This is a genomic window from Helicobacter sp. MIT 01-3238, from assembly GCF_003364135.1.
Taxonomy (GTDB): domain Bacteria; phylum Campylobacterota; class Campylobacteria; order Campylobacterales; family Helicobacteraceae; genus Helicobacter_B.
The window spans coordinates 1-57,671 of record NZ_NXLN01000006.1; the positions used below are offsets into that span (position 1 = coordinate 1).

The following is a 57,671-nucleotide window of genomic DNA, read 5'->3' on the forward strand; positions in this document are numbered from 1 at the left end:
TAGGTGGAGTGTTTGTCGATAGAGTGCTAGATATAATAGAGGGCAAACCCTATATTCTAAAAGCTGGAATGCTACTAGGGTATGAGTTTGGGGGGGATAGCAATAGAGCCACAAGACAATCTAGCCGATACCAAAAGCTAAAAAACAAAAACGCAAGAAAAACTCTATCTACTCCTACAAGCAATCAAACAACTACAAACAACAAACGAGCTACAAGCCTAGCACCTAAGGCTGATAGTGCAAATAATGCAAAATCTACTCCACTAGCTAAAACACCTGCTAAAGATTCTAGCCAAGCTAGCAAATCTCAAAAACCAGAACTAACTAAAGCAGAGAAAAAAGCACAAAAGCAAGCTCAAAAAGAAGCACAAAAAGCCCAAAAGAAAGCTGCTAAAGCTGCAAAATCTACTCCCAAATCTACTCCACCAAGGATAAACCTACCTAAAGTGCCAAAATCTAGCACCAAGCAAAATACCAAAGCTACTAAGCCAAATAATGCAAAACCTAATGCAAAGCCTACTAAACCCACAAAACCTACTAATGCCAAATCTACCAAACCAACCACTACAAAGCCAAGCACTTCAGCTAAGCCAACTAAACAAACTAAACCTAAGAAATAAACTCTTGCAAAATACACTCCAACTAAACTCACAAACAACCCCACACCAAAGCTAGTGAATGTGTGAGGGGTGTATGGGGTGGCAAAATGCTAGCCCATAAAGTGATAAAATATTGCTTTACTTTTTCTTACTTTTCATAGAAAAATGCAAAAATTTACATAAAATTTGACAAAACTACAAAATAAATTTGTAAAATGAGTGCTTCTTTGAAGCGACTTTGGAAACAACTTTGGAAATGGCTTCAAAAACAACTTCGTAGTAACCACACAAACCACACCACATTACAACCACAAGGAGTAAAAATGTTTTCTCAAAAAGCAAAGCAAGATGCCAAAAATATCTGCAAAGTCGCAGGTGGCAATTTCTTGGAAATGTATGATTTTGCTGTGTATGGATTTTATGCAGCTATCATCGCAAAAGTTTTTTTTCCCGCAGAGAGTGAGTTTGTCTCTATTTTGCAAAGTTTTGTAGCGTTTGGACTAGGGTTTCTTATGCGTCCGTTAGGCTCGATACTGCTTGGGGCGTATATGGATAAGCACGGGCGTAAGCAAGGGCTTATGCTTACTTTGTCGATAATGGCAGCAGGCACGCTAATCATCGCGCTTTGTCCGGGCTATGATACTATCGGCTTTTTTGCACCTCTTATCGTGGTGCTTGGTAGGCTTTTGCAGGGATTTAGTGCTGGAGCGGAAGTAGGTGGGGCAAGTGTATATCTATCTGAAATCGCCCCTAAGCATTTGCGCGGATTTTATGTTTCTTGGCAGAGTGGCTCTCAACAAATCGCTACGATTTTTGCAGGAGCGATAGGAATTGCGCTACACTATTTCATAGGCGATGCGCTTGTAGAAGCGTGGGGGTGGAGAGTGCCTTTTATCATTGGTTGTTTGGTTATCCCTTTTATCATCTACATTCGTAGGACACTAGATGAAACGCCAGAGTTTAAAGACAAGCTACACAAGCACAATGCAGGCAAAAATATCGGTGCGATAGTCAAAAATATGCTTGAGAATTATCCTATCATCATACTAGGGATTATGTTTGTGATGATGACTACGGTTACATTTTATTTCATCACTTCTTATACGCCTACTTATGTCAAAAATATCTTAAACTTCACTCGGCTAGATGGGTTTATCGTTACGGCGATTGTGGGGCTTAGCAATCTTTTTTGGCTACCTGTTTCGGGGTTTGTGGGGGATAAAATCGGGCGCAAGCCTATCTTGCTTACGATGACATTTTTGGGAATGATTAGTGCCTATCCTATGCTTACTTTCCTTGTGAATAATGTATCTTTTACCAATCTCGTGCTTGTGGAGCTGTGGTTTAGCTTTATCTTTGGTGCGTATAATGGCGCGATGATAGTCTCTCTATCTGAGATAATGCCAAAGCAAGTCAAGGCACTTGGATTTTCTTTTTCTTATTCGCTAGCAGTTGGGATATTTGGCGGGTTTACACCTACTATGGCAACTATCCTTATCGAATACACAGGTAGCAAGGCTTCTCCTGCGCTGTGGCTTAGCTTTGCGGCAGTTTGCTCATTTATCTCCGCGCTTATTTTGTTTAGAAAAGGTGGAATCTATGAGTGCAACAACCCCAAAAACACAAATGAATAACCTCGCTTCTTAAACGACTTATACAAAATCTATAACTTAAGGAGCAAAAAATGGAATGCAAAGAATTTGACATAGTCATCATCGGCGGTGGAAATGCCGCACTATGCGCTGCTATAAGTGCAAAAGAGCAGGATTCTAGCTTAAGGGTGGCTTTGCTAGAAAGCTCACCTAGAAAGTGGCGCGGTGGCAACTCCCAACACACACGAAATCTACGCTCTATGCACGATGAGCCTACTGATGTGCTTACTTCTAGTTATAGCGAAGATGAGTTTTTTGATGATGTGTTTAAGGTTACCAAAGGGCAGACAAATGAAAAATATGCTCGCTTTGTCATCTCAAAAACCCCTCAAATCGTAGAGTGGGCGAAAAAAAATGGCGTGAGATTTCAGCCCTCTATGCGAGGCACGCTTCATCTTGGGCGAACAAATGCGTTTTTTCTAGGTGGGGGCAAAAGCCTTGTAAATGCGTATTATTTCACTGCTGAAAAGCTGGGGGTAGAGATTTTTTATGAGTGTGAAGCGGTGGAGATAATCCCAAAAGAAAATCAAGTGCAAGAAGTCATAGCACTAGATAAAGTGCGAAATGAGAATTTTAGATTTCAAGCAAAATCCTTTGTCATCGCAAGCGGTGGGTTTGAGTCAAATCTGCAAATGCTAGAAGAAGCGTGGGGAGAATGCGCTAGGAATTTTATCATTCGTGGGACGAAGTTCAATCAAGGCAAAATGCTACAAGCCCTAAAAGATATAGACGCTAAAATCATAGGCGACCCCACGCAAGGACATATGGTGGCAATCGATGCTCGCACACCAAAATATGACGGCGGTATCGCTTCACGGGTGGATTGTGTCTCGCTAGGAATCGTAGTAAATAGTGCTGGGGAGAGGTTTTATGATGAGGGGGAGGACTTCTGGCCTAAGCGATATGCGATATGGGGGAGGCTAGTGGCGCAGCAAGAGGGGCAAATCGCGTATTCTATCACTGATGCTAAAGTGCAAAGCGCGTATATGCCCTCACTTTTCCCACCCATAGTGGCAAACTCCATAGCCGAGCTAGCAGATAAGATAAATAGTGATAAAAATCTGCAAATGAGTATAGATGAAGCACGGCTGACAAAAACTATCAATGAGTATAACTCCAAAGTGGTGGAGGGGAAGTTTGACCACACGATACAAGATGAGTGCCACACACAAGGGCTAGAAGTAGAAAAAACGCATTGGGCGTTGAAAATCGACACTCCACCATTTTATTGCTATCCATTGCGACCGGGTGTTACATTTACCTATATGGGTGTGAAAGTCAATATGGACGCGCAGGTGCATAGAGCTGATGATAGCTTGTTTGAAAATCTGTTTGCTGCAGGGGAGATAATGGCTGGAAATATCCTCACTCAAGGCTATGTAGCTGGGTTTGGTATGAGTATCGGCTCTGTGTTTGGCAGGCTATCTGGGGCAAATGCCGCAAAAGTCGCCATAGCAAAAATGCCCCCAAAACCGCTTGCCAAACAAGCCAAATAATCCACCCAAAATCTAAATAGACAAATACGCAACCACAAATACGCAACCAAAGGAAAACACAATGCAATCACAGGTATTTAACAAAGTCATAGGCACAAGCGCGTTTGAAAAGCTAAGCAAAAATGACGCTAGCCAAACAAGCCAAGTCAGCGATACAAATCAAGCAGATAAAGACACGATTTCCAAAATGTGCGCTAAGACACAAGAAGCCTACACAGACGCGCTTCAGTCCTGCATAATCTGCAATTCTTGTCGCTATTGTGAGGGGCTGTGTGCGGTATTTCCTGCTATGGAAAAAAAGCGAGAATTTAACCTACAAGATATAGACTATCTAGCAAATCTCTGCCACCAATGCAGTGAGTGCTTTTATGATTGTCAATACGCACCACCGCACGAATTTAATGTATCTATCCCGCAGCAGTTTGCTACCATTCGTCAAGAGAGCTACAAGAAATACGCGTTTTTGCGTCCTTTGAGTGTGGCGTTTGAAAAAAACGCACTTATCAGTAGCGTAGTGTTGCTTGTGCTACTTTTTTTGGGATTTTGCCTTGCAAGTGCGTTTGAGCCAAGCGCAAGTGTAGCGGCTAGCAGCATAGGTGGTGAAGTGGCTAGTGTGGCAAAAAAGGGCGACTTTTTTGCTGTGATTCCTTATGGATATATGGTTGGGATTTTTATGATAGTTGGGTGCTTTAGCTTTGTGGCATTAGCCATTGGCTTTGTGAGGTTTGGCAAGGCAATAGGGCTAAAACTACCACCACTTGAAGTGATAGCACAAAGCCTAAAAGATACGCTATCTCTGCGCTATCTAGGAGGGCACAAAAGCGAGGGGTGCACCTATCCTAATGCCTTGCGAAGCAACGCGCGTAGAATCTATCATCATCTAACCGCTTATGGATTTTTGTTTTGCTTCATCGCTACAAATCTAGGTGCGATATGGATGCATTTTTTGGGGCTAAATGCTCCTTATGACATTACCCAAGCTCCCAAAATCTTTGGGCTTGTCGGTGGGATAATGCTTTGTGTTGGCACACTAGGGTTGCTATTTATCAAGCTAGAAGCAGATGATGAAATCAAGGATTCTCAAAGTGTGGGAATGGACTATGTGCTTATAGTTATATTGTTTTTATCAAGCTTTAGCGGGCTATGTCTAATGGTGTCTAAGCAAAGCCTGCTACTTGCGTATATGCTGTATTTTCATCTAAGCACGGTGCTGGCGTTTTTTGTGATGATGCCCTACTCCAAATTTGTGCATATTTTTTATCGCTTCATTGCGTTGCTAAAATATAATACTGATGAATACGAAATGGAACACAAGTAGAGAAAGTGGCTGTTTGCAAGTGTAGTTGCTTGATAGAGTGGGGGCGAAGTGTGGTGGGCAAGTGTGGCAAGCAAAGTTGTGGTAGAAAAAGTATAGTAGGGAAAGTGTGGCAAGCAAAGTGCAGTAGGAAAGAAGGCAAGCCACACAGAAACCGTGCTTAGAGCGGGAGTGCTTAGCTTTGGCGATTTTTAGTTTAGTGCGAATTGTAGTCCTAAAAGGCTTGCTAGAAGTTTTTTGATTTGGTAGATTTTGGAGATATGTATTTTTGTGATGGGGGTGGCGTTTCTTTGGGCAAAATCCACGCTTTTTATTTGGTCAGCTAGAATCATCATTTTTGTTTTGAGTGTGATAGGCACTTCAAATGGATAATCCCTAATCTGGCTTGTGATAGGCACGCATACGCATAGCCCGCTAGCTTTGTTGTAGGTTATGGGACTTAGCACGACTGCTAGTCGCTGCTTTGGCTTTATGTCTTTTGCTTCTTGAGGGTTTGCTTCACTTGTGTCTGTCTCTTCGCTTGGGATAAAATCTAGCGACACTACATCGCCTAAATCAGGTGTATATTTTTTTGCTACCATTTTTTCTCCTTATTTTATTGATTTTACCACTCTTTGCTTTGAGTGTTGTCGCTATTGCTCCATTGGGCTGCGATATTGAGATTTGTAGAGTTTATGCCTCTGCATATTTCCTCGATACTTTTGTGCTTTTGCATTATGATTCCGCTTCCATCTAGCACAAATACATCTAGCTCGCTATCTTCTTTTAGGTTTAGCTCTTGAGCGATTTCATCAGGGATACGAACGATGAGAAAATTGCTCAATTTTTTCAGTTTCACTCGTTTCATTTCAAGTCCTTACATAATGTTAAGGCTTAGTTTTTGGTTATTTTCAAGCGATTGCCAAAAAGCAATGCTAATAACGCTACTAAGTTTAAGTCAAAGATTCTATCTAAAAAATTTAACTAAATCATAAAAATTATTGTTTGTTTGAAAATTTTGCCAAATGGATTTTGATAAAGCATAATAAATAGCAAGTATTTTTAAGCATATCTAAAAACACCGAGTGCAAATGAGAAATATTACTTGGCAGTAGGATTTGTCGTGTGCTTTTGGTGCTAAATGCTCTAATGCCAAGCACTATCTTAAAGTGTCTCTACCTTTTCCCACACGCTTCCTTGTGGCGTGTCTAGCAGGGCGATTCCCATATCTGCTAGCTCATCACGCAGTGCATCTGCTAGGGCGAAGTCTTTGTCTTTTTTTGCTTGCGCTCTTTTGGCGATTTTGGATTCTATGATAGATTTTTGTGCTTCATCTATGCCTTGCTGAAAGTATGCCACTTCATCGCCTCCACCGATACCTAGTAGCTCTTCGACAAAGGCTAGATTTTGTAGTATTTGGGATTTTAGATTTTTGTCTTTGGGGGTTTTATCTAGGCTTGCGTTTGCGCTAGTTAGCATTTCCTCTAGCACGCTTAGGGCTTTTGATACATTCATATCATCACTCATCGCTTCTAGCATTTCTTTGCAAAACTCATTTTTGGGTGTTTTTGGTAGAGTTTGGCTAGATTCTTTGGAATATTGTGCTTTGGCAAAATCGCTTACGCGCTTTTTTAGTCGGTAGATTTTATCTAGCCGTTTTTTGCTAAAAAGCAAATCCTCCTCACTAAAATGTAGCACAGCCCTATAATGCACTCCAAGCAAGTAGTTGCGTAGCACTTCGCCACTATATGCCTTTAGCGCGTCTTTGATAAAAAAGCTATTGCCAAGCGATTTGCTCATTTTTTCACCATTGATATTGACAAAGCCATTATGCACCCAATACTTTGCTATCTCTCTTTTTGTGGCGCAACGCGTTTGACTTGCTTCGTTTTCGTGATGGGGAAATAGCAAATCTGCGCCACCTCCGTGAATGTCTATGGCAAAATCAGGGCTTTCTTCTATGCTGTATGCAAGGCTAGATTCTATCATCGCGCTACACTCGATATGCCAGCCCGGTCGTCCTAGCCCTAGATGACTTTCATAGCCCTCATCATCTGCGCCTTTGTAGCTTTTCCATAGTGCAAAATCACGCTCATCTTTTTTGTGGCTGTCATTTTTGATTCTAGCTAGATTTTCATCATCTTGGCTTCCTCTCGTGCTTATAGAGCCGTATTTTTCATCTTTTTCTACGCTTAGGTAAATATCGCCATTTTCTAGCTTGTAGGCTATCGAAGAGTCTAGTAGTGTTTGGATAAGATTAGAGATTTGAGCGATATTTTGGCTTGCTTTTGGGGTGATGTCTGCGGGCAAGACATTTAGCGCGTCCATATCTTTGAGGTAAGAATCTGTGTATGTTTGGGCTAGGGCTTGTATAGATACTCCTTGAGAGTGGGCTTTTTTGATGATTTTGTCATCTATGTCGGTGATATTTTTGACAAATAGGACTTCATAGTCATTTAGCATAAGTGTCCTGCGGAGCAAGTCAAAGGCAATCGAGCTTCGCGCGTGCCCTAGATGTGCATCATCATAGACTGTGGGACCGCAGACATAGATTCTAGCTTTGCCTTGTTTGATTGGCTTAAAAGGGAGCTTTTGTCTTGCTTTGCTATCATAAATTTGCATAAATTTCCTTTTGGTAAATCCGCCTAAATGTCGCTAAAAATGTGAGAAAAAGTGCTTGTGTAGCTTGTCCTAATCTGCCTAAAGCCCCAAATGATTTGTTAAAATCTAATGCCTTGCTAATCGTTTGCCCTGCTAGCTGTTTATAAAATCTCTACATAAAATATCCACTATGGAATCTCTTTGGGAATCTCTTGGGGGAATCTTTAGGGAATCTCTACAAATGCTAGCCAAAGCCACAAAATCCCCACTTCTACACTTACAAATACCACCAACAACACACCCAACTTAGAATCTGCAATTATACCCCAAAACTTAGCAAACCCAAATGCTTTTATCGTTAGCCAAAACAGCACAAACCCACTCAAACTCCCTGCCAATGCCAGCCCAAAAGCCCCCCAAAACTGCATAAAAATAAGTGAAAACACCACGCCCACAGCTAGCGAAATCGCCGAGATTTTGGCAGCTAGGGCTTGCCTCATAGTCGCATACAGATATAGAGAAAAAATCCGTGCCAATCCAAAAGGCACAAGCCCCACCATATAGCCAGCAAATACTAGCGCACACTCCAAAGTATCAGCCCTAGCAAATTTTCCGTGCTCATAGAGTAGCCATATTATTTGCTTACCTAGCATTATCCCTCCGATAGCGCAAGCAATGAGTGCGAAGCACAAAAACCAAAAGGATTTTTTAAGCGATTGTAGGGCTTTGTCTTGCTGATTTGCTTTTATGGATTTTGCTACCATAGGAAAAAGCGCGGTAGAAATAGCGATAGCAAAAATGGCTAGAGGGAGCTGAAAGATACGATTGGCATAGTAAAGATAAGAAATCGAGCCACTTGCAAGAAATGAAGCTAGAATCGTGTCGATAAATGACGCGATTTGCGCGGTGGAGCTACCAAGCATAGCGGGCAAAAATTGACTAAAAAATGCTTTTAGCTCGGATTTGATTTTGGTGGCTAGGGATTTTGCTTTGCTTGCCTTACTTGCCTTGTTTGCTTCATTTTTTGCGACTTCTAATGAGCCCTTGCCTGCGCTTGCAGATAGAGCACCTCCCAAAAACGCCTTTTTGATTTCTAGAACCCCGCATACGAACACCTTGCAAAATCCTAATTTCCACAATGGATAAAAATGTAGCCCCACTTGTGCTACCCCACCTAGTATCACCCCAAAGCTCACAAAATACACTATTTCTAGCTCATCTTTGCCTTGCGCTAGAAATAATGCCACAATCATTGCGATATTTAGCAGCGCGGTATTATACGCACTTACCCAAAAATGCTGCTTATATTGCAAAAGCGCGCTAAAAAAAGTTACCCAAAATACAAGAAGCAAATACCAAAAATGTATCGCCACAATGGGACTTGCAATCTCTATGAGGGAGGAGTCAAACCCAAGTGCTAGTATGCGCGTAACGCCACTGCTAAAGCAAACAACAAATAGGCTTAAAAACAGCAATATAGAGCTAAAAATCACTAGCACAAGCACGCTAAACGCGCCTTTTTTGCTAGAGGCGATGAGGTTTGGCAAAAAGCTCTGCGTGAAAGCCCCCTCGCCAAAAACTCTGCGGAATAGATTTGGGAATTTAAAAGCGACAAAAAATATATCGCTATAAATCCCCGCACCCAAAATATTTGCCATACTCAAATCGCGCAAAAATCCAAAAATACGCGAGCATAAAATCCCACTACTATTTGTCAAAAAGGCTTTTTTTAGCACGAATTTCCTTTTGGATTTTTAAGATTTCTTAAATTTGTTTGCCTAGTTTTAGTGCTTATTTTGGTGCAAGGTGCGATAAAAGACAAAGGCAAATGGCGAAAGGCAAATAGATTGACAAAATAGATTGACAAAAGGTTGATTATAACATATTTTGACATATATTGCATTGGCACAAAGTTTGCTTTCTATCTGTCCTAATGCTAAAGATTTGATAAATCTTTAAGCAAGTGCAAATATGGCGTCCCACAGCCAAATTAAGTTCCAAATCAAGTTTAAGGAGAGAGTTTATGCGTTATGCTATCAAAGCCCCTATTTTAGGGTTTGAATACATTTCAAGTGTCGAGCTTGTCAAAATCGATGAGTATTTCTCAAAAATCATCGCTCAAAATGATGATACAAATCATCAGCTTGCTCACAACATAGAAATGATGCTAGTAAATCCCTACACGCTACGAGAATACAGCTTCATAATCCCAAAATACATAGAAAGCCTGCTAGAGATTGATAGCACTTCAAGGCTAGAGGTGTATTGTATCGTGGTTTTGCAGCGAAATGTAGAGGACTCTATGGTAAATTTCCTAGCTCCTCTTGTGTTTAACACTGCAAATAAAACCGCAGGGCAAATCGCGCTATCAATGATAGAATACCCAGATTTTGGGTTTAAAGAAAGCCTAAAATCCTTTATGCGACAAGGCGCGTAAGTGGTGCTTTAGGCGATTTATAAGGCTTAAATTTGGCTTTGCTTATCACAGGTGGAGGCACGGGAGGGCATCTTGCCATAGCGCAGGCATTGGCAGAGGAGCTAGCTAAGCGTAAGGGGCAGAATGATAATTTGGGGGAAGTGGTGTATGTGGGGTCTATAAGTGGGCAAGACAAACAATGGTTTGGGTGTGGCAATTTGTCTGCGGGTATCCATTTGGCAAATGTTTCCACCCCGCTTCACTGCGGCGCACATTTAGGTGCGCCTCATTCGCAGGGCGAAAACATTTGCCAAAGCGACACTTCACCTACTTCTATTGTAGAAATTAACAAAGTTGCAAAGAATGCAAATACTGCTAATGGCGACAGGGCAAATGCCAAAGCCACAGATTTTAGTGAAAAATCTATTTTTAGTGCGACTTATTTTTTGCCAACTTCAGGGGTAGTAGATAAACGCGGAATTGCAAAAATCCTCTCCCTACTTCATCATCTAAAATCCCTAAAAACGATTCGCGCAATTTTTGCTAAGCACGATATAAAAGCCGTCATTAGTGTAGGTGGCTTTAGTGCTGCACCTGCAAGTATCGGTGCAATAGTGTTTGGCAAGCCATTGTTTATCCACGAGCAAAACGCCATAAAAGGCAGACTAAACGCGCTTTTATCGCCATTTGCAAGGCGCGTGTTTAGCTCATTTGGAAAAAACAGTGTGCCCTATCCTATCAAATCTCAAGCTAGAGAAAAAGCAAGGGTGCGAACAGAGATAAAAACCATAGCTTTTATCGGTGGCTCACAAGGTGCACGCACGATAAACCACCTAGCTATAAGCCTAGCTACCACGCTTTTATCGCTAGGATTTAGGATAATCCACCAATGCGGGCAAAACGAGCTAGAATCCACCAAAGCCAAATATGCAGAGATTGGGATTGGCACTTGCACACAAAAAGAAGCGGATAGCAAAGAAAATAAGCTAGAGCTTTTTGGATTTAGCACGGATATTTTGTCTCACTTAGAGAGTGCTGATATTTGTATAGGCAGGGCGGGGGCTAGCTCTGTGTGGGAAAACGCTGCGCTAGGATTGCCGATGATATATCTGCCATATCCTTATGCTGCCAGCAATCATCAAGTGCATAATGCGGAGTTTTTCGCTAGCAAGGGATTCGGACTTGTGCTAGTGGAATCAAAAAATAATACTTCACAAAAAGATGTGCAAGAAAAAGCACAAAAAGAGGCTCAAAAACAAGCAGAAATAGAGGCGATGAAAGATAGGATTTTGGAGTATATCGCTAGCTTTGGTAGTAGTGAGGGCAAAAACGCACTAGAATCTATCTCAAAGTCGCTTATTTCCCTCGCTAAGCAAGATGGGGCGAAGCTCATTGTCGATGAGATTTTAGGCGAGCTAAATTAAGGATTTAATATTAGTTTATCTCTACGAATTACAATTTCACACATTTTAGGTTTTGCAATACATTAGTGATTATTGCTTGTTGCTTGCCGTTTTGGCATATTTTATATTGAAGTGAGTTTGCTATGGGCATCTATGATTCAAACACTTTAGACACAAAAACGAGAAATTTGGCAAATCCAAATGAAAATCTAGCAAGTCTAGTAGGGCTATCCATAGTCGTTCCTTGCTACAACGAGGAAGTATCTTTGCCACTTTTTATGGAGGAAATCACAAAGGTTATGAGCGGGGTTGTCCCACTGCTTTTGGACAATGCTGCGCTTATCGCACCTGTGGGAATCTCTACAAAAAACGACTTTGCCAAAAATGGCAAAAATACTAGCGGATTTTTGCCCTATGAGATTATTTTTGTAAATGATGGCAGTAGGGATAAAACATTGCAAGTCCTAGATAATATCGTAGCAAAAGAATCTAGCGATGAAGCAAACTCACGCAAAATCCATATCCATTCCTTTTCGCGCAATTTTGGCAAGGAAGCAGCGATTTTGGCGGGGCTAGGCAAGGCACAAGGGCAAGGAGTGGTGCTAATTGATGCGGATTTGCAAGACCCACCAAGACTTATAAGCGATATGGTGTGCATCTGGCTAGAATCTAAGCGAGAGACAAAAATCATCTATGCTCGCCGAACCACTCGCGCAGGGGAGTCCAAAGTCCGCGCGTTTTTGAGCGAGATGTTTTATAAAGTCTCAAATTTCATAAGCGAAGTCAAAATCGAATCTGGCGTGCGGGATTTTCGGCTTATGGATAGGGAAGTCATCGCCTCTTTGCTACAAATGGGCGAATATCATCGGTTTTGTAAGGCTATGTTTGCTTGGGTGGGATACAAGAGAGAATGCCTAGAATACGAGTATATCCCGCATATCAAAGAGTCCTCTAGCTGGAGTTTTTGGAAGCTGTTTAAATACGCCATAGAGGGAATCGTAAGCTTTAGCACGATGCCTTTGCGCATAGCGTTTGTGCTTGGGTTTATCATTTCGGCATTTGCAGCGGTGTTTGGCGTGTATCGCATCATAGATACGATTATCTATGGCAATGCGGTGGCGGGCTACCCTAGCCTTATTGTCATCATTACTTTTATTGGTGGCATTCAGCTAATGATACTTGGCGTGATAGGGGAGTATATCGCTAGAATCTATGAGCAGGTAAAATCCCGCCCGCACTTTATCCTAGAGCATCGCAATGTCTATGATGGAGTGGCATATAATCCTAGCACCCAATCTAGTGCTACTGCAAAACCTAAAGATTCTAGTAAAGACTTATCCCAAGACTTGTCCAAAAACCCTCCCAAAGTGTCTAAAACTCCAACGCAAAATCTAGCACAAAATCAAAAAGAGCAAACTTCGCTATTTTAGGTAGCTTTGCACAAAAAGCACGCACAAGTAAGCGTGAAAATAAAGGATAAAAGATGAATACAAATGCTTCTATTACTTCTACTAGCCCTACTAGCCATTTGAATGATAAGCAAAATCCCAAAAATGCTAAAAAAGGGCTTTTATCAATGGCTTTTTTAAAAGTTCCAACGCTTCTTTCTCAAGTCTTTAGCGAGTTTCGCACCGCTAGCCTAGCACTTTTTCAGACGCAGGGGTTTTGGAAATATTTTTTAATCGCTTTTTCTGTGTATCTGCTTGGGATTTTGAGTCTTATCCGCGCTGATGTGTATTATATCGATGATTTGGGGAGGGCGGCGATTGGCTATAAGGAGTGGGATAATTTCTCACGCTATATTAGCTGGTTTCTCTCTACGCCTATGCATATGAGCACTACGCTAAGTGATATTGCGCCTTTGACACAGCTTGTGGCGATTGCGTTTCTTAGCTTTGCTTCTGTGATACTTGTGTGGAGTGTGCGCGAAATCATTTGGAAAAACGAGGATAGACTATGGGAATCTAGCGAGATTCCTTATAAAAAGCGGCTAACCGTGCTTGGCATCATCGCTTCGATTCCTATCGGGCTATCGCCTTATTTTTTAGAAGAGCTATCTTTTCGATTTGATTCGCCATATATGGCGTTGTCTGTGCTTTTTAGCGTGATACCATTTGTATTTATCCACCATATCAAAGCCTATATTCCTGTGAGTTTTCTTTGCTCACTTGGTATGTGTATGACTTATCAAGCAAGTAGTGGGATAGAGATTATTTTGGTGTCGTTTTTTGCATTTCTTATGCTAAATCAAACCAACGCTGGAATCAAAAAGACGCTTATTTTTGTATGTGTGTCTATGTGCTGCTACTTGCTTGCACTTGGGGTGTTTAAGCTATTTATTATGCATCCATTTGCACACGACCAAGCAAGCACAGAGATGTATCATCTAGGCGACTTAGCAAGTGGGGTGCTAAAAAATATCATTGTGTATGTGGGGTATTTGTGGAATGACTTTGGGTGGAGTGGGATAAAAATCTGCTTTTTTGGATTGCTAGGGTTTTTTGTGCTCTCTAGCATATATCAAGCAAGGGTAAATAAAGCCATTTCAGCCCTGCTAGCTCTTGGTGTGCTTGCTATTGGGATTGTCTTTTCTTATGGGACATACTTGGTGCTAGTAGAGCCGTTGACGCGTCCTAGAGCGTTTATCGGTATAGGCGTGTTTAGCGCGACTATAAGCGTGTATGTGGTAAGCGCGTGGAGAGGCTGGGCGCACAAGCGTGAGGAAGTGGCGAGGGCAAATAGCGGGAATCTCATCACTAGAAATGTGCCTCAAAGGGTGTTTTTTGTGTTTAGTGCGATTGTGGCTGGATTTTTCTCGTGGTCGCTTGTGGTGTTTGCAAACTCTTATGGCAACGCACTTGCAGCCCAAGATAAGTATCTTGATTTTCGTTTCACGCTATTGCTAAATGATTTGGTAAATTCTGTGCCAAAAAAGGCAGCAGACTACCAAGACTACCTCTATCGCATAAAAGGGTGGGTAACAGCCGCTCCAATCGTAGAAAACTCCTCAAAAGATAACCGCATAATGAAGCGACTTGTGGATATTACTGATAGCAAGTATTGGGTAAGAATGGCGATGAAGCACTATGGATGGGGAGATGTGCCCGAATCTCAAGTCTTTGTAACCCCTGATAATGAAGACCACCAAAAGCTAGCTGAAAATCCCCACTGTATCCCCGAATCTGCAGGGAGACTACTAAAGCGCGTAAGCAATATCTATCATCAAATCGATGTCTATCCTCGTTGCACGATTATCGAGTTTAAGGGCAAGGAGCGGTATCTACACGAATACAGAGAAGAGCTAAAAATGCAAGAGGAGCAAAAGCTAGAAGAGCAAAGGCTTGAGGAAGAAAAAGCCAAAAAAGAACAAGCACAAAAAAATGCAAAAAAGCAAGCTAAAAAATAGCCATAGCATTTTATACAACGATTAAGGAGAGCAAGTAATGAAAAAAGTAGCCATAAATGGCACGGGCAGAATCGGGCTTTGCACAGCGCGTATCATAGGGGTGCGTGATGATGTCGAGCTAGTGGGGCTAAACACCACCGCAGATATTGATACACTCTTGCATTTGCTGAAGTATGATTCTATTCATCGCAGATACGATGCTGAAAAAATCGATGAAAATCATCTACGAATCGGCAAATCAAAAAAGGTAAGAATCCTAAGCGATAGAGACCCTAAAAATGTGGATTTTTCTTCGCTAGGAGCGCAGGGCGTGATAGAGTGCACAGGCAAGTTTAACTCGCTTGAAAAGTCAAGCGTGCATTTGCGAGATAACATAAAGCGCGTAATCATCTCTGCCCCCGCAGAATCAACACCTACTTTTGTCTATGGGGTAAATCACACAGACTACAAAGGAGAGGAAGTCATCTCAAATGCCTCTTGCACGACAAACGCGCTAGCCCCCATAGCAAAGGTGCTACACAAAAAGTTTGGCATAGAATCTGCGCTGATGACAACCGTGCATAGCTATACAAATGACCAAAATGTGCTTGATGTCAAGCATAAAGACATTCGCCGTGCGCGTGCGTGTGCGCTAAATATTATCCCTACTAGCTCGGGTGCGGCTAAAGCTGTGGGGCTAGTTATCCCCGAGTTAGCGGGCAAGTTTAATGGATTTGCTGTGCGTGTGCCTACACCTGATGTGAGCTTGGTGGATTTGAGCGCAAATCTATCTGTGGAAGTGAGTGCAGAGGAGATAAATGAAGCCTTTAGGCACGCTCAAACTTGCGTGATGAAAGACATAATCTATGTCGATGAGGAAAAATGCGTCTCAAGTGATTTTATCGGCTCGCCATATAGTGCGATAATCGTGCCTGATAAAACGCTAGCAATAGGCAAGAGTGTCAAAGTACTTGCGTGGTATGACAATGAAATGGGGTATTCTACGCGGCTTGTGGATATGGCTGTGTGGGCATTGTCGCATTAGATTTGCGCTAGATAAGTGGGGTTTTGGCAAATTGTGCTAGGTTTGCGTGCTAAGTTTGCGCTAGATTTTGTGGCTTGGTATAAAGGTAGCAAGTAGTTTGTTTAGGCGGGTTTAAGCCACTCTGGCGTTAAAAGTAAAGGAGCTTTATGCTAAGTTTTGGATATGATTTTTATGATTCTTGCGCTTCTTGCTATACTTGTGGCGATGAGATTTTTGACAAAGTGCAACGTGAGCGCGAAAAGGGTGTAAGTGGGTATTATGCACTGCCTTTTGAGAATCGTGCTTGTGAGGATTTGGCGGGGTTTGTCTCAAAAAATGAGGAGCTACTTACCCACATAGAAAATCTCGTCCTTATCGGTGTGGGTGGAAGCTCACTTGGAGCAAAGGCGATTCATCATCTACTACGATATGCACCTCTCTCAAGCCAAAATCCACAAACTCAAGCGCAATCCACAAATCAACCTGCAAGCGCGAAATCTCAAACAAAATCCACAAATCAAGGAAAAAATGAAAAGGCTACATCTCACAAAAAAGCCCCAAAAATACATTTTTTGGAGCATACAGACGCGCTTAGTATCCCTCACATTCTCTCAAAAATCACACTAGATTCTACGCTGTTTATTGCGATTTCTAAGTCTGGTGGCACGATTGAAACTTCTAGCTTGCTAAAGTATGTCATTGATAGGTTTTGCTTACTAGATTCTAGCGAGGGCAAATCGCACTTGCTTTGCATAACCGATGAGGGCTCTGCGTTGCAGAGTTTTGCCAAAAAAGAGGGGGTAGAGTGCATAAGCATAGCACCTAGCGTGGGAGGGAGATTTTCTGTGCTTAGTGCGGTGGGGCTTGTCCCGCTTGGACTTTTGGGCTATGACATAGCACAGATATTGCGCGGAGCTAGGGAGTTTATGGAGAGATTTTTTGCGCGAAAAGAGGAGCATATTTTGACAAAAGCGTCCTTTTTGGCAAAGAACTATGAGTGCTATCCCATTACTACGCTTTTTTCTTACTCAAGCATTTTTAGGGAATTTAACGCGTGGTTTGTGCAGCTGTGGGGGGAGAGTCTAGGCAAAATAGACAAAGAGGGCAAGCGTGTAGGGCTAAGCCCTGTGGGGCTTATAGGGAGCATAGACCAGCACTCATTTTTGCAGCTAATCATCGAGGGCAGGGCGGATAAAACCGTAACCTTTCTTTGCGTGTCCCCCACTGCCCTGCCAAGTAGCCCTAAGATTCCGCTTCTTAGTTTGCATTCTTTAGAATCTAGCGATTTTGTAAATGGCGTGGAGTTTGCAGAACTGCTTGATAGGCAGAGATTAGCCACTTTTCAATCGCTTGAAAATCTGCAATATGAGGGGGTTGAATCTAATATAAAATCTAGCAAGGAGCAAGCTAGCGTGAAATCTAAAGAGATTTTGTCAAAAATCCCGCTAGATTCTATCGTGCTAAATGAACTAAGCGAGCGTAGCGTAGGTGCGCTAATAGCGTATTTTGAGCTACTTACTTCAGCAGTTGGGTGCGCTCTAGATATAGACACTTACAATCAGCCCGGTGTAGAGCTTGGCAAGGTTTTGCTAAAAAAGGGCTTTTCCAAATAATCTCTAAAAAGAGGGCAAATGCAAGAGAGCAACAATCAGCAAGAAAACAACCAACAAAACAACGATTCTAGCCCAAAACCTGCGAATTTCTCAAACCTAGCAAATCTCGCTCAAATCGCGTTTTTGAGTGTGCTTTGGGTAGGCAAATGTCCTAAGGCAAGTGGGACTATGGGCTCTATCGCAGGTGTGGCACTAGGCTTGCCGATACTTTATCTCTCTTCCCAAACGCTATTTTTGCTCTCTGTTTTTGTGGGGTTATTTGCCATAAAGCAAGTCAATATATACGAAGCGCGAAATGAGGGCAAAGAGGGCTTTAGCCACGATGAGGGCTGGATAGTCATTGATGAGGTGGTGGGCGTGTGGATTGCACTATCTATCGCTTGCTTTGGCGAGGTAAGTGCTATTGGTGTGGGGAGTGCGTTTGTGCTTTTTCGCGTGTTTGATATATGGAAGCCTTCTCTCATAGGCAAAATCGATAGGGAAGCAAAAGGTGGGCTAGGCGTAGTAGGAGATGACGCGCTAGCAGGGATAATCGCAGGGCTAGCTAGCCTTGTAGTGATAGAGGTGTTTGGATATTTGGTGGGCTTTTATAGGGATTTTGGAGGATTTTGAGAGTAGATAGCGCGTATTTTAGGGCAGGTGGAACGATTATTGATTATTGATTAAAAAAATATCGACAATTAAAAGGTTTTTTATGGCTGATGACATTCGAGGGTTGTTTTTGGACTTTTTTGCCAAAAAGCAGGGCAAAATAGCAAGCACACAAGGCACAAACACTGCACGCGACAAGGGAAGTGCAAGTGCAAGCAAAGCAGACGCTAATGCAAGCCAAGTAGAAAATAGGGCAAGCAAAGCGGGCAATAGCGCGGATTCTTTGACGAGTGATTGCGCTAGTGGCGAGGCTAATGGAGGCGGTGGAGGCAGTAGCGCGGATTTTAGTGGGCATAAGGTGTATGATTCTATGCCTTTAGTGCCCGATGATGCGAGCTTGCTTTTTACCAACGCGGGAATGGTGCAATTTAAAGACATTTTCACAGGCAAGATTCCCACGCCCACGCCTCCTCGTGCGACTAGCTCGCAGCTTTGCATTCGCGCGGGTGGCAAGCACAATGACTTAGAAAATGTCGGCTACACGGCGCGACACCACACGCTTTTTGAGATGCTTGGCAACTTTAGCTTTGGGGATTATTTCAAGCGCGAGGCAATAGCGTATGCGTGGGAGTTTGTAACGGAGGTGCTAAAGTTTGATAAAAGCCTTTTGTATGTAACGATTCACAAAAGCGATGATGAGGCTTACGAGCTGTGGCAGGAGCATATAGAGCCTAGTCGTATAAAAAGAATGGGCGATAAGGATAACTTCTGGCAAATGGGCGATACAGGACCTTGCGGACCTTGTAGCGAAATCTACATAGACCAAGGGGAGAAGTTTTTTCATAGCAGTGAGGATTATTTCGGTGGCGAGGGCGATAGGTTTTTAGAGATTTGGAATCTTGTCTTTATGCAGTATGAGCGCGACAAGCAGGGCAATCTAACGCCCCTGCCACGCCCAAGTATCGACACAGGAATGGGACTAGAGCGCGTGTATGCGCTAAAAGAGGGGAAAATCAACAACTATGATACTTCGCTTTTCGCCCCGCTAATGAGGAAAATCGAGCAACTTACAGGGCAAAAATATGTGCGTGATGATGAGATTTCAGAATCTAGAGGCGTTAATGAGGTAAAATCCAAGCACGGTAGTGGAGCGCAAAGTGCGCAAGCGAGCTTCCGCGTAATCGCTGACCACGCGCGAAGTGTGGCGTTTTTGCTCGCGCAAGGGGTGAATTTTGATAAAGAGGGGCGAGGCTATGTGCTGCGTAGAATCTTGCGCCGAGCGGTGCGACACGGCTACTTGCTTGGGCTAAAAAAGCCTTTTTTGTGCGAAGTGGTGGGCGAAGTGTGCGAATCTATGGGCGCGCATTATGGCTACTTGCTAGAGCGCAAGGGCGCGATAATGGAGCAGTGCAGGGCGGAGGAAGCGCGGTTTTTTGAAACCATTGACGCGGGAATGGAGCTTTTTAGCACGGAGTTTGAGAAGCTACAAAAATCAAGTAAAAAAGGCGCGGGCAAAACGGACGAGAGCAAAAATAGTGAGAGCAAAAAAGGCGCGGGACTTTTTAGTGGGGAAGTGGCGTTTAAGCTCTATGATACTTATGGATTCCCGTTTGATTTGACGCAAGATATGTTGCGCGAGAGTGCTATGGAGGTGGATTTGAGTGCGTTTGATAAATGTATGGAGGCGCAAAAATCCCGCTCTAAAGCAAGCTGGAAAGGCAGTGGCGATGAAGCAAAAGAGGGCGATTTTAACGCGCTTTTGAGTGAATTTGGCGAAAATGAATTTGTGGGCTATGAGAAAGATTGTGCCAAAAGCAAGATTTTGGCTTTGCTTGATACAAATTATAGACGCATTGAAGTGCTTAATGGCGATGGATATATTTTCTTAGATTCAACCCCGCTTTATGCGGAGGGTGGCGGTCCTGTGGGCGATAGTGGCGAGATTTTTATAAAGGGCAAAAAAGTCGCAAATGTCATTTATACCAAAAAATATTTTGGGCTAAATATCAGCGAGATTAGCACGAGTAGCGAACTCAAAGTAGGCGATATTGTGGAAGTTAAAGTTAGCCCAAATCGCCTTGAAATCGCTAAGCACCACAGCGCGACACATTTACTCCACCTTGCGCTAAGGCAGATTTTGGGCTTACATATCGCCCAAGCAGGAAGTCTCGTAGAATCCACCCGCTTGCGCTTTGACTTCTCTCACCCAAAGGCACTAAGTAGCGAGGAACTAAGCCAAATCCAAGATTTTGTCAATGAGCGCATTTGGGAGGGCAACGCCCAGCAGTGCGAAATAATGCCAATAGATGAGGCAAAGGCTAAGGGGGCGTGCGCGCTATTTGGCGAGAAGTATGGCGAGCGCGTGCGTGTGGTTAGCTTTGGGGAGTCTATGGAGCTGTGCGGGGGGATTCATTGTGCCAATAGCGCGGATATTGGGAGCTTTTATATCACAAAAGAAAGTGGGGTAAGCTCTGGGGTGCGCAGAATCGAAGCGGTGTGTGGCAAAGCGGGCTATGAGTATGCCAAAAACGCGCTCAATGAAGCAAAAGAAGCAAGGCTCGCACTTAAAAGCAATGACTTGCTAGGCGCGATAACTAAGCTCAAGGCAAATGCAAAAAACGCCAAAAAAGCCACGCCCACAAGCCCCAAAAACTTGCAAGCACAGCAAGTAAATGGCGTTAGCCTAATCGTGCAGAGCTTTGAAGAAGTAAGCATAGACGCGCTTAAAGAAATGGTGGATAACGCCAAAAACGCGCATAAACGCGTGGCTATAATGCTTTTTGGGCTAAATGAGGGGCGCATAGACATAGTCGCGGGCGTGAAAGAAGCAAACTTAAAGGCTGGCGCGTGGGTAAAGCAAATCGCGCAAATGCTAGGGGGCAATGGCGGGGGCAGAGATGACTTCGCTCAAGCGGGAGTGAAAATCGAGGTCGCAAAGGCAAATGGCGGGGATTGTGGGGATAGCAGTGGGGCGGATTGTCGCGGTGCAAGCTCTAGTGGAGTGGATTTTGGCGCATTAGGCTCTAAAATCAGCAACGCGCTAGAGGAAGCAAAAGGGATTGCAAAGGCAGGGTTGTAGTCAAGGGTGCAAATCAAAGGGTGCAATAGAGGGGGCTTGCAAGAGTGGGTTTGTAAGTTTTGTGGGAGTTGGAAGTCAAAAGTTTGCAACACACAAATTTTGCAAAAGCAAGCAAGCAAGAAAATAACTTAAAAGCCAAGAAAATAATTTAGCAAGTAAGGTAGATGTAAAGATTTTGCATAAGGTGCTAAAGATTTATAATAAATCTAGTCTGCACGACTAACTATCTGCAAATAGCCAACTAAGCCCCTAGCCATTATGCGTGTAAATGATTTTTTGTTGATAGTTAAGATTTGCACTTTAAGTTTATCGCTTTAAAAATTTATCTATCAAACCCCTTATCAAAATCTATGCTTGACTAAAAAATTTGTTTGCATTAGGTTTTGCCCTATTTTGCTAGACTTGTTTTGGGCTAGGCTTGGTATTTTGCATATTTAGGTAATTTTTAGTAATTTATCATTATAATATGCGACTATTTCATTAAGCGATTCTTGTCCACACAAAGCAGATTAAAATCTCCTCATAAGGATATAAATGCCAAAGACTTCAACCACTTCAAGCAATAAAGACATAAAATCCCTCATCACTACGCCTATATACTATGTCAATGATGTCCCTCATATCGGGCATACATACTCTACTATCATCGCTGATATGCTAAAAAAATACAAGTGGCTAAGGGGTGAAGATGTGTTTTTGCTTACAGGTACAGATGAGCACGGGCAAAAAATCGAACTTTCTGCCAAAGCAAAGGGCAAGACGCCTAAGCAATATGCAGATGAGATAAGCTCCAAATTCCGTGATTTGTGGGATAGGCTGGGCATTGAGTATGATTATTTCATACGCACCACTGATGAGGGGCACAAAGAAGCTGTGGCAAATGTGTTTGAAGAGATGTGCAAAAATGGAGATGTGTATCTAGGGGAGTATGAGGGGGATTATTGCGTAAGCTGTGAGAGCTACTACACAGGTGTAGAAAATGGCAAATGTCCAGAGTGTCCGGGGGATAAGCCACTTACCAAAATCAAAGAGGAGAGCTACTTTTTTGCGCTATCTCGCTATGAAAAAAGACTGCTTGAGTGGTATAAAAATGGTGTGATATTGCCCATACACAAGCGCAATGAAGTCATAGCTTTTGTAGAGAGTGGGCTAAAAGATTTGTCCATATCGCGCACAAGTTTTGAGTGGGGGATAAAGCTACCAAAAGTAAGTGTAGATGGGAAAACGCCACAAAAAGAACATATTGTGTATGTGTGGCTTGATGCGTTGTTTAATTACCTAAGTGCGCTTGGGTTTTATCAAAAAGAAAAATCTAGCCATAATGATTCTAGCCCAAAATCCACAGACAAAAAGCGATATTGGGAAAATGCTACTCATATCGTTGGCAAAGATATTTTGCGCTTTCACGCGGTGTATTGGCCTGCGTTTTTGATGAGCTTGGGGCTACCTTTGCCTAAGCATATCTATGCGCACGGGTGGTGGCTACGAGATGGGCAAAAGATGAGCAAATCACTTGGCAATGTCATAAATCCTAGCGAGTTTGCCTCTGCTTATGGTATAGAAAATCTGCGATTTTATCTTTTGCGCGAAGCACCATTTGGGCAAGATGGCGACTTTAGCCAAAAGGCATTGGTTGAGCGCATAAATACCGAGCTTAGCAATGATTTGGGTAATCTGCTAAACCGCCTCATAGGGATAAGCGAGAAATACACAAATTTGGAAATACACTTAGGCGGTGATGATTTTTCAAGCAATATTGCACAAGGCTTTGGTGGGCGATATAAGGGCGAGTGGGAGGAAGCAAACGCGATATTTGAGAGCGCGGAGGCAAAAATGGAAGCGGTAAATATCAAGGGCTACATTGAGGATATTTGGAGAGTGCTTCACCTTGCAAATGCAAGTGTGGCTAAATATGAGCCGTGGAATCTATACAAAAATGGCGAGATAGAGGCACTAAATGGGCTTTTGGCATTGCTTGCAAACTTGCTATTGAAAGTTGGATTTATGCTTTTCCCTGTGATGCCAAAGACTACGCAAACTATTGCTAGGGCGTTTGGAGTGGAGATTACGCAGGAGGATTTTAGGCGTTTGGTAGTGGAGAATGTGCCTTTTAGGGATTTGCGCGTGCAAAAAACACCGCCACTTTTTAGCAAAATCGATGGATTGCTTATCGATGAAAACTACGCACTAGAATCAAAAGAAGCCAAACAAGAATCCAAAAATGCGCACGAAAAAAGTAAAAATACCAAAATCACAAGTGCCAAAATCGATGGCGTAGCCACTATGCAAGAAATAGCCAAAGATTCTAGCCAAATCGGCATAGAGGATTTTGCCAAAGTAGACATTCGCGTAGGCGAGATTATATCTTGTGAAGCACTGCCAAAATCCAACAAACTTTTGCGACTAGGGATTGATATGGGGGAGGAAAGCCCTAGAGTGGTGCTCTCTGGCATAGCGCAGTTTTATCGCCCAGATGAGCTTATCGGCAGGCAAGTGTGCGTGGTGGCAAACCTAAAGCCAGCTAAGATTATGGGGGAATTTAGCTATGGAATGATACTTGCTAGCAAAGATGAGAATGGGCTGTCATTGCTTGGCATAGATGGCAAACGCAAAAATGGGAGTAAAGTAAGCTAGTGAGAGTGCTTGAGGCGAGTGAAATCATTTGCGGGGAGCTTATAAATACCCCTGCTATCGGCTCTTTTGAGGGGTTTGCTACAAAGGTAGAAGATGTCAAAAGGGGTGTGCTGTTTTTTGCCCTAGATAGCGATGATATTGACACGGCACTAGAAAAGGGCGCGTTTGGTGTGGTGTTTGATAGCTCTACACAGATGCGCAATGTTGAAATAGCGTGGATAAAGGTGGATAATATCCAAAGCTGTATTTCTCGCTTGGTGCGCTATCTCCTCATTAGCAAAAAGATAGAGATTATCTTGCTTGATGAGATTCAATACGCCATAGCAAAGCAGATAATCCGCGCAAAAGAAGTGCTATTTTTTGATGAATACAAGGGTGGGTTTATATCAGCAAACAACTCTATCAACAATTCTATGAGATTTTCTGTGTGTGAACTGCTTGATGAGATAGTCCAGCAAAATCCCACCAAAATCATCACTTCGCTTGAGGGTATAGCGGATTTGAGCATCGAGGAATACACCACTTGTGTCAATCCACAGCATTTGCCATTTGATATTATCACCCCTCATCAAATCTTTGAATCCAAGTTTTATCACAAGATAAGTGCGTATCAGATTCCACTGCCTGCGGTGTTTTTGCCAGAGCTTGCTGCTGTGGTGGAGCAGCTATGCTTGCGTGAGGGGGAAGAGATAGCGTTTGATATGAGTGATTTTGCACCCATAGAGAAACTACTACCCATAGCACTTTCCCCAGAAGCGAGAATCCTCCCTCTTGGCAAAAGCAACAAAGTCGTAATCTCAACTAATAGTGTGGATATATTTTTGCGCTATGTGCGCTATCTCAAAGAAAACGCGAGGTATGGAGAGCTGGCGTTTTTTGTCCCTAGAATATTAGATGATAAGAGTAAAGAGGTGTTTACGCCTATCCCTTGCGAGGGGGATTCTAGCGAGTATGGTGGGGAGTCTTCTGCCCTGCAGTCGTATTGCAAGGTGGGATTTTGTGTGGAGTATGATAGAGGTGGGGCGCGAAGCGAGGTGGCTAGCGAAAATCCACAAATCGAGGGAAGCGGAGAAAACAAGCAAAATAATGCTAGCGATAAACTAGAAGCGATATGCTATGACTCATCAAATGAGCTACCAAAGCTACTTAAGCTATCAAGGTTTAATTTTGCACTTGTGCTTGGGATTAGCACGGAGGGATTGATTTTTGTGCTAAATGAAGCGAGCAAGGACACTTCACCCGTGCTGTTTTAGTGGATTTGGGTAAGCAAGAACTTTATTTGCTATTTATTGCCGATAAGTCATAGAGAATAGAACAATGCAAGGAGCACCTGACCCCGCTTGCACCATACAAGAACTTAGCCGAGCGATGCGCAACAATCCTACACAAGCAGAAAAAAAACTTTGGCAAGCATTGCGAGGCAAAAAACTAGGATTTGAATTTAGACAGAAATTTGTGATTGATTCTAAATATATTGAGGATTTTGTATGCTTAGAAAAACGGCTTATCATTGAGTGTGCGGAGGACAACACTCAAAGTCCCCTCCCGCAGCACGAGGGGGGTTTGGATTTTTATTTAGAATCACGAAAATTTAGAATCTTGCGCTTTTGTAATAGCGAGATTTTGGGGAATTTGGAGGGTGTTTTGCGTGTGATAAAAGAGGCTTTGGAATCAAGTGAGGATTTTGATAATGCAAAATATACTTGTGAATCTACCCACGCCAAAGCTCCACCCGCAAGAATGGTGTTGACAGATGAGCAAAAACGCATTGTTGATTTAAGCAAGAGTATGGATAAAAATGAGATTTTGGCTATCCAAGCGTGTGCGGGAAGTGGCAAAACCTCGACTTTGGAAGAAATCGCTTTAGCAAATCCTAAACAACGATTCCTCTACCTAGCGTTTAATAAATCTATTGCCACTGAAGCTAGGGAAAAATTCCCAAAAAATGTCGAGGCAAAGACGATACACTCTCTTGCTTTTAATTATGCCAAAATGCACTTAGGAAGCTTTGCTCCGCAAAGCAAGATAAGTATATTTGACTTGGAAAAGTTGATAGAATTTGATTTTGATGAGTCTTATGATTTTGCTTATGGATTAAAAATATTTGAAAATTTTTTAAGAAGCGATAAGACATTTGATAGTGATTTGAGCGGATACAAAACCTCTTCCACCCCCCCCCCTTGAGAGATGAACATTTTATAAAGTTTCTATATGAAGCGACTTTGGAGGGAGCAATCCCGCCAACACGGGATTTTGTAAAAAAATTTTATCAAATTGACAAGAATGTAAAATATGATGATATTGATTTTGATAGTGCGGAAAAATATGCTAGAGCGAGGCTTTGTGAGAAAGTTGGTAATTTTAAGCCGCTAGATAAATTAAATATTTTTAGTTTGTGTGAGGTGTTGCGATTTAAGTGTGGACATAGAGATATTAAAGCAGGCTTGGATAGGTTTAATCGTTTTTTAAAAAGCAAAAAAAGCCTTGATGAAGTAAAAGAGAAAAATGTCGTTAAATATTTATTTCAAGCAACTTTGGAGAAAAAACTCCCCATAACCCACGACTTTTATTTGAAGTATTATCAGTTACAAAAAGATAAGCGATTAGAAGAAAAATATGATTTTATATTGCTTGATGAAGCGCAAGATACAAATGAAATAATGCTTGACATATTTTTAGACAATGATTGTAAAAAAATCTTTGTGGGCGATACATTTCAAAGCATTTATGGGTTTAATGACTCCATAAATGCTTTTGAGATTGTAGAAACAAATCACCACCTTACTTTATCGCAAAGCTTTCGCTGCAAGCAAGAAATACTTGAATATGCTAGCTTTTTCTTAGAAAAGTTTGCAAACAAAGATTTTACAGCTATGAGAAGTGGATTTAGCGGTGATGAGAGAATCACTACTAGGGCGTATATATCACGCACAAATGCGGGAATAGCGCGATTTTTGGTTGATTTGTATAAAAGTGATAGTCCTAAAGAAGAGTATCGCTTACTAAAAAGGGTAGATAGTATTTTTGAGCCTATTTGGGCGATAGTGTATTTTAAATCAAGTCAATTTGATAAGATTCCAAAGCGGTATTCTTACATACAAGATTTTAATGACTTCAAAGAATTAAGAGAATATATCGAGGAAATAGGAGATGTGGAATTGGCACAAGCGATAAAACTTTTAGGGGAGTTTCAAGAGATAGAAATAAGCAAAATCCAAACTCTAGCAGAAGAACTCTATGCAAATAAGAGTGCCAAAAACACCATAACCAATGCTCATCAAAGCAAAGGCTTAGAATTTGATGAGGTGATACTTGGTGGCGACTTTTTTGACTTTAATGATATGTGGCAAGAAGTGCAAATATTAAAAAATATGGAAGCAATATCAGTAGAAAATGAAGCAATATTAAGCGAAATTACACTAAGATTAAGAAATAAAATCAAACAAAAAATCAAACAAAAAATAAAAACACTTCAAGCAGAATTAAATATACTTTATGTAGCTATCACTCGGGCAAAAAAGAGACTTATTGATAAATCATCTAATGCGGAGTTATATGTTGAATGCAACGATTGGTATAATAGTGATGTGTTGATTTTGGAATGACAAGTGTTTTTGGCTTTGTCAAATCTATTTGGAGCGCACGCCGATTTGGTGGTATTCAAAGCCTAGATTTTGCAGACTAAAATGCCGATAAATGTTGCGCCCATCAAAGATGACTTTTTCTTTTAGCTGCTTTGCTATCTCTTCAAAATCTGGGCTTCTAAACTCCCTCCATTCCGTTACTAGCACAAGTGCATTTGCACCCTTAATCGCGCTATATTTATCCTCTGCAAAGACAATAGAATCTAGCACATTTTTTAGATAAAACTTCGCTTGATTGATGGCTTTTGGGTCATAGGCATTTATTTTTGCACCTCTTTTTGCTAGCTCGTTTATCAGCACGAGCGAGCTTGCCTCACGCATATCATCAGTCTCTGGCTTGAAGCTAAGCCCCCACAGCGCAAATACAAATCCGTTTAGATTTTCCCCAAATCGTGCGATGATTTTTTCCACCAAAAGCATTTTTTGAGATTCATTCACACTTTGAACCGCTTGTAAAATGCGCGGTGTGTAGCCATTATCAAGCGCGGTTTTTTCTAGTGCTTTGACATCTTTGGGGAAGCAGCTACCGCCATAGCCACAGCCCGGGTAGATGAAGCTATATCCGATTCGCGAATCTGAGCCTACACCTAGTCGCACATCGTTTATGTCCGCGCCCACGCGCTCACAAATCTGGCTCATCTCGTTTATGAAGCTGATTTTGGTGGCAAGTAGTGAGTTTGCGGCGTATTTTGTCATCTCGGCAGATTCTACGCTCATAGCGATAAATCTATCGCTTTTGACTAAAAATGGCGAGTATAGTGTGCGCATAATTTCTAGGGCTTTTTGCGAACTTGCGCCGATTACCACTCTATCTGGGCTCATAAAGTCTTTTATCGCTACGCCCTCTTTTAGAAACTCTGGATTGCTTATGACATCAAAGTCTATGTCTAAACCGCGCGATTTTAGCTTCTCTTTTATGATAGATTTCACAGATTTTGCAGTGCCAACAGGCACGGTGCTTTTATCTACCACCACGCAATATCCCTCTATAATCTCGCCAATATCCCCCGCCACACTTTGCACAAAGCGCAAATCCGCACTGCCATCATCGCCCATAGGTGTCCCCACAGCGATGAAAATCACTTCAGCATTTTGCAGTGCTTCACGCTTATTTGTCGTGAAGTGGAGTGTGTTTTTGACTTGATTTTCCTTTATCATTTCACTTAAGCCCGGCTCATAGATAGGCACGATGCCTTGCTTTAATTGAGAGATTTTGTCCTCATCTATGTCAAGGCAAATCACAGAGTTGCCATTCTCGGCAAAACAAGCCCCCGCCACAAGCCCTACATATCCACTGCCTACAACTGCGATTTTCATTGGAATCTCCTTTGGGTTTTTATAGCGTTATCGCATTTTTGTGCCATTTTTGGCTAAAAGGTTTTCAAAATACTCTATTGTTTTGACTAGCCCATCTTTTAGTGCGACTTTTGGCTGCCACTCTAGCTCTTTTTTTGCCAAAGCAATGTCTGGTTTGCGCTGTTTGGGGTCATCTTGTGGGAGTGGGTGGAAGATTAGCTTGGATTTGGAGTTGGTTAGGGCTAGGATTTGATTTGCTAGCTCTAGTATGCTGAACTCACTTGGATTGCCTATATTTACAGGTCCTACAAAGTCGGGGCGAGAGTCCATTAGTCGCACCATTCCCTCTATCAAATCATCGACATAGCAAAAACTGCGCGTTTGTGAGCCATCGCCATAAATGCTTATGTCTTTGCCTAGCAATGCTTGAATGACAAAGTTGCTTACCACGCGCCCGTCATTTGGGTGCATTCGCGCTCCGTAGGTGTTAAAGATACGCATTACTTTGATTTGTAAATTGTGCTGTCTATGGTAGTCAAAAAATAGCGTTTCTGCGCATCGTTTGCCCTCATCATAGCACGCCCTTATGCCGATAGGATTCACACAGCCACGGTAAGATTCTACTTGGGGGTGGATTTCTGGGTCGCCATAGACTTCGCTAGTAGAGGCTTGGAGGATTTTTGCTTTGACGCGTTTGGCAAGTCCTAGCATATTGATAGCACCTACTACGGAGGTTTTGGTCGTTTGCACGGGGTCAAACTGATAGTGGATAGGGCTTGCTGGGCAGGCGAGATTGTAAATCTCATCGACTTCCACATACAGCGGGAAAGTAATATCAGCTCGCATAAATTCAAATCTAGGGTGGGCAAGTAAATGAGCGATATTTGCCTTTGTGCCTGTGAAAAGATTATCCACGCAAAGCACTTCATCGCCTCTCTCTATGAGCCTATCGCACAAATGCGAGCCTAAAAATCCCGCCCCACCCGTTACTAGAATCTTTTTGTTTAGCATAGTTGCTCCTTATTATGCTTGAAATAATAGCATAAAATCACACATTTTGTTTTTTGCTTATTTTATTGCCCTCTTGGTAGTCATAGTCTGTGTTTATCTCCCATAGATTTGGATTAGCCCTGCCCAAAATCTTATCAGCACACAAAAGCCCCATTAGTAAGCTATGGTCTTGATTGTTGTATTTAAACGCACCGTTGCGCCCGATGAAATACAAGTCTTTGAAGTCATCTAGCGCATTATAGATTTTACTAAGATTTTGCTTATAGCCTTTCTCATAGACGGGATAGGATTTGTGGATTTTAAGTGCTTGGGTGCGCTTGATTTGGCTAGAGTGTGCCACTAGGTTTGAATCCAGCAAATCTTTCTTTGCGATATTTATGACTTCATCACTGCTTAGATTCCATAGCTTTTCATCATCATTTGCCCAATACTCAAGACATAAAATGCTTTCACTTCTTCCACAGCGCAAGTCTTGCGTCCAATTTGCGAAGTTTGTGATTCTGCCTGTGGCAATATTCTTAGAGTGAACATAAATCCAATTGTCCCTAAAAAGCTTCGTCTTTTGCGCGTTGTCTTTTAGTGATAAATCGGGGAGACTTGCTGTTCGCTTCGGCGATGAACTATCAGTTCTATCTTCTCGCTCACAGCTACGCAACCCCGATTTCTCATCTAAAATACTTCCGCGCTTATTGCTATGTTGTGCAAAATCTGCGCTGGATTGGCTTTGAAAATCATCACAAAATACCTTGCTTTTTTCACGCAATGTTGTTTTTACCGATTGTGAGCTAGTATCTGCTCTAGATTCTGCATTTTTCGTGCAATCCACCTCCACATACACCAAAATCGTGTTGCGAAATTTTAGATTTTGTGCCAAATCTTTAATCGCAGAATCTAGCTCATCTAGGCTTAGCACCATATCCCTAAAAGGCGCGGTTGAAATCACTATATCGCCATATATGTCGCCACCACTCGTGCGAATCCCAATCGCCCTTTTATCCTGCGTGATGATACCATTTACTTCTATATCGCAAAGTATCTCCCCGCCATTTTGCAAAATCTCTTTTGCCATATTTTCATACACCACGCCACAGCCTTTTTTGGGGTAGCTAAACTCATCTACTAAGGTTTTGTGCTTTTTGCTTTTATCACCCACAAACGCGCTTTTGATTGCCTCATAGAGATTTAGCCCTTTTATGCGCTGTCTTGCAAAGTCGCTATCCAAATCCTTGCACTCTATGCCCCAAAGTTTTTGTGTGTAGGACTTAAAAAATATGCTATATAAGCGATAGCCAAAGGCATTTGCCACCCAAGATTCAAAGCTGTTCCCACCAAATGGCTTTATCTTTGCTTTTATAAAGCTAAGCACACAAAGAGTGGATTCTATAATTCCAAGTTTAAAAAGCGCGTCAAATCCGCGTAAGGGATAGTAAAAAAATTTGTTGTTATAAAAAATCCTAGTTAGTCGGCTTACTTTTTCGCTCTCTCCATAAGTGTGCGCACTCCAAAAGTCATTTAGCCGTTTGTCTTTGCTAAAAAATCTATGCGGTCCAATATCTACGATTTGGTCAAACATTTTTAAGGACTTGCTCATACCGCCTACGCTAGATTCTGCCTCATAGATTGCGACTTTATAGCCATTTTGGCTTAGCACTCGCCCTGCGCTTAGTCCAGCCACTCCTGCACCGATGATTAGCACTTTTTTCATTTTGCTTCCTTTTTGTTACTTTTAATACCGCTGATTTTTGTGCCACGCAAACGCGCTCTTTAGGATAGATTCCAAATCATAAAAGATAGGATTCCACCCTAAAATCTCTTTTGCTTTTTTGGCACTTCCTACTAGCTCTGCTGGGTCGCCCTCTCGCCGTGATTCGTATTTGGTAGGGATTTCACATTGTGTGATTTTCCTAGCACACTCTAGCACTTCAATGACGGAGAATCCCGCACCATTGCCTAGATTAAACACTTCGCTTTTTAAATTTTGCTCTAAATAATATAGTGCCAAAATATGCGCTGCACTTAAATCATCTATATGGATAAAGTCCCGCACACAGCTACCATCGCGCGTGTCATAGTCTGTGCCAAAGACGCTAAAGCACTCACGCTTTTTAAGTGCGGTTTGCAGCATTAGCGGGATTAGGTGTGTTTCGGGGCTATGGGATTCGCCGATGTCAAAAAAGTTACTCGCCCCTGCGGCGTTAAAATACCTTAGCGCAATGTAGCGCAGTCCATAGGCGTTTGCAAAATCAGCTAAAATCTGCTCTACCATTAGTTTGCTTCGTCCGTAGGGATTGATAGGATTTTGCGGGTGGGATTCTGCTATGGGTAGCTCCAAAGGATTGCCATAGGTGGCGCAAGTAGAGCTAAAGATAATGCGCTTAATGCCAAATTTGCGCATAGATTCTAGTAGATTTAGAGAGTTTGCGACATTGTTTGCATAGTATTTGGCGGGATTTTCCACACTCTCTCCCACATAGGCAAACGCAGCAAAATGCAAAACACAAGAAATTTTATGCTCCCTAAAAATCGCATTTAACGCTTCTTTGTCGCACAAATCTGCTTTGATAAATGTCGTGTTTGATTTTGGGTTTGTGAGATTTGGCGTTGCGCGTGGGTGGGATAGATTTGCGCGATTAAAAAACTCCAAAATATTGCTAGAATCTAACAGCCTAAAATCAAGTGCTTCTTTGTGTCCGTAAATAAGACTATCGACAACGATAGTGCGAAATCCTAGTGTGTTTAGCATAGCATTCACACAAGAGCCGATATATCCAGCCCCACCTGTGATTAAGATTTTGTCATTCATTTTTCGCCCCCCTTTTTTATGAAATCTATTTTGCAGTGATTGCTCTAATGCGCTTGTCCTAAAGCTAAAAAATTTATGCCCCAAAAAGTTGCAAATAAAGCTAAAGCCAATGCCACAAATATGCGCTAGTAGCTTTTGTAGCTCTATGCCAAGCCCAAGATTTGCGCCCTGCAAAATTCTAAGCGCAAACACCGCTACAAAAGTCTGCACCACAAGCCCTACAAATGCCACGAGCGAGAATTTCACAAAGGCGATTTTGGTGCTTTTGTATTTATCTTTGGGGAAAATGTATTTCGCGCTTATGGCAAAATTCACAAAATGTCCGCTTATATAGCCCAAAGCCACGCTCACACCAAAGCCAAAAAATAGCTCATAGAAAATGCGTGAGAGCAGATTCACCACTAGGGCGATAATGCTTAAGCCAAAATAACGCAAGAATTGAGAATGCAAAATCTTAGTCATCTCTCAATCCTTATTAACATAGAGCTACCAAAGTTTGATTGGGATTCTTTTATCTCTGCATTTTTACTCAAAGATTTTGCGTGTGCGATAAGCAACTTTTCCCAATTATCCCAATAATGACTTGCTAAAATCCATATTTTCTGACAAGGGAAATCATAAAATTTAGTATCTTTTACATTGAATTTTTCGTCAAATATTTTGTGTGGAATAGTAAGATTGTCTATATATGAATAGTAGAAAAATGCGTATCTTGCGCTACTATACACAAACACACATTTAGCCGAATCTGAAAGTTTAGATTGCTGATATTCTTTGGCAATCTGCGTGATAAAATCGTGGGTTTGCTGTATGTGGCGATGCTCGGGCAAAAATTTCTGCGCGTTTTTATATGCGCCAAAAATTGCAAGTCCCAAAATGCAAACGATGAGCAATTCTCTCCACCATTTTGCAGAAAATCTATCATAAAGATAATTCACCCCACTTGCGCACATTATGTAAAAAAATACCGACATAAAAAGCGATAAACGCCCACCGATAATCCCGCCGTGTCCAAAAGGATAGATTTGACACACGCTTAATCCTACATAAATCACAAGGATTCCCGCGCATACCACAAACATATCACGCTTATTTTGCCACAAAGCATAAAGCCCCACACACGATACAAGCATATATAAAGGGATAATATTGCCACAATCAAATGGCGTAAAGCCACTATACACGGGCAAAATTTTCACAAAAAAGTTTGGCAATTCAAGTGGGTTTAGTGGGATAAGCCATTGTTTCCAATAATTATAAAATCCATCAACTGCTTGATAGCGAATGTATCCAAAGTAATATATGATAAAAAGCAATGCCAAAAAGGCACTAAGAAATATAAAAGTAGAGTTGCTTTTTATCCACGATTTTAGGCTAAAAGGCATTGAAAAGGTTTTGTAAAAATACCCAGCTATACACGCAAATGCTACAAAAATCCCTGTGTGAGATGACAAAAAGCAAAGCACACTAATAGCGATAAACTTTTTAAACGCTAAATGTTTGAGATAGCAATATATAAGCAAAAATCCACAAAATGCTTCGATTCCGTATTGCTTGAACTCTGCGCTATAATAAAGCAATCCCAAAGAGCCACAAACAAGCACGACAAAGGCTAAAAAGCCCATAGTTTTATTGCCAAATAAGAGTTTGGCGATTTTTAGGGCTAGGATAAGCGTTGCGATTCCAAATACGCAGGGCAAAAAGTAAAGTGTGTGTTCGCCATAGCCAAAAATGCTGCCTAAAAATTTGGAAACTACCAAAAATAAAAATGGTGCGCTTTGTAAGTTTGGCAAGGCTTGGAAAAATAGCTCACTCCACCCTATACCATACGCACTATAAGCTACCGCCGCTTCATCTAGCCACAAATCTTTATGGAAAATATACTGATATATTCGCACCACTATGCCAAAGGCTACAAGTGCGTAAGCGATATGGCGAAATCCTAATGTGCCTGAAATGATAAGAGCAATAGCGCATATAATCAGCAAAATGCCAAAATAATACTTGAGTATGCTAAAAAGTAGTGGGGTGAAATCTATCTCATATTCTACTTGTCCTAAGGAATCTCCTAGTGCTACTAAATCTTGTGTAGTGCGGATATGATATATGCTTTGTCCGCTATGGCTTATGCTAGTAAAATCAGCTGATTTTATGTTTTCGCTCCAAAGAAACTTTAGCACAGAAACGGTTGATATATGTTTGCTACGAAGCAGAGGCTTTAGGCTTTGGAAATGGATTCTTGCTGTGTATTCAGTAGTGTAGATTATGTCATTTTTGTCGTGCAAGGATATATTTGCGGTGTAGATTTTGTTTTTGCGTGCTAGGTCTAGTGCTATGGCGGATATGATTCCCACAGAAGCGATTATGCTTAAAATCACTAGAGAGATTTTCGCCCACTTTGGGAATATCGCATTTAGTGTTGTTTTTAGCGTTGCTTTTGGATTTGCCTTACTCATCTGCAAATCCTTGAATCAAAGCGCAGATTGGCTATCTCGTCATTGCGAGACTTTTGCAAAAAGTCGAAGCAATCTAAAATGCGTGGTTTTAAATTAGGTTTGGATTGCCACAATTCGGCGTTGCTAAATCTCGCAATGACGGAGAGGCTGGATTGCTTGGGCGATTCGTTGAATCCTCTCGCAATGAGGGCGTGAAATAATTGCTTTGCAGATTTGGCAGATTTGTAAGAATAGAGTGTATTTTTGGGAGATTTATCTAATGAATGAAGTGTATTCGCCCCCCCCCCCCGTATTTATCACTTTATGAAAAAGACCGTGTGTGAGCGATAAACTTTGCGCTAATCGACTTTGTGTAGTGCCTAAAAGATTTTGCATAATGAATGCCTTTGATAAAAAATGTAGCTAAAAGCTAAATAAAGGCTGAATTATACAAAAAAAAAAAAAAACAATATCAAAAAATAAGTTTGTAAAAAAATTGTTTGTAAAAGAGTGCTTTATTTGCAAGAAATTATAATATCTTTGTTTGATTTGTTTATAATTTGCCACTGATTTGCTACGCAAAAATCATAAAAAAAGTGCGAAAAAATCGTGCAAATCTAGCACTCACTTAAAGAAGCCACAACCAAATACAAAAAGCAACCAAAAATCACAAAAGGTAAAAATGCAAAATCTGCTAGAGAATATCCACGATAAATATCACTTGCTTAGGGCTAAGCCTATCGTGCCACTTCTATGTAGGCTAAAGCAGCTTAGTGAGGATTTGCCAAAAGGCAAGTGCGAATATCGCTATGACAGAGGGATAAGGATTCCCCAAATCTTGCCAAAAAATCACAAGCAGGGCATATATGAGATGATAGAATCTCTAGCGTGGGATTTGCGCTCGTGGAGGAAGGGACCATTTTTTTTGGGGGATTTGCATATAGATAGCGAGTGGCAGAGCTTTGTGAAGTGGGATTTGCTACTGCCTTATGCGCAAAATCTCTTAGAAAACGCGATAGTGGGCGACATAGGGTGTAATAATGGATTTTATCTCTTTGCGATGAGCTTGCACAAGGCGCGAAAGCTGGTGGGCTTTGACCCTAGTGCGCTGTTTTTTTGCCAATTTTGCTTTATCAATCATTTTTTGGACTTGCCTATTGAGTATGAGCTTTTGGGTGTGCAAGATTTAGACGAATACCTAAAATCCCAAAACACGCTAAAATCTCACAAGACAAATGCACTATCTAGCCGAAGCGGTGCTACAAAGTGCGAAAAATTTGATGTGCTTTTTTGTCTAGGCGTGCTGTATCATAGAAGCGATGTGTTTGCCACGCTAAAATCCCTTGCAAACGCACTAGATTCTGGTGGGGTGGCGTTTGTAGATACGCTTGTGATAGATGAGATTGACTTAGGTGAGGAGATTTTGGCAAGCCTGCCACAAGAGGCAAGGCTGGCTTTGAGCGAAAAACTTGAGAGATTTACAAAAATGGAATTTGTGCTAAGCCCTAAAAAAAGTTATGCTAAAATGCGCAATGTGTTTTTTATCCCAAGTGTGAGGGCTTTTGAGGGGTGGGCATATCGCTGTGGATTTGGAGAGGTGGAGCTACTTGCCATAGTGCCAACCACCACAGATGAGCAAAGACAAACAAAGTGGATAACCTCCCTAAGCCTAGAATCTTTCCTTGACGAAAACGACTCTACGCGCACAAGTGAGGGCTATCCCGCGCCAAAACGGGCGTATTTTAAGCTAAGGAGAAAATAAATGGCAGAAGAGATTGAGGAAGAGGAAAAAGTAGATAGATTATTCCCTGATGAGCGCGTGGTGGGCAATGCTATCAATCCGCATTTTTGTGGCGAAATGGAGGAAATCGGCAAAGACAAAGCCACTATCACTCTAACCACACGCGAGGATATGGAGGTGGATAAAGGCATAACGCATACGGGGTTTGTCCATAGTGCAGCGGGGTTTGCCGCACTATGTGCGATAAATAAGAAAAACTCCATAATCATAGGCTCTGATGTGAAGTTTCTCGCTCCTGTGGAGACAAACCAAAAGGTGGAATTCAAAGCCAAAACACTTGTGGGGGATATGCGCAAATGTGAAGTCAAAGTAGAGGGGTATGTGCTTGATATAAAGATTTTTGATGGGTTGTTTTATATCGTAATCTTTGACAAAAAGCTATTCAAACTTAAGCTAAAAGAGAATGCCGAGCAACCTTAAAAGTGCAACCTTGATAAGTCGCGCTTAAAAAATAGTGGCGCAAGATATTGCTTTTGCAAAAAAGCTCCATATAGACTTCAAACTTTTAGAGGCTAATTTTATTTCTTTTTAGATTTTGCAGAATCGTCTTTTTTTGAGCTTTTCTTGGAATCGGCTTCTTTTGTTGGGCTTTGTGGGTTTTCATCGCCCTCTTTATACCATTTAGAGATGGGCTCTGCTATGCCATAAGATGGGTATTTGAAGCTATCTAGCACGATTTGAGCCATTGTTTTGTTGTCAAAATTAAACACAAGTGGGGCTAGGAAATTTATCGTGGAGTTTTGGATAGGTGTTTGCATTACCATAATGTTTGCGATAAGGATATTTTTGGAATTTTTTAAATCAAGCAGAAGCTCCATAGCCACAGGGACTTCAAAGTCATATTGACGCAGGGCAAATGGATTTATCAGCACAAATACAGGGGCTGTGCCATCGGTGTTGCTAAGTCTCATAAAAATATCATCAATTTTTTCTAATGTCATTTTGCTGACATCTTCAAAGCCCAAAATAGGAGATTTTATATCGAAATCCATACTGCACCTTTGTCGTATTTGGTTTATCCTAGCAACTGAGAGCTATTTGAGAGCTATTTGTAAGAGTTGCTCTATAAATTTTAAATTCAAGGATTCTATCCAATTTTGGCTATAAAATCAATTTGTTGGGCAAATTTTTGCGTATTTTTCCCTAATTTTGTGTTTTTGGCTGATTTTTTGGATTCTTATAATTGTCTTATTTTTGGTAGAGAATCTTATTTTGGGATATGAAATTTTGACTACACATTACAAAATATGTGCTACAATCCGCGCAAAATCAACCAAATATTAAAGTTTTCTTAAATTTTTAAGTTTTATCGCTTTGCTAGGCATTTTTGCCCCCAAAGCTCAAGCCACAATCATATATTTATTATCAAGTGGATTATCAATATTACTAGATTTTTGCAAAACCTGCCTTTTATGCCTTTATTTGCCTTAAATCTAAAAATCTGTTTTGCAAGGTTGATTTAAGTCAAAGCGCGGTTTAGTCAATTAACCAAAGTGATTTTTGTGCAAAATCCACAGCGCAAATCCCAAACACAAATCCGCATTTGCAAGGCGACACAAACAAGCAACACAAAAAGGAAAAAAATGACAAAGAGAATCTACCTAGACAACAACGCTACAACGATGATTGACCCCAAAGTCAAAGAAGCTATGGAGCCGTTTTTTGGCGAGCAGTTTGGCAATCCAAATAGCTTGCACAAATTTGGCACAGAAACGCACCCAGCCATAGCCGATGCTATCGAGAAAATGTATGCAGGACTTAATGCGAATGATGAAGATGACATAATCATCACTTCTTGCGCGACAGAATCAAATAATTGGGTGCTAAAGGGAGTGTATTTTGACTTGATTCATAATGGTGGAAATATCGCAAATAGCGAAAAAAACCATATCATCACTACCGAAGTGGAGCACCCAGCTATCGGTGCTACTTGCGATTTTTTGGAATCTTTGGGTGTAAATATCACGCGATTGCCTGTGAATAAGCACGGAGCGATTTTTGCCCACCAAGTCGCAGAAGCAATCACACCTAAAACCGCGCTAGTAAGCGTAATGTGGGCAAACAACGAAACAGGAGCGGTATTTCCCATAGAAGAAATAGGGGCGATTTGTAAGCAAAAAGGCGTGCTTTTTCACACCGATGCGGTGCAGGCTATCGGCAAAATCCCTGTGGATGTCCAAAAAGCAAATGTGGATTTTCTAAGCCTATCAGCGCATAAATTTCACGGACCAAAGGGCATAGGTGCGCTCTATATTCGCAAAGGTGTAAGCCTAACTCCGCTACTTCACGGAGGTGAGCAAATGCGCGGGAGGAGAAGTGGCACGCTAAATGTCGCTTATATCGTGGGTATGGGCGAGGCTATGCAGCTTGCAAATGATTACTTGGGATTTGAGGGGACTTATGTGAAGTCTTTGCGTGATAAGCTAGAATCTGGCTTGCTAGAAATCCCCGATGTGCAAGTCATAGGCGACATTACTCATCGTGTGCCAAATACGATTTTGGTAAGTGTCAAAGGCATAGAGGGGGAGGCAATGCTGTGGGATTTGAACAAGGCTGGAATCGCGTGTAGCACGGGGAGTGCGTGCGCTAGTGAGGACTTGGAGGCAAACCCTATAATGGTAGCCGTAGGAGCGGATAAAGAGCTAGCGCACACGGCTATTAGAATCTCACTTAGTAGGTTTAATACCGAAGAGGAGGTAGTTTATACGCTAGAAGTGTTTAGGAGGGCAGTAGAAAGACTGCGCAATATTTCTAGCTCATATTTGGTGTAGGCTGTGCTTGGCTTTTTTTGTGGATTATTTACGCGTTTGATTTAAGGCAGATTTATCTTTGCCACATAATCCCAAAAATAGACCAAAAGCACTTTGTAGAATCGATTGAAAAAAAAACTCTAGGCAATAATCAAAACAACAAAGGATAACAAATGGCAAAAAATGACTTAATCGGCGGTGCGTTATGGGACGCATATAGCAAAAAAGTAGCACAGCGAATGGACAATCCAACTCATCTAGGTGTCATCACCCAAGAGCAAGCAGACGCCAAAGGCGCGAAGCTCATCATAGCGGACTATGGCGCGGAGTCGTGTGGCGATGCGGTGCGGCTGTATTGGCTCGTGGATAAAGATGACAGAATCATTGATGCGAAGTTTAAGAGCTTTGGCTGTGGGACGGCTATCGCAAGTAGCGATATGATGGTGGAGCTGTGCCTAAACAAAACCGTGCAAGAAGCGGTAAAAATCACTAATATCGATGTAGAAAAGGCACTGCGTGATGACCCAGATACACCCGCTGTCCCAGGGCAAAAGATGCACTGCTCGGTAATGGCTTATGATGTCATCAAAAAAGCAGCAGGGCTCTATCTAGGCAAAAATGCCGAAGACTTTGAAGATGAAATCATCGTGTGTGAGTGCGCGCGCGTAAGCCTATCCACGATAAAAGAAGTCATACGACTAAATGACTTAAAAACCGTAGAGGAAATTACCCAATACACCAAAGCGGGTGCGTTTTGCAAGTCTTGTGTGAAGCCGGGCGGGCACGAGAAGCGCGAATACTATCTAGTAGATATTTTAAACGCTGTGCGCACGGAAATGGAGAGCGAGAAGCTAAAAACCCAATACGAAAAAAGCCAAAGTGATGGCGCGAAATTCGCAGATATGACAATGGTGCAAAAGGTAAAAATGGTGGATAAAGTCATCGATGAAAATATCCGCCCAATGCTAATGATGGACGGCGGAAATATGGAAATCCTTGATATAAAGGACACAAGCGATGGGCATATCGACATCTACATACGATATATGGGGGCGTGCGATGGGTGTGCGAGTGCTGCCACAGGCACGCTCTATGCCATAGAATCCGTCCTGCAAGAAAATCTAGATTCTAGCATTCGCGTAATGCCGATATAGACGCAAAATATGGGTATAGTAAGTGTGGTAAGTCAAGTAGATTTTAGCCCTATTTTGGAGTGAGTATGCTTAGCATTGATGAGGTTGCAAGAGAGACAAATATGTCGGTAAAATTTGTTCGCAGAGAAGTGGCGAATGGAAATCTGCAATCTACCAAAAAGCACTCCAAATATCATATTTCAAGGCTAGATTTTGAAAGCTGGAGGGGCACACCACAAGTTGCTAAAAACACCAAAGCTAAAGCGAGACAGACAAAAGACATTGTGCATTGGATTGATATTGCTAAGCAAATGCAAAATATCAATGGTTGGGTAAATCAATGCGATAACTCTTATAATATGATAGATTTATTTTCTGGTGCTGGTGGATTGTCTTGTGGGCTTATGATGGCAGGGTTTACCCCCATAGCTTGTGCGGAGATTTTGGATTCTGCTATAAGCACATATAAACACAATATTTGCTCTAAACTAGGCACAAAGCCACATTTTATAGCGCGTGATATTAGTGATTTGGGCGCAAAAAACGATTTAATCAATTATGCAAAAAATACGCATATACATTTGATTGCTGGGGGATTTCCTTGTCAAGGGTTTAGTATGGCTGGAAATCGCATAGTAGATGACAAACGAAATACGCTATATGTGGAAATGCTAGATATTGTAGGGCGATTGCAACCAGATTTTATTCTAATGGAAAATGTAGAGGGAATCCGCTCAATGCTAAATGGCGAAGTGGAGCGCAAAATCATCAAAGATTATGCAAATATCGGCTATGAAATCAATGTAACCACGCTTTGTGCAGCGGATTATGGCGTGCCACAGCTTCGCAAAAGAGTGATATTTATCGGCAATCGAGCGCATAAAAGGAACTACCATCCTAAGCCTATTTTTAATAAACACAACTACAAAACCGTAAAAAATGCCATAGAGCGGTTTTTGCACTTAGATGAAAACAAAGCTATCAATCACGAATTTACCAAACATTCAAAAGACATCATAGAGAGGCTAAAAAATCTCAAAGAAGGGCAATCGCTTTATGAAAATTACTCTGATGCGTGGAAAAGAGTGTATTGGGATAAACCCTCAAGCACTGTGAAAGAAAATCACGGAGGTGTGAATGTCCATCCATTGCTTCCAAGAGTTATGACACCAAGAGAATTGGCTGCATTGCAGAGTTTCCCTGATGATTTTATATTTAAAGGGAGCAAAAAATGGCAATTAGTCCAAATAGGCAATGCAGTCCCGCCACTACTTGCAAAGGCGATAGGGCTTGCTATCATAGAATCTATAAATAAAAAAGAATGCGTGAATGAATGCTTATTTTAAAAATATTTGCGAAGCAAAAGATAAAATAAAAGCGTATTTAGACACGATATATCAAGTATCAGGCGATGAATTATTGCTTGAACTAGAGCATTATAATTTACTTGAAAATCCAAATAATTGCATTGAGACTTCTACGGCAATCGGCTTTATTTTGGAGGAATTTATCACTTCAAAACTAGAAATTTATACAAAAAAATTTCATAGCAATAGTGATGAAATCCTAATCAAAAAAATATCTACTAGCTCGGCGACAAAGTATAGCTTTGATTGCTATGGTTTGTATAAAAATATTTTGTTTTTGATAAATATCAAGGTGCAAAAAGAGGGCTCTACAAACAATGCAATAGCGGCGATAAATCGTATATATAAGGATTATGTGGAAGAAAGCATAGATAATATCAACGCAGAAAAATCCTATCTAATCCTAAAAACTCACTATGGTTTTGCCAAATCAAAAAATGATGGGGAGCGAAAAATCAGCATCAAAGGGACACAATGCTATGCTTTAGAAGAGATTGATTTTAGCAAAGGGGTTCTAAAAGACCATAGAAATTGGAGTAAGACATTTAATGAAAATAGTGGCAGACTTCAAATACCTAATAAGTGGCTAATAAATCATAGATTAAAAGATAGTGAAATCTCTTATGATATGACAAAAGATTTTCTAACAAGTATTTATAATGGCAAATACAATGAAAAAAGATAAAAAATGCTAAGGCAGGATATGCGTGTAAAAACAAACAAAAAGCATCTTGTCTTGCTTGATTTGTATCGACATTGTGAGGCGCGAAATGATTTTGTCTTTCACAACGACTTAGTTAAAGAGATTTCAAAAAAGCATAAGTTTGGCAATCCGTTTGATGCGACAAAACTTGATTGTAGCGATAAATTGCCACGATATTTCAAAGACAATGATATTGCCCTCTTGCATTTAGGCGGTGGCAATCATAAATTTATCAAAGGTATAGATAAGCTCTATCACGCATTTGAGCCGATACAAGAATCTCTCAAATGGAGCTACAAACAAAGCCTGCTAAATGAATACAACGATAGCGAAAGCAATATTTTAAGCGTAGCGAACAATCAGCGCATTTTGCACGATTTTGTATTTGGGGAGGATTTGGACTTTAGCACTCTTAGTATCGATAAACGCCCCAAAACCTACTTCCCACACCGCACAAAATCCACACTTCAATACTTTTTTGAATCCCAAGAAATCATCGCCCAAAATCAGCAAATAAAAATCGACTTGACACTCGAGTTTAACGGCACTATCAGCATTTTTGAAGCAAAAAATGGCGAGCCAAAAGATTTTAATATCTATCAAATCTATCACCCATTTTTGTATTATCATAGCTCAAAACTACCGATAAATAAAATTATTTGTTGTTATTTGGTGCGTAAAGCAGAGAGATTAAAACTTTGGGCTTATACTTTTAGCGAGCCTTTGTGTTTGGATTCTATCGTGTTTTTAAAATCTAGAGAATATGTTTTGGTAAGGAGCTAAAATGCAGTGGAATACAATCCATAACGATGATACGCTAAAGATTTTGCAATCCTTGCCAGATGAATGCTTGGATATGGTTTGGGGAGACCCTGATTATAATGTGGGAATTGATTATAATGGGAGCAAATACACGCAAAAATGGGAGGATTATATAGATTGGTATGCAAAGGTGGCGCAAGAATCCCTGCGCGTGCTAAAACCTAGTGGCAATGCGTTTTTTATGAATTATCCCAAGCAAAATGCCTATTTGCGCGTGAAATGCCTTGATAACCTTGCTTATGATGTATGCGAATATGTGTGGGTGTATAATACCAATGTAGGACATAGCAAAAGACGGCTTACCACCGCGCACCGCTCTATCTTGCACGCGACAAAATCCAAAGACAATCATTTCTACAAAGACAATATCGCCCTACCTTATCAAAATCCAACTGATAAGCGGATAAAAGAAAGAATAGCGCGTGGCGAAAAAGGGCGAATGCCCTACTCGTGGTTTTATTTTGATTTAGTCAAAAATGTAAGCAAGGATAAGACTTTCCATTCTTGTCAGATTCCCGCCGCACTTGTAGAAATGTTTATCAAATCTTGCACAAATGAGGGGGATAGCGTGTTTGTGCTATTTGGTGGAAGTGGTGGCGAGATAATGCTATGTGAAAAGCTCAAGCGCAAATGGCTAAGCTGCGAGCTGCATAAGCCTTATTTTGATATGATTGCTGATAGATTGCAATCTAATGGAGCGATAAAAAATGAGTTTCGCTTGCCAAATTTCACGCGCAAAGATTTCGCGTGCCAAAATTTCACGAGCCCAAATTTAGTGCAAAAGGAGCTCACGCTTCTAGATTTTAAAGACACGACAGATGAGAAGCGCAAAGATTTTGATAAATCCCAAATTGCACATTCTAGAGCGTTATAAAATCTAAAAACCAAAGGATAAGATAAATGCCACGCACGCCACACTCTCACCCCAAAACTCCCCCCATAAACTCTACCAACTCTACAAACCCCACAAACGCCCTGCTTTACGCGCTTATCGCGCTACTTGGCTTTATCCTCATCGTGCGTTTGGTTAGCCTCGCACTCTACCCGCTTATGGACCCCACAGAGGCGCGATATGCCGAAATGGCGCGAAAGATTTTAGAGCTAAATGATTGGGTGGTGCTGCATTACACCTATGAGCAGCCCTTTTGGGGGAAGCCTCCGCTTAGCTTTTGGGGGAGCGCGGTTGGAATGTGGATTTTTGGGATAAATGAATTTGGTGCGCGAATCGCCCCCTTTGTCGTTGGTGTGCTTGTGTGTGCGCTTTTTTTTGCGTGGGACTTTGAAAGCAAGTCCTCAAATGGCACAAACAAAGCAAGTAGTGCAAATGCCAACGCAGGCGGAAATCTAAATAGCAGTGCAAGCAGTGGCGCAAATGTCGGTGCAAATGGCGCAAGTGATTTTGCCAATTTTGCCAAAAGGCGTCATATCTTGCTAGCCCTTGCAAGCGCGATTATTTTATCAAGCAGTGCGATTGGGCTTGTGAGTGCGGGGGCGGTGATGACTGATGAGTTTTTGCTCCTTTGCGTGGGGCTGTGTATGGTGGGATTTTGGCGATGTGTGGGGGAATGTAGCGTAGCAAATGTGGTGAGCTCGCAAGAATGTAGTAGTGAGAAAGCTACAATCTCCAAAGACACCACAACTTGCAAAACCTCCAAAACCAAACGCCTTTGGGGCTATGCCTTTTTTGTAGGGATTGGCTTAGGCTTGCTGGCAAAAGGACCGCTTATCCTTGTGCTAGCTGGCGTGCCACTTGTGGGCTTTGTGCTGCTTGTCTTTTTGGCTAGGCGATTTTGTGATTGCGCGAGTTTGCGACTTGACTTTAGGCATTTTCCGCTTTTTAGTGGAAGTGTGCTAGCCCTGCTTATCGCGCTTCCGTGGTATGTGGCGTGTGAAGCGCGAAGTGAGGGGTTTTTGGAGTATTTTATCGTGGGAGAGCATTTCAAGCGGTTTTTGGTAAGTGGCTGGGAGGGGGATTTATACGGCAGTGCGCACTCTCGTAGGCTTGGGAGTATATGGCTGTTTTTCCTTGTGGCGTTTTTGCCTTGGAGTGTGGCTTTTGTTGGGTTTTTGTGCGCTTTTGTCGCCAAAATCTTTGGGCGAGATAGCTCTGTGCCAAACGCACAAAAAAGTTCAGAATTTAAACATTTAAGCGGAGCTAGCAAGCGCGTTTGTAATGCTATCTTTACTCCCCTGCTAGCAAACAACGCCAAAACGCTTTATCTCACGCTTTGGCTTCTTACTCCGCTTGCCTTTTTCACGCTCTCGCGCAATGTGCTTTGGACTTATGTGCTGCCTTGCGCACTTCCATTTAGCATATTGCTTGCGCAGTGGATTTTCCAAAGTGGGCTTAAAAAATACATTTGGATTGCGCCTTTTGTAATTGTCGCGGGATTTGGTGCGTTTATTGCCACACCTAGCGCGGATAAGGCACTTGCGCCCTATCATCACAAGGATATTTTTGCGCACTTTAGCGGGGATAGTGAGCTCTTATATATCGGGCTTAGTCCCTCATATAGTGCGCAGTTTTATACCCACGCCAAATTTGACACACTGCACGCGCAAAGCCCTGCGCTAGAGCCTTTTAGGGAGAAAATCTACGCGCTAAAGGACTTAAAAGAGTGCGAGGATTTGGGGGTTAGCTGTGAGCTTGCAGCCCTGCTTAGCGCAAAAAAGCGCGTAAGTATCGCTATAAAATCAAGTGATTTTGCCACATATAGCGAGGTTTTTGCTCGCCTTGCCCCACACTTTAACCTAGTGGCACAATCCAAAGGCATAATGCTTTTGCAAAATTTCTAAGCGAGATTTAGCGCACAAAATCTAAAACGGTTTGTGGAAAAAGCGTTAGGAAAGATAGATGCTAGGATATAAAGAATCTTGCAAATGGGTGTATTGCGCGCCTATGCCTACGCGCGTGTATTCTCTAGGACAATCGCCCACACTACAAAAAGCCCCCACATACGCACCCAAAAACGCACTTGAAGTGCTAAAAGCCATTTATTTCCTTATGTTTAGATTTCGCATTAAAGTTTTTGAAAATCAAAGTGCAGATGCTTAAAAACTCGGCATTATATCGGCAAAAGATAAATCCCAAAGGGTTTGCTTGATAAAGCAGGTTTGCTATCTATAAAATCAGTTATAAATCAATGCTTTTTGGATTTGAAAAATATTTAAACGATTTTTAAAATTTCGGTGCAATTTTTCCAAGAAACCTTATCATTTAAGGAAATCTTAAGTAGGGGGGGGGGTAGAATGCAAGCTATCAAGTTTACTACTAGGATACAAAAATGGTAAAAATACTCTCCTTGTGCTTATTTAGTTGGTTGTCGCTATATTTATTTTCTGGTTGTAGCTGGATTGTGGCTGGAGCAAGTGAGGCTTTTGGTCAGACAAAGAAAGATAAAACAAAGATATGTTTCGCTATTGAGAAAATTAGTATGGCAAGATTGCAAGGTAAAGACTATTATATGACACCGAGCGGACGGAAAGTAACCATAAGAGAAGCAGTAAACACAATTCAGACTATAATTTGGTATAAATCGTGGTAATGTGAACTATGACACAGGAGAAGTTGATTTTGGAAATATAACATACACTAATATGCTTTTTAGTAAACTTCATTGTCCTATTTTTAAACCCATAGATACAAACACATTAGAATCTAAGTCCTTTGCCGTAAATGGTAATGGCAGCGATGATTTTAAAGTCAAAATCACAAAAAAATATTGGAACGCACAAAAATTACAAAAAGACAAGATAATTGAAGATAACATTAAAATAACTTATTATGAACCTGACAATATAATGGTTGCTAGTTATAAAGGTAAGTTATATCCAGCAAATTCTAATTTTATTAGGAATGAAAAACAAAGATTAAAGAATGAGTATGAAAAAGAAAAAAAATAAGCTTCAACTCGCTTGCTTTAAGGTGGCTGGCGCAAAGTATTGTGATGGTGATTTGGTGCGCATAGATGGAATGACGCTTATGGTTCGAGTTAGTGAGATTGGCAATGGTATCGTTCAATGGCAACTTTATTATTATGAGAATGGTAGTGGTGCATACTACCTAGCAGATAGCCACTTTCAAATGCAAATGAAAATGAAAGCACAAAAAGTCATTGGAAATGACTACTTTCAAGAAATAGAGGAGAAAAATAAGATTGAATCTTTTAGGCTAAAACTAGGCGATGTAAAAACATTCAAAGAATGGTAAAGGAGACACAAATGAACCTAAGCAAACCAAGTAAAAATGAAATGGATAGAATCTCTGCCTTGTGGGAGCAAGAACCTAGCTTTATGCACTACAAATATGAAGCTAGTGCTTTGGAGTGGCTTTTTAAGTCATATCCTACCAATACAAATCTAAATCTAAATGAAATCATCATAAAAGTGGCTTGTCTTGATAGGCTTTATAGCACAAACATAACCAAAAGCTACAAAATCCCCCAAGTAGCGCAGAAAATATTACAATCAGGCTTTGATGATAGGGTGCGAAAAGGCGATATAACCCTCGTAGATGATATAGCAAGTCTTGGCAAGACACAAATAGAGGAGCAAGGAGGGAAGCAAATCCTATCATTTGCTAGTAAGTATTGTGTGTGGCATAGTAGTGTGGTGTATGGAAAAGATGATTTTGTCATCATAGATAGTATCGTAAAAACAAAGCTAAAAGAATTTAATGAAGAGTATAATTTTGCTCCAAAATTTAGCAAAAAAGATTTGAAAGACTATAAAAAATACAAAGAAATTTTAGAGAAGTTTAGAGAATTTTTTGGACTTAAAGAATGTAGCTTTAGGGATATTGATAGGTATTTGTGGAGGCTTGGGAAACTAGAACAAAGAGTCTTGCAAATGGTTTGAGTTAGGTTTTTGCAAAAGTGTGCAAAAGCGGGTTTATTGCACCTTATTTGCTCTTTGCTGTCGTAGCAAGCCTTGTTTTTCTAGTTTTTGCACGGCTTTTATGTTTTTGTATATTTTGTTGTAGTATTTTTGTGCCGACCTTGAGTTTACCTTAAATCCCGCGTTGTAGCTTTTTATGGCGTATTCTAGGGGATTTTTTTTGCGCTTAGACCAATAGTTATAAAAGTATTGCAGTGTGTCTAGCGCGGCGTTTATGGATAAATCCTCATTGATTATTAGATTGCCACAATAGATATTGCGATTTAGCGGGGAGTCTTTGATTTTGTTAAACCTAAGATAGCTTTTGATATTGATATGTAGCACTCCGCAGTCATAAGTTTGCAGGTTTAGCGGGTATAGTCCTAGCCTAGATTCTGTATAAGAAATAGCGATAAGTGCGTAGTGGAAATCAAATGGCTTGCCTACTGCCCAGAGCTTTTTTAGCAAGGCTTTTTGTGTGTCCTCTAAATCTTCCCATTCTAGTGTGTTGGCAGATAGTGGGCTAGAAGCGCATACAAGGCAGAGTGCAAAAGGTGCTAGTAAGACTTTCACGCAAGATTTTGCTTTGGAATTTATCCAAGATTTTGCTAGGTAAGTCGCGCAATAAGTTGCGTAAAAAAAAGTGCTGTAAAAAAAAATCCTAGTGTAAGCCATATAAGACATAAAACAACAGCGATAAAGTCCTAGCTCAAATCGCACTAAAAAAGCGCGGATATGAGCGCAAAATCTCACAAAAAAGTGAAAAATCCTAGCAAAAATCGCGCAAAAAGCAACTATATGAGCTACCATAGGAATTTTATGGATTTCTTGGATTTCCTGCTTTTTGTGATAGTTATTTGAGTGGATATTTGGATAGTGATTTTGGGTTAGCTTTTTTAGCTCTTGTGCTTGCATTTGTGATATACTCCTTGCAAGTATTCATTTACTATTGGTTTGCCTACTAGCAAAATATATTCCAAAGTAAATGTATCACAAACAATTAGCTAATGAATGAAAAACACTAGGCAAATGATAGGCAAACAAACACTTTAGCACTTCTTCTAACCACTATTTGCCTCACGCCTCCTCTAGCTACGAACTCTCTCGCAAGTAGGCAAGCTAGATAAACCCCACAGATTCTATAACCCCCCACAATCCCACAAACTAGCTAAAACGCTAAGCGCAAGCCACCATTTACTTGCGTAAGTGTAGGCACTCCATAAGAGTCCAAATGTGTATTTGCGACATTTACCACACCTATGACATTATCGCTAAACCAAATCTCAAAGCCCGCATTTACTTCGTTTTGAGTAGATTTCACACGCCTTATCTGCGTGGCAGGAGCATTTGCACTATTTGCGACAGATTCTATCGCATCATAAAAAGTCGCTCCATAAGCTACAAAAAAGTTAAATCTCTTTAGCTTTGCAGAGATTTTGCCATATATGAGATTAGCGTTTGGCTGTGTTTTTAGTGCGCGACCTCCCCACACAAAAAACGGGCTAATATCATCGCCCAAAATCCCTAGACTACCCCACCCAGCTTTATATCCTGTCAGCACATATCCAGCTGCAATCTCAAAGGTATTTTTCATCGAAAAATTCCCTTGCAGATAAAACACTCCGCCGTCATTTTTCCCGCTAGATTGCACCACTTGCAGGGCGTTTTTGTGCTCAAAGCTATATGCCCCACCACTTCTAGCTTGAAGTGCAAACTTCTCGCCTATATCAAAATCTGCTTGTAGATTCCCACCCACAGCGGTAAAAATCGGTGGGGAAAAGTAAGTATAAGCCTTTAGAGTGAGTTTGTCATCTAAAAAATAATACTTTGCTCCCGCATAATACACGCCTGCTTCACTAGGACGGACAAAGTTTGTCATCGCATAATAATCAATCCGCCCAAAATCATACACCCAAAACGCTTCTATGAGTAGATTTTCTAGCGAGCGATTGCGCACCCAAATCGCATCGCTAAGTGTGTTTATCCACTCATTTTTTATGTCGATTCTGCCTAGTTTGACATTGGTATCGCCATCGAAATATTCAAAAAAGGATTCTGCTAAAGCGGCTTGATTGGAGTTAAAAAAATCCTCCCTCACGCTTCCGCCACCTTTTTTGGAATCATAAAAGCTAGCCATTGCGCGGAAGCTAATACTTGCGCGGAAGTTTTTGTAAAAACCTGAAGTATATCCTAGCCCAACATTCCCTAGAAAATATCCCATATTGCCCATATATCCGTAGCTTGCAAGTCCTGCGTTTTTGTTGCCTACTATTGTGGGAGTGCCTTTTATGCCACCTATGAAATTTCCATAAAAGATTAAATCCCCCTTGCTTACGCCGTTTTTTAGCGCGTCATCTATGCTTTCAAACGCCACACTTGGTGCAATTAAAAGTGAAGAAACAAAGGCTAGAGCTAAGCGCAAGTTTTTTATCATTTGGCATTCCTTAAAGTGGGGGGATTAAGATATTTTTGTGATTGTATCTTATTTGGGTGCTTTTTTGCGCATTTTGGGTATTTATTGTAGTGGTGTTTTTGGAGTTATAGCCATAGATTATCAAGTAGTCTAGTTTTGCCTACAAATCCCGCAAGCAAGATTATGCTTTTATCTGGCGTAAGCGTGTCAGTCCTTTTTAGTTCATAATCACACGCTTCTAGATAGTCTAGCTTCACGCCACTATTTTGTAGCACTTTTTGCCCCACACTAAGCACTTCTTTTGCGCTAATCGCTTCTTTGGAATCTATTTTGTGGTTTTTTGATTTTGTTGATTTTGCAGAAATTTCATCATAGTGTTTTTTCATAGATTCTATCGCTTTTGGGATTGCACGCGCGATTTCGCGCTCATCTTTGGATAGATAGGCATTGCGTGAGCTTAGAGCTAGTCCGTCTTTATCCCGCACGATAGGACAAGGCACGATAGAAATGGGGATAAAAAAATCTTTTACCATTTTTTGTATGACTAAAAGCTGTTGGGCATCTTTGCGCCCGAAATACGCATTATCAGCGCAAGATAGCCAAAAAAGTTTCATAATCACTTGTAGCACGCCACCAAAATGGCTAGGGCGGGCAAATCCCTCAAGCACGCAAGCAAGAGATTTTGGTGGGTTTATGCTTGCTTCATCATCGCTTTGATACATATCGCTAGCTTGCGGGAGAAACACCGCACTTGCTCCTAGCTCCTCACACCGCGCTATGTCTGCTTCAATCGTGCGTGGGTAGGTGGCTAAATCCTCGCTTGGTGCGAATTGTGCTGGGTTTACAAATATTGATACGATTGTGTGGGAGTTTTGCTTGATACTTGTGGCTATGAGTGAGGAGTGTCCTGCGTGGAGTGCACCCATAGTTGGGACTAAGCCTAGAGTGGATTTTTTATCGCCTTTTTTATCGGTGCTTTTTTTGGATTTTGCATTGGCATTTTCCCTAGCTTTTATGCAGTATGCTTGGAGTTCTTTTGGGGTTTTTAGAAGTGTGATTTTGCTCATTTATCTTTGCCTTAGTTTATGGGATTTTAGATTTTGGCTTAGAGATTTTGCATTTGCAAAAGTATGTCTTGCAGGGCTTTTTGTGGTGAATGGGACTGATAGATAGGACGACCTATGACTATGAAATCCGCTCCTGCGCTATGTGCTTCTTGTAAGCTAGCTACTCGTCTTTGGTCATCTTTTTTATTTGGGTTATTTTTGTTTGGCTCATTTTGGCTTATTTGTGGGCGTATGGCAGGAGTTAGGGTAAGTAGTTGTGGGTGGGATTGCTTGATAAGTGCGCACTCTTGCACAGAGCAAACCATACCGTCTATGCGAGATTTTGCACAAGAATCGCCAAACTCCCTCACAGCTTGTGCTATGCTAGTGTGATACACTTCGCCAAATTCTACTTCACTAAAGCTAGTAAGTGCGCTAACTGCCATTATGAGAGGTTTTGCAGAATCTAGTTTATCTAGCCTTGTCATTATTTCTTGCATAGCTCTTTTGCCAGCACTTGCGTGGATTGTCAGCATATCTATGCCGATTTTTGCGCACTCATTGATAGCATCTGCCATTGTGTTTGGAATGTCATAAATTTTTAAATCCAAAAATATAGGCAAATCACATACTTTTTTTATCGCTTCTATGCCACCTATGCCATCACGCACAAACGCCCTAAGCCCGACTTTTAGCCAGATTTTGCTTTTTTTTGGTGTTTTTGGCACTGCAAAATCAAGCCCAAAATCGCCCTTTAAGTCGCTTATGCAATCTAGCGATTTTATAAGCGATAGATTTTGCTCTAAAGTTTCTAAATCTAGTGCGATTACAAGATTCATCTTAACTCTTTTTGCGAGTGTATATAAGCGCGTAGATGAGCGCGACAACGATGACAAATCCTAGCGTGCCAAATGCGATATAGCGCAAGTTTTGCTTTATGCTTGCAAACTCACCAAGAGAGGCTTTTGAGGCAAAAATATCTACAATGTTGCTGATGCTTAAATCATCTCCAAACCACACGCCCACATAATATCCAAACACCGCCAAAATGCTTATCCAAATAGTCGCACCCAAAGTTGTATAAAAGCTAAATTTGATGATATTCATTCGCGCAAGCCCAGCAGGTAGGGAAATGTATTGTCTAACTCCCATAATGAGCCTACCCAAAAATGTGCTAATCTCGCCGTGCTTTTGAAAAAAGCTATCCATTTTGTCCATCGTTTTTTGAGTGAAAAAGAAATATTTGCCATACTTTAGTAAAAATCCTCTACCAAAATAAAGTGCCAAGTAGTAGTTAAAAAGCGCACCTGCTAAGCTCCCGCCAGCTCCCGCTAGAAGTGCTAGATACATATTCATCTCTCCGCGATAGACAAGGTAGCCTGCAGGAATCATCGCTACTTCAGAGGGAAAAGGAAAAAAGCTAGATTCTAAAAACATCATAATAAAAATCCCTGCGTAGCCAAAAGAGCCTACCGCATCGACAATAGTGTGGATAATGTGATTCATTTTGTGCCTTTATTTTGTTGTGTTTTGAGGTTGATTTTGGCGTGCCTATTTGCCACAAAATCCATTTATTGCTTCATTGTGTAGCACGGGGCTAAACTCAATGATATTGTATGTGGCTGCGTTTTTTAGGTTGTATGGGTCGTTTTTGGTAAATTTTTGCACGGATTCTAGGCTAGGAAATCGTCCGATGATGATTCCGCCTGTTTTTGGATTGCGCGGTCCGGAGGCGAGCAAAAATCCTTGCTCATAGCCTTTTGCTAGATATGCTCTATGCTCCGCTAGAATAGAATCTATCACCTCTAAGCTAACGGTGTAATTAACCTCTATGATAAAAAGATTTGCCATTTTGCACTCCTTAAGATTTGCGCGTTTTGGATTTTGTCTGTTTGTCTGCGATGACTCATAGATAAAATCATCACAAAAAGCATAATGGTAGCAAAAAATGACAAAAATTGCCTAAATCTTGCGGTGCAAAACCACACAAAATCTATGCAAAATAAAAAGAGTGAAAAATGCTATTTTGACTGAAGTGCCCACAAAATTTTGTGTAAAAAATTTGTGGCAAAGTGTATCGCCAAATATTACTAATTCAAAAGTGAAGCAAAAGCAAAATAACCAACACAACACAATAAAAAGCCAAAAAATATCTAAATGGTTTTGCGCAAAAAAGCCTAAAATTTCAAAAAATCTAGTTGATTTTCATAAAAATCATAGAAAATTTATAAAAAAATTGTGTTTTTTAAAAATTGATTAACTTTTTATAGGCTACAATTCTAATTGATAATTTTTATTGATTATCAAATCTTAATCTAAAAAAGGAGTAACTATGTTAGTTACAAGAAAAGCACCTGATTTCAATGCACCAGCAGTGCTAGCAAACAATCAAATCGTAGAAAGCTTTGAGCTTAGCAAAAATCTAGGCAAAAATGGCGCGGTAGTGTTCTTTTGGCCAAAAGATTTTACTTTTGTATGTCCTAGTGAGATTTTGGCTATGGACCACCGCGCGAAAGATTTTGCCGAAAAAGGATTTAATGTCATCGGAGTGTCTATCGACTCTGATGTCGTGCATTTTGCGTGGAAAAACACACCCGTAGACCAAGGTGGCATTGGCAATGTCAGCTTCCCTATGGTATCTGACATCACTAAGCAAATCTCTCGCGACTATGATGTCCTAGTAAATGGAGCGGTAGCACTTCGCGGTAGCTTCCTAATCGACAAAGACCAAATCATTCGCCACGCGGTTATCAATGATTTGCCACTTGGACGAAATATGGACGAAATGCTACGAATGGCTGATGCGCTACTATTTGTCCAAGAGCACGGCGAAGTGTGCCCAGCAGGCTGGCAAAAAGGGCAAGCAGGTATGAAACCAACAGCTGATGGCGTAAAAGACTACCTAAAAAACAACGCTAGCAAGCTATAAAATTTGCCTGCATTTTTTGCAATCTTTAAGAGGGTATTTGCTCCTTAGAGATTGCACTCACTTTCAAACTTTTGTCGCTAGCGACAAAAGTTTGAATCTCATAAAACTTAAGAAACACAAAATCTAGTAGCTTAATTTACTTCAAATCCACATTTTCAAAAACTGCAAAATCAACAAAACCGCTTTCCAATTTTTCAAAATCGTTATGAACTTTTTATCTTGCTTGTCATTTTATTTTGCATTTGTTTGTGCTTCCTTTTTATGCAAAAATGCGCAAAAATTGTGTGCTAAAGTTGCGCATTTTACGCGATATTTTATGTTTTTAATGTTTTTTTAAGTTTAGAAATAGTTTAATTTCTATTTAAAATACATTTGCATACATAAATTTTGCAAAAATGTCGTTCGCTGTCGTTCTCGGTGCAGAATCAACCAAGAATCAACTTAGGAGAATCACAATGCCAACAACACAAAAAACACAAAAGCAGAAGTTTTTGCAACTAAGCTTGGTGGCTACTTTGGCACTATCAAGCCAGAGTTTGCAAGCAGCTGATGACCTCACTTTCTCAAGGGCTATGCTTCAAAATGTCGCTCTTACTCATCTGCGAAATAGTGCCATAGCTGATAGTATTTTGGACTCTATGACGAGGAAAAGTTTCCACTCCAACTATGGGCAAAAAACTGCTGTGGGAGAGCTAAAAGAAGCAGAAGAAACCATAAGAAACAGAGACTATGACTATGAAGCCATAGAGATATATGTCGCAGGCAAAGTCGCCAAAGAAAAAGCCCAAATAGCCAAACTAGAGGAAAAAGTCCAAGCCCTAACCGAGCAGCATAACGCACTTCAAGAAAAAGCCACCCAAGCAGCCATAGAGGAAGAAAAAGCCAAACAAAAAGCTATCCTCATAGAAAAAGCAAAAGTAATAGCCGAGCAAAAAGCAAAATCCGCCCTCCAAGTCAAAATCCAAGCTCATCAGCGCGAAAAAGCACGACTAGCACGAGAAGAGTCTCTAGCCAAAAGCAAAGCCCAAGCCAAAATCCAAGCTCAAGAAAGAGAGCAAATCGCTGCTAGAAATAGACAGAGAGATACCCAGCTAAATGAACAAGTAGCACAAGCCAAACAGCTCCAAGCCAAAATCGCTCAAGCCAAGCAGACAAAAGCAAATCTTGCTAGGACACTAGAGCAAGAAAGAGTGCGGATAGACTCTCAAGTGCGCCAGCTACAAAAAGAGTATGAAGAAGACACGCAAATCAAAAATCCAACCTCTATGCAAAAGAGCAGGCAAAAAGAGCGACAAAGAGAGATAGCAAATCTAAACACCAAGCTAAAAGACTTGAGTGCCAAGACAAAGCAAGATAGCCAATCCCAAGACATAATCATAACCAACAATGAAAGAGAGCTAGCAAAAGTAGATGCCTCCCAAAAAGAGATAAAATCAGCCTATGAGCGCGACATAGCAGGCATAAAAGAGCAAAACAAACAAGAGTATCAAGCCCAGCTAAAAGAAATTGCTAAGCAATACTACCTAGAGCCACTTGATACCAAAGCCGAGCTAGAATCCCTCCGCCAAGAGCATACGCAAATAGAGGTTGCCAAAGCTCAAAATACAGAAATAAAGCTACCTCAAGCTAGTATATCTGCTATACAAACACGGATAAAAGCTCTCTATAATCAACCAAATCAAGGCAAAAACCCAGAGATAGCGCAAACCAAAAATCAAATCGCCGAAGCACAAAAAAAGCTTGAAGAAAAAGCAGCTTACTTCACTGCCCAAGCTAAGCTAGAGCAAGATAGACAAAAGCAATTAGAGCTAGACTCTGTGCGGGTGGATTTGAGTGAGGTAAACAAAATACGGCTAAAGGGCGTGGATTTGGACAAACAAGATTGGACAAATCAGCAGATTTTGGACGCGCTTGATAGGATATTTATCCCTTATTATGGGGATAAAAAACAGCACTTTTTCTTAGTCCCTTATGCACTACATAGCTACCTAAACGAAAAAAGTAGCATAAAAGGAGATGATATAGGTGGGGGAGTTTTGCTAGGAATTGAGCGCAATCTAGGACCTCTAGCAGGCAGAATCGGTGGGTATGTGGGCTATGAGTTTGGCTACCTAAATACCACTGTGGAGGGTGGCGTTAGCAATGTCGATACAAGTATACACAATCACGGCGTAAATGGTGGCTTGACTTATTTCAAGCCATTTGCCACGAGCGGGACAAATGAGTGGTTTTTCAAAACAAGTTTGCGTGGAGGAGGGAGATTTATGACTTACAATAATGTCAATGTCTATGGAAACACAACCACAACTCTAGGCAGTGCAAAACCTGATATGATAAAAGCGTGGAATGTAGGCATTGATATGCGAGCGGGCAAGAAATTTTACTCCGTGAAGCGAAACTCGTATTTTTCCCCAGAATTTGGCATAAGCTATGATATGCTCCAAACGCTGAAGTGGGATTCTGTGAGCGTGAATGGAAATAAAGAATCTATAAAAGAGCATTCTTTTCACTTGCCTCAAGCAAGAGTGCAGATACACTATCAAAAGGCGTTTAGAAATACATTTAAATTCTCCGCGACACTTGGTGGTGTGTATAACATACTAAACACCCCTAGCGTGTCCTACTACATAGATTCTAACTCTACGACAACTCCAACTAGCAAAGGAGTTGATTTGCCTGCGATTTATGGTGTGGCGGATTTGAATGCGCACTGGGCACTAAAAAGCAACACAGAGATTACATTTGGCTACACAGGTGCGTATTTTAGCACGGCAGTATCTAGCGCGGTTTTCCTAAAAATCGCTAAGTGGTTTTAGGTGGCACTCTTTTAGATAGATTTAGTGGATTTTGCTTGAA

At 41.2% G+C, this 57,671-nt stretch carries 47 protein-coding genes and 1 pseudogene; 31 read left to right on the top strand and 17 right to left on the bottom strand.

The genetic code is table 11. The features are described from left to right. The 4 genes and pseudogenes from CQA40_RS11015 to tcuB form a co-directional block, all read left to right on the top strand. Nucleotides 1-620: pseudogene (locus CQA40_RS11015) on the top strand (hypothetical protein); the annotation flags it as partial. 302 nt (nucleotides 621-922) lie between these two features. Next, complete coding sequence (locus CQA40_RS02925; protein WP_115519468.1) at nucleotides 923-2,233, top strand: MFS transporter; 1,311 nt, start codon at nucleotides 923-925, stop codon at nucleotides 2,231-2,233. Nucleotides 2,234-2,283: 50 nt separating this feature from the next. Further along, nucleotides 2,284-3,747 carry an FAD-dependent tricarballylate dehydrogenase TcuA gene (gene tcuA / locus CQA40_RS02930; RefSeq protein ID WP_115519469.1) on the top strand — a complete coding sequence of 488 codons (1,464 nt, stop codon included), beginning with the start codon at nucleotides 2,284-2,286 and terminating at the stop codon, nucleotides 3,745-3,747. Between the two features lie 61 nt (nucleotides 3,748-3,808). After that, nucleotides 3,809-5,065 carry a tricarballylate utilization 4Fe-4S protein TcuB gene (gene tcuB, locus CQA40_RS02935; protein WP_258864438.1) on the top strand — a complete coding sequence of 419 codons (1,257 nt, stop codon included), beginning with the start codon at nucleotides 3,809-3,811 and terminating at the stop codon, nucleotides 5,063-5,065. Nucleotides 5,066-5,253: 188 nt separating this feature from the next. On the opposite strand, the gene CQA40_RS02940 is transcribed toward tcuB, so the two are convergent. The 4 genes from CQA40_RS02940 to murJ form a co-directional block, all read right to left on the bottom strand. Continuing rightward, the gene (locus tag CQA40_RS02940; protein ID WP_115519470.1) at nucleotides 5,254-5,643 is read right to left on the bottom strand and encodes a type II toxin-antitoxin system PemK/MazF family toxin; all 390 of its coding nucleotides are present in this window, start codon (nucleotides 5,641-5,643) and stop codon (nucleotides 5,254-5,256) included. 23 nt (nucleotides 5,644-5,666) lie between these two features. Beyond that, a complete protein-coding gene (locus CQA40_RS02945) occupies nucleotides 5,667-5,909 on the bottom strand; it encodes an AbrB/MazE/SpoVT family DNA-binding domain-containing protein (RefSeq protein ID WP_023926803.1) in 243 nt (80 codons plus the stop codon). Between the two features lie 296 nt (nucleotides 5,910-6,205). Beyond that, the gene (gene cysS, locus CQA40_RS02950; protein ID WP_115519471.1) at nucleotides 6,206-7,663 is read right to left on the bottom strand and encodes a cysteine--tRNA ligase; all 1,458 of its coding nucleotides are present in this window, start codon (nucleotides 7,661-7,663) and stop codon (nucleotides 6,206-6,208) included. Between the two features lie 203 nt (nucleotides 7,664-7,866). After that, nucleotides 7,867-9,378 (bottom strand): murein biosynthesis integral membrane protein MurJ, encoded by a 1,512-nt coding sequence (murJ, locus tag CQA40_RS02955; RefSeq protein WP_115519472.1) that lies wholly within the window; start codon nucleotides 9,376-9,378, stop codon nucleotides 7,867-7,869. Nucleotides 9,379-9,665: 287 nt separating this feature from the next. Here murJ and fliW (CQA40_RS02965) point away from each other — a divergent pair, with 287 nt between their 5' ends. The 12 genes from fliW (CQA40_RS02965) to CQA40_RS03020 all read left to right on the top strand — a co-directional run bounded on the left by fliW (CQA40_RS02965) (nucleotide 9,666) and on the right by CQA40_RS03020 (nucleotide 27,392). Continuing rightward, on the top strand, nucleotides 9,666-10,079 hold the full coding sequence (gene fliW, locus CQA40_RS02965) for a flagellar assembly protein FliW (RefSeq protein WP_115519474.1): 414 nt from the start codon (nucleotides 9,666-9,668) through the stop codon (nucleotides 10,077-10,079). A gap of 32 nt (nucleotides 10,080-10,111) precedes the next feature. Next, nucleotides 10,112-11,482, top strand: a complete 1,371-nt coding sequence (locus tag CQA40_RS02970; RefSeq protein ID WP_115519475.1) for a glycosyltransferase — start codon at nucleotides 10,112-10,114, stop codon at nucleotides 11,480-11,482. Between the two features lie 122 nt (nucleotides 11,483-11,604). Next, nucleotides 11,605-12,891, top strand: a complete 1,287-nt coding sequence (locus CQA40_RS02975; RefSeq protein WP_115519476.1) for a glycosyltransferase family 2 protein — start codon at nucleotides 11,605-11,607, stop codon at nucleotides 12,889-12,891. Nucleotides 12,892-12,944: 53 nt separating this feature from the next. Then, nucleotides 12,945-14,867 carry a glucosyltransferase domain-containing protein gene (locus CQA40_RS02980; protein ID WP_115519477.1) on the top strand — a complete coding sequence of 641 codons (1,923 nt, stop codon included), beginning with the start codon at nucleotides 12,945-12,947 and terminating at the stop codon, nucleotides 14,865-14,867. A gap of 37 nt (nucleotides 14,868-14,904) precedes the next feature. Then, nucleotides 14,905-15,891 (top strand): type I glyceraldehyde-3-phosphate dehydrogenase, encoded by a 987-nt coding sequence (gene gap / locus CQA40_RS02985; RefSeq protein ID WP_115519478.1) that lies wholly within the window; start codon nucleotides 14,905-14,907, stop codon nucleotides 15,889-15,891. Nucleotides 15,892-16,037: 146 nt separating this feature from the next. Continuing rightward, nucleotides 16,038-17,483 (top strand): glucose-6-phosphate isomerase, encoded by a 1,446-nt coding sequence (locus tag CQA40_RS02990; protein ID WP_115519479.1) that lies wholly within the window; start codon nucleotides 16,038-16,040, stop codon nucleotides 17,481-17,483. A gap of 18 nt (nucleotides 17,484-17,501) precedes the next feature. Continuing rightward, complete coding sequence (locus tag CQA40_RS02995) at nucleotides 17,502-18,095, top strand: phosphatidylglycerophosphatase A (RefSeq protein ID WP_115519480.1); 594 nt, start codon at nucleotides 17,502-17,504, stop codon at nucleotides 18,093-18,095. An 82-nt stretch (nucleotides 18,096-18,177) separates the two neighbouring features. After that, nucleotides 18,178-21,153 (top strand): alanine--tRNA ligase, encoded by a 2,976-nt coding sequence (gene alaS, locus CQA40_RS03000; RefSeq protein WP_115519481.1) that lies wholly within the window; start codon nucleotides 18,178-18,180, stop codon nucleotides 21,151-21,153. Between the two features lie 534 nt (nucleotides 21,154-21,687). Beyond that, on the top strand, nucleotides 21,688-23,787 hold the full coding sequence (metG, locus tag CQA40_RS03005) for a methionine--tRNA ligase (RefSeq protein ID WP_115519482.1): 2,100 nt from the start codon (nucleotides 21,688-21,690) through the stop codon (nucleotides 23,785-23,787). Continuing rightward, a complete protein-coding gene (locus CQA40_RS03010; RefSeq protein WP_115519483.1) occupies nucleotides 23,787-25,040 on the top strand; it encodes a hypothetical protein in 1,254 nt (417 codons plus the stop codon). Before metG ends, CQA40_RS03010 begins: the two co-directional genes overlap by 1 nt. 64 nt (nucleotides 25,041-25,104) lie before the next feature. Further along, nucleotides 25,105-25,971, top strand: coding sequence for a DUF559 domain-containing protein (locus tag CQA40_RS03015; protein ID WP_115519484.1), 867 nt, complete (start codon nucleotides 25,105-25,107; stop codon nucleotides 25,969-25,971). Beyond that, on the top strand, nucleotides 25,968-27,392 hold the full coding sequence (locus tag CQA40_RS03020; protein WP_181882807.1) for a 3'-5' exonuclease: 1,425 nt from the start codon (nucleotides 25,968-25,970) through the stop codon (nucleotides 27,390-27,392). Before CQA40_RS03015 ends, CQA40_RS03020 begins: the two co-directional genes overlap by 4 nt. Nucleotides 27,393-27,416: 24 nt before the next feature. Here CQA40_RS03020 and CQA40_RS03025 read toward each other — a convergent pair whose 3' ends face one another. From CQA40_RS03025 to CQA40_RS11545, 6 genes are all read right to left on the bottom strand, one after another. Further along, nucleotides 27,417-28,748: a UDP-glucose/GDP-mannose dehydrogenase family protein gene (locus CQA40_RS03025; RefSeq protein ID WP_115519486.1), complete on the bottom strand. Its 1,332-nt coding sequence runs from the start codon at nucleotides 28,746-28,748 to the stop codon at nucleotides 27,417-27,419. A 27-nt stretch (nucleotides 28,749-28,775) separates the two neighbouring features. Continuing rightward, entirely contained in the window at nucleotides 28,776-29,738 is a 963-nt protein-coding gene (locus CQA40_RS03030; RefSeq protein ID WP_115519487.1) for a UDP-glucuronic acid decarboxylase family protein, read from the bottom strand. A 37-nt stretch (nucleotides 29,739-29,775) separates the two neighbouring features. Next, nucleotides 29,776-31,443 (bottom strand): FAD-dependent oxidoreductase, encoded by a 1,668-nt coding sequence (locus tag CQA40_RS03035; RefSeq protein ID WP_115519488.1) that lies wholly within the window; start codon nucleotides 31,441-31,443, stop codon nucleotides 29,776-29,778. A 21-nt stretch (nucleotides 31,444-31,464) separates the two neighbouring features. Next, nucleotides 31,465-33,003, bottom strand: coding sequence for a UDP-glucose 4-epimerase GalE (gene galE / locus CQA40_RS03040; protein ID WP_115519489.1), 1,539 nt, complete (start codon nucleotides 33,001-33,003; stop codon nucleotides 31,465-31,467). Then, nucleotides 33,000-34,997: a glycosyltransferase family 39 protein gene (locus tag CQA40_RS03045; protein WP_115519490.1), complete on the bottom strand. Its 1,998-nt coding sequence runs from the start codon at nucleotides 34,995-34,997 to the stop codon at nucleotides 33,000-33,002. Before CQA40_RS03045 ends, galE begins: the two co-directional genes overlap by 4 nt. A 252-nt stretch (nucleotides 34,998-35,249) precedes the next feature. Beyond that, nucleotides 35,250-35,372: a hypothetical protein gene (locus CQA40_RS11545; RefSeq protein ID WP_258864439.1), complete on the bottom strand. Its 123-nt coding sequence runs from the start codon at nucleotides 35,370-35,372 to the stop codon at nucleotides 35,250-35,252. 286 nt (nucleotides 35,373-35,658) lie between these two features. Here CQA40_RS11545 and CQA40_RS03050 point away from each other — a divergent pair, with 286 nt between their 5' ends. Together CQA40_RS03050 and CQA40_RS03055 are read left to right on the top strand one after the other, a co-directional pair. Next, on the top strand, nucleotides 35,659-36,738 hold the full coding sequence (locus CQA40_RS03050; protein ID WP_115519544.1) for a DUF1698 domain-containing protein: 1,080 nt from the start codon (nucleotides 35,659-35,661) through the stop codon (nucleotides 36,736-36,738). Beyond that, entirely contained in the window at nucleotides 36,739-37,197 is a 459-nt protein-coding gene (locus CQA40_RS03055; protein ID WP_023926826.1) for a hypothetical protein, read from the top strand. 98 nt (nucleotides 37,198-37,295) lie between these two features. Here CQA40_RS03055 and fliW (CQA40_RS03060) read toward each other — a convergent pair whose 3' ends face one another. Continuing rightward, nucleotides 37,296-37,769 (bottom strand): flagellar assembly protein FliW, encoded by a 474-nt coding sequence (gene fliW, locus CQA40_RS03060; protein WP_115519491.1) that lies wholly within the window; start codon nucleotides 37,767-37,769, stop codon nucleotides 37,296-37,298. A gap of 591 nt (nucleotides 37,770-38,360) precedes the next feature. On the opposite strand from fliW (CQA40_RS03060), the gene CQA40_RS03065 reads away from it, so the two are divergent. The 11 genes from CQA40_RS03065 (at nucleotide 38,361) to CQA40_RS03120 (ending at nucleotide 48,409) form a co-directional block, all read left to right on the top strand. After that, nucleotides 38,361-39,548 carry a NifS family cysteine desulfurase gene (locus CQA40_RS03065; protein WP_115519545.1) on the top strand — a complete coding sequence of 396 codons (1,188 nt, stop codon included), beginning with the start codon at nucleotides 38,361-38,363 and terminating at the stop codon, nucleotides 39,546-39,548. Nucleotides 39,549-39,700: 152 nt separating this feature from the next. Further along, a complete protein-coding gene (locus CQA40_RS03070) occupies nucleotides 39,701-40,681 on the top strand; it encodes an iron-sulfur cluster assembly scaffold protein (protein ID WP_115519492.1) in 981 nt (326 codons plus the stop codon). Between the two features lie 65 nt (nucleotides 40,682-40,746). Then, nucleotides 40,747-42,006, top strand: a complete 1,260-nt coding sequence (locus CQA40_RS03075; RefSeq protein WP_115519493.1) for a DNA cytosine methyltransferase — start codon at nucleotides 40,747-40,749, stop codon at nucleotides 42,004-42,006. Then, complete coding sequence (locus CQA40_RS03080; protein ID WP_115519494.1) at nucleotides 41,990-42,712, top strand: UpaP162 family type II restriction enzyme; 723 nt, start codon at nucleotides 41,990-41,992, stop codon at nucleotides 42,710-42,712. The genes CQA40_RS03075 and CQA40_RS03080 overlap by 17 nt, the downstream gene beginning before the upstream one ends. Before the next feature lie 18 nt (nucleotides 42,713-42,730). Then, a complete protein-coding gene (locus CQA40_RS03085; RefSeq protein WP_115519546.1) occupies nucleotides 42,731-43,513 on the top strand; it encodes a type II restriction enzyme in 783 nt (260 codons plus the stop codon). Between the two features lies 1 nt (nucleotide 43,514). Next, nucleotides 43,515-44,426, top strand: a complete 912-nt coding sequence (locus tag CQA40_RS03090; protein ID WP_115519495.1) for a site-specific DNA-methyltransferase — start codon at nucleotides 43,515-43,517, stop codon at nucleotides 44,424-44,426. Nucleotides 44,427-44,452: 26 nt separating this feature from the next. Continuing rightward, nucleotides 44,453-46,348: a glycosyltransferase family 39 protein gene (locus tag CQA40_RS03095; RefSeq protein ID WP_115519496.1), complete on the top strand. Its 1,896-nt coding sequence runs from the start codon at nucleotides 44,453-44,455 to the stop codon at nucleotides 46,346-46,348. Nucleotides 46,349-46,406: 58 nt separating this feature from the next. After that, nucleotides 46,407-46,607, top strand: coding sequence for a hypothetical protein (locus tag CQA40_RS03100; protein WP_115519497.1), 201 nt, complete (start codon nucleotides 46,407-46,409; stop codon nucleotides 46,605-46,607). Nucleotides 46,608-47,098: 491 nt separating this feature from the next. Continuing rightward, entirely contained in the window at nucleotides 47,099-47,455 is a 357-nt protein-coding gene (locus tag CQA40_RS03110) for a hypothetical protein (protein WP_147290148.1), read from the top strand. Then, nucleotides 47,436-47,762: a hypothetical protein gene (locus tag CQA40_RS03115; RefSeq protein WP_115519500.1), complete on the top strand. Its 327-nt coding sequence runs from the start codon at nucleotides 47,436-47,438 to the stop codon at nucleotides 47,760-47,762. Before CQA40_RS03110 ends, CQA40_RS03115 begins: the two co-directional genes overlap by 20 nt. An 11-nt stretch (nucleotides 47,763-47,773) precedes the next feature. Further along, nucleotides 47,774-48,409: a hypothetical protein gene (locus CQA40_RS03120; protein WP_115519501.1), complete on the top strand. Its 636-nt coding sequence runs from the start codon at nucleotides 47,774-47,776 to the stop codon at nucleotides 48,407-48,409. A gap of 33 nt (nucleotides 48,410-48,442) precedes the next feature. Here the strand turns inward: CQA40_RS03120 and CQA40_RS03125 are convergent, their stop codons facing one another. From CQA40_RS03125 to CQA40_RS03150, 6 genes are all read right to left on the bottom strand, one after another. Beyond that, nucleotides 48,443-49,342: a hypothetical protein gene (locus CQA40_RS03125; protein ID WP_115519502.1), complete on the bottom strand. Its 900-nt coding sequence runs from the start codon at nucleotides 49,340-49,342 to the stop codon at nucleotides 48,443-48,445. 253 nt (nucleotides 49,343-49,595) lie between these two features. Next, a complete protein-coding gene (locus CQA40_RS03130) occupies nucleotides 49,596-50,861 on the bottom strand; it encodes a hypothetical protein (RefSeq protein WP_115519503.1) in 1,266 nt (421 codons plus the stop codon). Nucleotides 50,862-50,965: 104 nt separating this feature from the next. Beyond that, a complete protein-coding gene (gene panC, locus CQA40_RS03135; protein ID WP_408941407.1) occupies nucleotides 50,966-51,898 on the bottom strand; it encodes a pantoate--beta-alanine ligase in 933 nt (310 codons plus the stop codon). Nucleotides 51,899-51,945: 47 nt separating this feature from the next. After that, nucleotides 51,946-52,725, bottom strand: a complete 780-nt coding sequence (pyrF, locus tag CQA40_RS03140) for an orotidine-5'-phosphate decarboxylase (protein WP_115519505.1) — start codon at nucleotides 52,723-52,725, stop codon at nucleotides 51,946-51,948. A 1-nt stretch (nucleotide 52,726) separates the two neighbouring features. Beyond that, nucleotides 52,727-53,392, bottom strand: a complete 666-nt coding sequence (locus CQA40_RS03145; protein WP_115519506.1) for a DedA family protein — start codon at nucleotides 53,390-53,392, stop codon at nucleotides 52,727-52,729. A gap of 45 nt (nucleotides 53,393-53,437) precedes the next feature. Further along, nucleotides 53,438-53,737 carry a YciI family protein gene (locus CQA40_RS03150; RefSeq protein WP_115519507.1) on the bottom strand — a complete coding sequence of 100 codons (300 nt, stop codon included), beginning with the start codon at nucleotides 53,735-53,737 and terminating at the stop codon, nucleotides 53,438-53,440. A 481-nt stretch (nucleotides 53,738-54,218) separates the two neighbouring features. Here CQA40_RS03150 and CQA40_RS03160 point away from each other — a divergent pair, with 481 nt between their 5' ends. Together CQA40_RS03160 and CQA40_RS03165 are read left to right on the top strand one after the other, a co-directional pair. Beyond that, nucleotides 54,219-54,815 (top strand): peroxiredoxin, encoded by a 597-nt coding sequence (locus CQA40_RS03160; RefSeq protein ID WP_115519509.1) that lies wholly within the window; start codon nucleotides 54,219-54,221, stop codon nucleotides 54,813-54,815. Between the two features lie 455 nt (nucleotides 54,816-55,270). Further along, the gene (locus tag CQA40_RS03165; protein ID WP_115519510.1) at nucleotides 55,271-57,631 is read left to right on the top strand and encodes a hypothetical protein; all 2,361 of its coding nucleotides are present in this window, start codon (nucleotides 55,271-55,273) and stop codon (nucleotides 57,629-57,631) included. The last annotated feature ends 40 nt before the right edge of the window (nucleotides 57,632-57,671 follow it).

Coding starts and splice junctions, on each gene's coding strand:
- CQA40_RS03100 (WP_115519497.1), top strand. CDS start 46,407: ATGCTAGGATATAAAGAATCTTGCAAATGGGTGTATTGCGCGCCTATG.
- CQA40_RS03125 (WP_115519502.1), bottom strand. CDS start 49,342: ATGCAAGCACAAGAGCTAAAAAAGCTAACCCAAAATCACTATCCAAAT.
- CQA40_RS03070 (WP_115519492.1), top strand. CDS start 39,701: ATGGCAAAAAATGACTTAATCGGCGGTGCGTTATGGGACGCATATAGC.
- cysS (WP_115519471.1), bottom strand. CDS start 7,663: ATGCAAATTTATGATAGCAAAGCAAGACAAAAGCTCCCTTTTAAGCCA.
- tcuB (WP_258864438.1), top strand. CDS start 3,809: ATGCAATCACAGGTATTTAACAAAGTCATAGGCACAAGCGCGTTTGAA.
- tcuA (WP_115519469.1), top strand. CDS start 2,284: ATGGAATGCAAAGAATTTGACATAGTCATCATCGGCGGTGGAAATGCC.
- CQA40_RS03015 (WP_115519484.1), top strand. CDS start 25,105: ATGCAAGGAGCACCTGACCCCGCTTGCACCATACAAGAACTTAGCCGA.
- CQA40_RS11545 (WP_258864439.1), bottom strand. CDS start 35,372: ATGCAAAATCTTTTAGGCACTACACAAAGTCGATTAGCGCAAAGTTTA.
- CQA40_RS03145 (WP_115519506.1), bottom strand. CDS start 53,392: ATGAATCACATTATCCACACTATTGTCGATGCGGTAGGCTCTTTTGGC.
- CQA40_RS03025 (WP_115519486.1), bottom strand. CDS start 28,748: ATGAAAATCGCAGTTGTAGGCAGTGGATATGTAGGGCTTGTGGCGGGG.
- CQA40_RS03075 (WP_115519493.1), top strand. CDS start 40,747: ATGCTTAGCATTGATGAGGTTGCAAGAGAGACAAATATGTCGGTAAAA.
- CQA40_RS03165 (WP_115519510.1), top strand. CDS start 55,271: ATGCCAACAACACAAAAAACACAAAAGCAGAAGTTTTTGCAACTAAGC.
- alaS (WP_115519481.1), top strand. CDS start 18,178: ATGGCTGATGACATTCGAGGGTTGTTTTTGGACTTTTTTGCCAAAAAG.
- CQA40_RS02980 (WP_115519477.1), top strand. CDS start 12,945: ATGAATACAAATGCTTCTATTACTTCTACTAGCCCTACTAGCCATTTG.
- CQA40_RS03115 (WP_115519500.1), top strand. CDS start 47,436: ATGAAAAAGAAAAAAAATAAGCTTCAACTCGCTTGCTTTAAGGTGGCT.
- CQA40_RS03095 (WP_115519496.1), top strand. CDS start 44,453: ATGCCACGCACGCCACACTCTCACCCCAAAACTCCCCCCATAAACTCT.
- CQA40_RS03085 (WP_115519546.1), top strand. CDS start 42,731: ATGCGTGTAAAAACAAACAAAAAGCATCTTGTCTTGCTTGATTTGTAT.
- CQA40_RS03090 (WP_115519495.1), top strand. CDS start 43,515: ATGCAGTGGAATACAATCCATAACGATGATACGCTAAAGATTTTGCAA.
- CQA40_RS03130 (WP_115519503.1), bottom strand. CDS start 50,861: ATGATAAAAAACTTGCGCTTAGCTCTAGCCTTTGTTTCTTCACTTTTA.
- CQA40_RS03050 (WP_115519544.1), top strand. CDS start 35,659: ATGCAAAATCTGCTAGAGAATATCCACGATAAATATCACTTGCTTAGG.
- CQA40_RS02990 (WP_115519479.1), top strand. CDS start 16,038: ATGCTAAGTTTTGGATATGATTTTTATGATTCTTGCGCTTCTTGCTAT.
- pyrF (WP_115519505.1), bottom strand. CDS start 52,725: ATGAATCTTGTAATCGCACTAGATTTAGAAACTTTAGAGCAAAATCTA.
- metG (WP_115519482.1), top strand. CDS start 21,688: ATGCCAAAGACTTCAACCACTTCAAGCAATAAAGACATAAAATCCCTC.
- CQA40_RS03045 (WP_115519490.1), bottom strand. CDS start 34,997: ATGAGTAAGGCAAATCCAAAAGCAACGCTAAAAACAACACTAAATGCG.
- gap (WP_115519478.1), top strand. CDS start 14,905: ATGAAAAAAGTAGCCATAAATGGCACGGGCAGAATCGGGCTTTGCACA.
- galE (WP_115519489.1), bottom strand. CDS start 33,003: ATGACTAAGATTTTGCATTCTCAATTCTTGCGTTATTTTGGCTTAAGC.
- CQA40_RS03035 (WP_115519488.1), bottom strand. CDS start 31,443: ATGAAAAAAGTGCTAATCATCGGTGCAGGAGTGGCTGGACTAAGCGCA.
- CQA40_RS02925 (WP_115519468.1), top strand. CDS start 923: ATGTTTTCTCAAAAAGCAAAGCAAGATGCCAAAAATATCTGCAAAGTC.
- CQA40_RS03065 (WP_115519545.1), top strand. CDS start 38,361: ATGACAAAGAGAATCTACCTAGACAACAACGCTACAACGATGATTGAC.
- CQA40_RS02940 (WP_115519470.1), bottom strand. CDS start 5,643: ATGGTAGCAAAAAAATATACACCTGATTTAGGCGATGTAGTGTCGCTA.
- CQA40_RS03150 (WP_115519507.1), bottom strand. CDS start 53,737: ATGGCAAATCTTTTTATCATAGAGGTTAATTACACCGTTAGCTTAGAG.
- CQA40_RS03120 (WP_115519501.1), top strand. CDS start 47,774: ATGAACCTAAGCAAACCAAGTAAAAATGAAATGGATAGAATCTCTGCC.
- CQA40_RS02945 (WP_023926803.1), bottom strand. CDS start 5,909: ATGAAACGAGTGAAACTGAAAAAATTGAGCAATTTTCTCATCGTTCGT.
- CQA40_RS03055 (WP_023926826.1), top strand. CDS start 36,739: ATGGCAGAAGAGATTGAGGAAGAGGAAAAAGTAGATAGATTATTCCCT.
- CQA40_RS03030 (WP_115519487.1), bottom strand. CDS start 29,738: ATGCTAAACAAAAAGATTCTAGTAACGGGTGGGGCGGGATTTTTAGGC.
- fliW (WP_115519474.1), top strand. CDS start 9,666: ATGCGTTATGCTATCAAAGCCCCTATTTTAGGGTTTGAATACATTTCA.
- CQA40_RS03080 (WP_115519494.1), top strand. CDS start 41,990: ATGAATGCTTATTTTAAAAATATTTGCGAAGCAAAAGATAAAATAAAA.
- CQA40_RS02995 (WP_115519480.1), top strand. CDS start 17,502: ATGCAAGAGAGCAACAATCAGCAAGAAAACAACCAACAAAACAACGAT.
- fliW (WP_115519491.1), bottom strand. CDS start 37,769: ATGGATTTCGATATAAAATCTCCTATTTTGGGCTTTGAAGATGTCAGC.
- CQA40_RS02975 (WP_115519476.1), top strand. CDS start 11,605: ATGGGCATCTATGATTCAAACACTTTAGACACAAAAACGAGAAATTTG.
- CQA40_RS03160 (WP_115519509.1), top strand. CDS start 54,219: ATGTTAGTTACAAGAAAAGCACCTGATTTCAATGCACCAGCAGTGCTA.